General features: G+C 62.3%; 56 protein-coding genes and 3 tRNA genes (1 of these 59 only partly in view). 43 read left to right on the top strand and 16 right to left on the bottom strand.

The genetic code is table 11. The features are described 5' to 3' along the window. The 6 genes from proC to ACTHXA_RS06475 all read left to right on the top strand — a co-directional run. Positions 1-183, top strand: the 3' end of a protein-coding gene (gene proC / locus ACTHXA_RS06500; RefSeq protein ID WP_441670561.1) for a pyrroline-5-carboxylate reductase. It extends 738 nt beyond the left edge of the window; only the last 183 of its 921 coding nucleotides appear in the window; the start codon falls outside the window, past its left edge; its stop codon occupies positions 181-183. Further along, complete coding sequence (locus ACTHXA_RS06495; protein ID WP_441670559.1) at positions 180-1,685, top strand: J domain-containing protein; 1,506 nt, start codon at positions 180-182, stop codon at positions 1,683-1,685. Before proC ends, ACTHXA_RS06495 begins: the two co-directional genes overlap by 4 nt. 12 nt (positions 1,686-1,697) lie before the next feature. Beyond that, positions 1,698-3,119, top strand: a complete 1,422-nt coding sequence (locus ACTHXA_RS06490) for a PucR family transcriptional regulator (protein WP_441670557.1) — start codon at positions 1,698-1,700, stop codon at positions 3,117-3,119. A gap of 200 nt (positions 3,120-3,319) precedes the next feature. After that, positions 3,320-4,639 (top strand): flavin monoamine oxidase family protein, encoded by a 1,320-nt coding sequence (locus ACTHXA_RS06485; protein WP_441670555.1) that lies wholly within the window; start codon positions 3,320-3,322, stop codon positions 4,637-4,639. 8 nt (positions 4,640-4,647) lie between these two features. Beyond that, entirely contained in the window at positions 4,648-5,283 is a 636-nt protein-coding gene (locus ACTHXA_RS06480; RefSeq protein WP_441670553.1) for an NAD(P)H-dependent oxidoreductase, read from the top strand. 108 nt (positions 5,284-5,391) lie between these two features. Beyond that, complete coding sequence (locus tag ACTHXA_RS06475; protein WP_441670551.1) at positions 5,392-6,747, top strand: NAD-dependent succinate-semialdehyde dehydrogenase; 1,356 nt, start codon at positions 5,392-5,394, stop codon at positions 6,745-6,747. Positions 6,748-7,095: 348 nt separating this feature from the next. On the opposite strand, the gene mtnN is transcribed toward ACTHXA_RS06475, so the two are convergent. The 4 genes from mtnN to ACTHXA_RS06455 are packed head-to-tail and all read right to left on the bottom strand — an operon-like array spanning position 7,096 to position 10,419. After that, on the bottom strand, positions 7,096-7,845 hold the full coding sequence (mtnN, locus tag ACTHXA_RS06470) for a 5'-methylthioadenosine/S-adenosylhomocysteine nucleosidase (RefSeq protein WP_441670549.1): 750 nt from the start codon (positions 7,843-7,845) through the stop codon (positions 7,096-7,098). Then, a complete protein-coding gene (locus ACTHXA_RS06465; RefSeq protein WP_441670547.1) occupies positions 7,845-8,309 on the bottom strand; it encodes an S-ribosylhomocysteine lyase in 465 nt (154 codons plus the stop codon). Before ACTHXA_RS06465 ends, mtnN begins: the two co-directional genes overlap by 1 nt. A 9-nt stretch (positions 8,310-8,318) precedes the next feature. Then, a complete protein-coding gene (locus tag ACTHXA_RS06460; protein WP_441670545.1) occupies positions 8,319-8,987 on the bottom strand; it encodes a potassium channel family protein in 669 nt (222 codons plus the stop codon). Continuing rightward, positions 8,980-10,419 carry a TrkH family potassium uptake protein gene (locus ACTHXA_RS06455; protein WP_441670543.1) on the bottom strand — a complete coding sequence of 480 codons (1,440 nt, stop codon included), beginning with the start codon at positions 10,417-10,419 and terminating at the stop codon, positions 8,980-8,982. Before ACTHXA_RS06455 ends, ACTHXA_RS06460 begins: the two co-directional genes overlap by 8 nt. A gap of 207 nt (positions 10,420-10,626) precedes the next feature. Here ACTHXA_RS06455 and ACTHXA_RS06450 point away from each other — a divergent pair, with 207 nt between their 5' ends. The 12 genes from ACTHXA_RS06450 (at position 10,627) to ACTHXA_RS06395 (ending at position 20,745) form a co-directional block, all read left to right on the top strand. Continuing rightward, complete coding sequence (locus ACTHXA_RS06450) at positions 10,627-10,830, top strand: helix-turn-helix domain-containing protein (protein WP_441670541.1); 204 nt, start codon at positions 10,627-10,629, stop codon at positions 10,828-10,830. 172 nt (positions 10,831-11,002) lie between these two features. Beyond that, a complete protein-coding gene (locus ACTHXA_RS06445; protein ID WP_019174583.1) occupies positions 11,003-11,101 on the top strand; it encodes a 30S ribosomal protein bS22 in 99 nt (32 codons plus the stop codon). Between the two features lie 193 nt (positions 11,102-11,294). Next, positions 11,295-12,539 carry a Na+/H+ antiporter NhaA gene (nhaA, locus tag ACTHXA_RS06440; RefSeq protein WP_441670539.1) on the top strand — a complete coding sequence of 415 codons (1,245 nt, stop codon included), beginning with the start codon at positions 11,295-11,297 and terminating at the stop codon, positions 12,537-12,539. Beyond that, the gene (locus ACTHXA_RS06435) at positions 12,536-12,802 is read left to right on the top strand and encodes a glutaredoxin family protein (RefSeq protein WP_441670537.1); all 267 of its coding nucleotides are present in this window, start codon (positions 12,536-12,538) and stop codon (positions 12,800-12,802) included. Before nhaA ends, ACTHXA_RS06435 begins: the two co-directional genes overlap by 4 nt. Positions 12,803-12,836: 34 nt before the next feature. Then, positions 12,837-13,295 carry a hypothetical protein gene (locus tag ACTHXA_RS06430; RefSeq protein ID WP_441670535.1) on the top strand — a complete coding sequence of 153 codons (459 nt, stop codon included), beginning with the start codon at positions 12,837-12,839 and terminating at the stop codon, positions 13,293-13,295. An 89-nt stretch (positions 13,296-13,384) separates the two neighbouring features. Continuing rightward, the gene (locus tag ACTHXA_RS06425; protein ID WP_441670533.1) at positions 13,385-13,864 is read left to right on the top strand and encodes an Lrp/AsnC family transcriptional regulator; all 480 of its coding nucleotides are present in this window, start codon (positions 13,385-13,387) and stop codon (positions 13,862-13,864) included. Between the two features lie 144 nt (positions 13,865-14,008). Further along, positions 14,009-15,178 (top strand): pyruvate dehydrogenase (acetyl-transferring) E1 component subunit alpha, encoded by a 1,170-nt coding sequence (pdhA, locus tag ACTHXA_RS06420; protein WP_441670531.1) that lies wholly within the window; start codon positions 14,009-14,011, stop codon positions 15,176-15,178. Continuing rightward, a complete protein-coding gene (locus ACTHXA_RS06415; protein WP_441670529.1) occupies positions 15,175-16,242 on the top strand; it encodes an alpha-ketoacid dehydrogenase subunit beta in 1,068 nt (355 codons plus the stop codon). The genes pdhA and ACTHXA_RS06415 overlap by 4 nt, the downstream gene beginning before the upstream one ends. Continuing rightward, the gene (locus ACTHXA_RS06410; RefSeq protein WP_441670527.1) at positions 16,242-17,891 is read left to right on the top strand and encodes a dihydrolipoamide acetyltransferase family protein; all 1,650 of its coding nucleotides are present in this window, start codon (positions 16,242-16,244) and stop codon (positions 17,889-17,891) included. Before ACTHXA_RS06415 ends, ACTHXA_RS06410 begins: the two co-directional genes overlap by 1 nt. 63 nt (positions 17,892-17,954) lie before the next feature. After that, complete coding sequence (locus ACTHXA_RS06405; RefSeq protein ID WP_441670525.1) at positions 17,955-19,403, top strand: plasmid pRiA4b ORF-3 family protein; 1,449 nt, start codon at positions 17,955-17,957, stop codon at positions 19,401-19,403. An 87-nt stretch (positions 19,404-19,490) separates the two neighbouring features. Then, the gene (locus tag ACTHXA_RS06400) at positions 19,491-20,267 is read left to right on the top strand and encodes a DUF1345 domain-containing protein (protein WP_441670523.1); all 777 of its coding nucleotides are present in this window, start codon (positions 19,491-19,493) and stop codon (positions 20,265-20,267) included. A 148-nt stretch (positions 20,268-20,415) separates the two neighbouring features. Then, the gene (locus ACTHXA_RS06395) at positions 20,416-20,745 is read left to right on the top strand and encodes a nucleotidyltransferase family protein (RefSeq protein WP_441670521.1); all 330 of its coding nucleotides are present in this window, start codon (positions 20,416-20,418) and stop codon (positions 20,743-20,745) included. A 259-nt stretch (positions 20,746-21,004) separates the two neighbouring features. Here ACTHXA_RS06395 and aspS read toward each other — a convergent pair whose 3' ends face one another. Then, positions 21,005-22,315 carry an aspartate--tRNA(Asn) ligase gene (gene aspS, locus ACTHXA_RS06390; protein ID WP_441670519.1) on the bottom strand — a complete coding sequence of 437 codons (1,311 nt, stop codon included), beginning with the start codon at positions 22,313-22,315 and terminating at the stop codon, positions 21,005-21,007. 140 nt (positions 22,316-22,455) lie between these two features. Here aspS and ACTHXA_RS06385 point away from each other — a divergent pair, with 140 nt between their 5' ends. From ACTHXA_RS06385 to ccsB, 5 genes are read left to right on the top strand one after another with little or no spacing between them, the layout of a single operon-like run. After that, complete coding sequence (locus ACTHXA_RS06385) at positions 22,456-23,142, top strand: histidine phosphatase family protein (RefSeq protein ID WP_441670517.1); 687 nt, start codon at positions 22,456-22,458, stop codon at positions 23,140-23,142. Then, on the top strand, positions 23,139-23,750 hold the full coding sequence (locus tag ACTHXA_RS06380) for a TlpA family protein disulfide reductase (protein ID WP_441670515.1): 612 nt from the start codon (positions 23,139-23,141) through the stop codon (positions 23,748-23,750). Before ACTHXA_RS06385 ends, ACTHXA_RS06380 begins: the two co-directional genes overlap by 4 nt. Next, a complete protein-coding gene (locus ACTHXA_RS06375) occupies positions 23,747-24,649 on the top strand; it encodes a cytochrome c biogenesis CcdA family protein (RefSeq protein ID WP_441670513.1) in 903 nt (300 codons plus the stop codon). The genes ACTHXA_RS06380 and ACTHXA_RS06375 overlap by 4 nt, the downstream gene beginning before the upstream one ends. Further along, a complete protein-coding gene (gene resB, locus ACTHXA_RS06370) occupies positions 24,633-26,300 on the top strand; it encodes a cytochrome c biogenesis protein ResB (RefSeq protein WP_441670511.1) in 1,668 nt (555 codons plus the stop codon). Before ACTHXA_RS06375 ends, resB begins: the two co-directional genes overlap by 17 nt. Continuing rightward, positions 26,297-27,406: a c-type cytochrome biogenesis protein CcsB gene (gene ccsB / locus ACTHXA_RS06365; protein ID WP_441670509.1), complete on the top strand. Its 1,110-nt coding sequence runs from the start codon at positions 26,297-26,299 to the stop codon at positions 27,404-27,406. The genes resB and ccsB overlap by 4 nt, the downstream gene beginning before the upstream one ends. Before the next feature lie 19 nt (positions 27,407-27,425). On the opposite strand, the gene ACTHXA_RS06360 is transcribed toward ccsB, so the two are convergent. Beyond that, complete coding sequence (locus ACTHXA_RS06360) at positions 27,426-28,436, bottom strand: o-succinylbenzoate synthase (protein ID WP_441670507.1); 1,011 nt, start codon at positions 28,434-28,436, stop codon at positions 27,426-27,428. A 175-nt stretch (positions 28,437-28,611) separates the two neighbouring features. Between ACTHXA_RS06360 and ACTHXA_RS06355 the strand changes: the two genes are divergently transcribed. The 5 genes from ACTHXA_RS06355 (at position 28,612) to ACTHXA_RS06335 (ending at position 32,921) form a co-directional block, all read left to right on the top strand. Then, positions 28,612-29,256: a hypothetical protein gene (locus tag ACTHXA_RS06355; protein WP_441670505.1), complete on the top strand. Its 645-nt coding sequence runs from the start codon at positions 28,612-28,614 to the stop codon at positions 29,254-29,256. Between the two features lie 23 nt (positions 29,257-29,279). Continuing rightward, entirely contained in the window at positions 29,280-30,041 is a 762-nt protein-coding gene (locus ACTHXA_RS06350) for a hypothetical protein (RefSeq protein WP_441670503.1), read from the top strand. A 103-nt stretch (positions 30,042-30,144) separates the two neighbouring features. Then, a complete protein-coding gene (locus tag ACTHXA_RS06345) occupies positions 30,145-30,570 on the top strand; it encodes a hypothetical protein (protein ID WP_441670501.1) in 426 nt (141 codons plus the stop codon). Between the two features lie 45 nt (positions 30,571-30,615). Then, a complete protein-coding gene (locus tag ACTHXA_RS06340; RefSeq protein ID WP_441670499.1) occupies positions 30,616-31,527 on the top strand; it encodes a 1,4-dihydroxy-2-naphthoyl-CoA synthase in 912 nt (303 codons plus the stop codon). A 26-nt stretch (positions 31,528-31,553) separates the two neighbouring features. Further along, the gene (locus tag ACTHXA_RS06335) at positions 31,554-32,921 is read left to right on the top strand and encodes an AMP-binding protein (protein WP_441670497.1); all 1,368 of its coding nucleotides are present in this window, start codon (positions 31,554-31,556) and stop codon (positions 32,919-32,921) included. On the opposite strand, the gene ACTHXA_RS06330 is transcribed toward ACTHXA_RS06335, so the two are convergent. Continuing rightward, entirely contained in the window at positions 32,918-34,117 is a 1,200-nt protein-coding gene (locus ACTHXA_RS06330) for an aminotransferase-like domain-containing protein (RefSeq protein WP_441670495.1), read from the bottom strand. The two genes, ACTHXA_RS06335 and ACTHXA_RS06330, sit on opposite strands and share 4 nt — an antisense overlap. 121 nt (positions 34,118-34,238) lie before the next feature. On the opposite strand from ACTHXA_RS06330, the gene ACTHXA_RS06325 reads away from it, so the two are divergent. Further along, entirely contained in the window at positions 34,239-35,189 is a 951-nt protein-coding gene (locus ACTHXA_RS06325) for a 1,4-dihydroxy-2-naphthoate polyprenyltransferase (RefSeq protein ID WP_441670493.1), read from the top strand. Between the two features lie 9 nt (positions 35,190-35,198). Here ACTHXA_RS06325 and ACTHXA_RS06320 read toward each other — a convergent pair whose 3' ends face one another. Further along, complete coding sequence (locus ACTHXA_RS06320) at positions 35,199-35,546, bottom strand: hypothetical protein (protein ID WP_441670491.1); 348 nt, start codon at positions 35,544-35,546, stop codon at positions 35,199-35,201. 64 nt (positions 35,547-35,610) lie between these two features. Here ACTHXA_RS06320 and ACTHXA_RS06315 point away from each other — a divergent pair, with 64 nt between their 5' ends. The 3 genes from ACTHXA_RS06315 to ACTHXA_RS06305 all read left to right on the top strand — a co-directional run bounded on the left by ACTHXA_RS06315 (position 35,611) and on the right by ACTHXA_RS06305 (position 39,247). Further along, positions 35,611-36,156 carry a PLD nuclease N-terminal domain-containing protein gene (locus tag ACTHXA_RS06315; protein ID WP_441670489.1) on the top strand — a complete coding sequence of 182 codons (546 nt, stop codon included), beginning with the start codon at positions 35,611-35,613 and terminating at the stop codon, positions 36,154-36,156. Further along, complete coding sequence (locus ACTHXA_RS06310) at positions 36,153-38,183, top strand: thiamine pyrophosphate-binding protein (protein ID WP_441670487.1); 2,031 nt, start codon at positions 36,153-36,155, stop codon at positions 38,181-38,183. The genes ACTHXA_RS06315 and ACTHXA_RS06310 overlap by 4 nt, the downstream gene beginning before the upstream one ends. A 164-nt stretch (positions 38,184-38,347) precedes the next feature. Next, the gene (locus ACTHXA_RS06305; protein WP_441670485.1) at positions 38,348-39,247 is read left to right on the top strand and encodes a PPK2 family polyphosphate kinase; all 900 of its coding nucleotides are present in this window, start codon (positions 38,348-38,350) and stop codon (positions 39,245-39,247) included. 502 nt (positions 39,248-39,749) lie between these two features. On the opposite strand, the gene ACTHXA_RS06300 is transcribed toward ACTHXA_RS06305, so the two are convergent. After that, entirely contained in the window at positions 39,750-41,048 is a 1,299-nt protein-coding gene (locus tag ACTHXA_RS06300; RefSeq protein WP_441670483.1) for an isochorismate synthase, read from the bottom strand. 167 nt (positions 41,049-41,215) lie between these two features. On the opposite strand from ACTHXA_RS06300, the gene ACTHXA_RS06295 reads away from it, so the two are divergent. The 3 genes from ACTHXA_RS06295 (at position 41,216) to ACTHXA_RS06285 (ending at position 44,526) form a co-directional block, all read left to right on the top strand. Further along, the gene (locus ACTHXA_RS06295) at positions 41,216-41,959 is read left to right on the top strand and encodes a class I SAM-dependent methyltransferase (RefSeq protein ID WP_441670481.1); all 744 of its coding nucleotides are present in this window, start codon (positions 41,216-41,218) and stop codon (positions 41,957-41,959) included. Beyond that, a complete protein-coding gene (locus ACTHXA_RS06290; RefSeq protein ID WP_441670479.1) occupies positions 41,956-43,077 on the top strand; it encodes a polyprenyl synthetase family protein in 1,122 nt (373 codons plus the stop codon). Before ACTHXA_RS06295 ends, ACTHXA_RS06290 begins: the two co-directional genes overlap by 4 nt. Before the next feature lie 87 nt (positions 43,078-43,164). Continuing rightward, positions 43,165-44,526, top strand: coding sequence for an FAD-dependent oxidoreductase (locus ACTHXA_RS06285; RefSeq protein WP_441670477.1), 1,362 nt, complete (start codon positions 43,165-43,167; stop codon positions 44,524-44,526). A 410-nt stretch (positions 44,527-44,936) separates the two neighbouring features. Here ACTHXA_RS06285 and ACTHXA_RS06280 read toward each other — a convergent pair whose 3' ends face one another. The 4 genes from ACTHXA_RS06280 to ACTHXA_RS06265 form a co-directional block, all read right to left on the bottom strand. Continuing rightward, positions 44,937-45,200: a type II toxin-antitoxin system RelE family toxin gene (locus ACTHXA_RS06280; RefSeq protein WP_441670475.1), complete on the bottom strand. Its 264-nt coding sequence runs from the start codon at positions 45,198-45,200 to the stop codon at positions 44,937-44,939. After that, complete coding sequence (gene relB / locus ACTHXA_RS06275) at positions 45,197-45,430, bottom strand: type II toxin-antitoxin system RelB family antitoxin (RefSeq protein WP_441670473.1); 234 nt, start codon at positions 45,428-45,430, stop codon at positions 45,197-45,199. The genes ACTHXA_RS06280 and relB overlap by 4 nt, the downstream gene beginning before the upstream one ends. A 314-nt stretch (positions 45,431-45,744) precedes the next feature. After that, entirely contained in the window at positions 45,745-47,265 is a 1,521-nt protein-coding gene (gene cls, locus ACTHXA_RS06270; RefSeq protein WP_441670471.1) for a cardiolipin synthase, read from the bottom strand. Between the two features lie 44 nt (positions 47,266-47,309). Next, positions 47,310-47,798, bottom strand: coding sequence for a YajQ family cyclic di-GMP-binding protein (locus ACTHXA_RS06265; protein ID WP_441670469.1), 489 nt, complete (start codon positions 47,796-47,798; stop codon positions 47,310-47,312). Positions 47,799-47,903: 105 nt separating this feature from the next. On the opposite strand from ACTHXA_RS06265, the gene zupT reads away from it, so the two are divergent. Next, entirely contained in the window at positions 47,904-48,704 is an 801-nt protein-coding gene (zupT, locus tag ACTHXA_RS06260) for a zinc transporter ZupT (protein WP_441670467.1), read from the top strand. A 177-nt stretch (positions 48,705-48,881) separates the two neighbouring features. On the opposite strand, the gene ACTHXA_RS06255 is transcribed toward zupT, so the two are convergent. The 3 genes from ACTHXA_RS06255 to ACTHXA_RS06245 form a co-directional block, all read right to left on the bottom strand. Then, a complete protein-coding gene (locus tag ACTHXA_RS06255) occupies positions 48,882-50,339 on the bottom strand; it encodes a sugar porter family MFS transporter (protein WP_441670465.1) in 1,458 nt (485 codons plus the stop codon). Positions 50,340-50,541: 202 nt separating this feature from the next. Beyond that, positions 50,542-50,820 (bottom strand): acylphosphatase, encoded by a 279-nt coding sequence (locus ACTHXA_RS06250; RefSeq protein ID WP_441670463.1) that lies wholly within the window; start codon positions 50,818-50,820, stop codon positions 50,542-50,544. Positions 50,821-50,961: 141 nt separating this feature from the next. Then, positions 50,962-51,043: transfer RNA gene (locus ACTHXA_RS06245), tRNA-Tyr, on the bottom strand. 177 nt (positions 51,044-51,220) lie between these two features. On the opposite strand from ACTHXA_RS06245, the gene ACTHXA_RS06240 reads away from it, so the two are divergent. The 7 genes from ACTHXA_RS06240 (at position 51,221) to ACTHXA_RS06210 (ending at position 56,920) form a co-directional block, all read left to right on the top strand. Further along, positions 51,221-52,096, top strand: coding sequence for an inositol monophosphatase family protein (locus ACTHXA_RS06240; protein WP_441670461.1), 876 nt, complete (start codon positions 51,221-51,223; stop codon positions 52,094-52,096). Between the two features lie 73 nt (positions 52,097-52,169). Next, a complete protein-coding gene (locus tag ACTHXA_RS06235; RefSeq protein ID WP_441670459.1) occupies positions 52,170-53,903 on the top strand; it encodes a peptidoglycan DD-metalloendopeptidase family protein in 1,734 nt (577 codons plus the stop codon). Between the two features lie 95 nt (positions 53,904-53,998). Continuing rightward, positions 53,999-54,070 (top strand) — tRNA-Thr (locus ACTHXA_RS06230). Positions 54,071-54,102: 32 nt separating this feature from the next. Further along, positions 54,103-54,176 (top strand) — tRNA-Met (locus tag ACTHXA_RS06225). 119 nt (positions 54,177-54,295) lie between these two features. After that, positions 54,296-55,039: a Fic family protein gene (locus ACTHXA_RS06220; protein WP_441670457.1), complete on the top strand. Its 744-nt coding sequence runs from the start codon at positions 54,296-54,298 to the stop codon at positions 55,037-55,039. Positions 55,040-55,102: 63 nt separating this feature from the next. After that, positions 55,103-55,801: an NADPH-dependent F420 reductase gene (locus tag ACTHXA_RS06215; RefSeq protein WP_441670455.1), complete on the top strand. Its 699-nt coding sequence runs from the start codon at positions 55,103-55,105 to the stop codon at positions 55,799-55,801. 171 nt (positions 55,802-55,972) lie between these two features. Then, positions 55,973-56,920, top strand: a complete 948-nt coding sequence (locus ACTHXA_RS06210) for an L-lactate dehydrogenase (protein ID WP_441670453.1) — start codon at positions 55,973-55,975, stop codon at positions 56,918-56,920. Positions 56,921-57,004: the final 84 nt, after the last annotated feature.

Below are 57,004 nucleotides of genomic sequence, written 5' to 3'. Positions count from 1 at the left end.
GAGATGGTGTTGAACGACCCCGAAATGGATGTGGTGGATCTTCGTCGGAAGGTGACCAGCCCGAATGGGACCACCGAGCAGTCGGTACGGGTGCTGCTGGAATCGGGGCTGACCGAGATTTTTGAGCGGGCGTTCCTGGCAAATAAGCAACGCAGTGAAGAACTTGCGGCTGAGAATCGATGAATCGATTACTCAGCTTTCCTGAGAACCTATACGAGGTCCTCGGCGTCGCCCCGGCCGCGACGGAAGAAGAGATCCGCCGCGCATCCCGGGTCCGCCAGCGCGAAACCCACCCCGACCTCGGGGGTAACGCGGCGGACTTCACCAGAGTTCGACTCGCGGTCGAAGTGCTCTCAAACCCGCAGCATCGCGCCGAACATGACGCCTGGCTCGCAACCGAGCGCGGGGTGGTTACCCCGCCACGCGCGGATGGGGTTCGGCTCCGCAAGCAGCAGCGAACGGCGCGCTCGCGACCGGCCGAACCGCCGAAGGCTCCCGCCGGTCAATCGGGAACTGCGACGGCGGCCTCGCGAGCGGCTTCCGGCAGAACCACTGCCGGAGCGAACGAGCCCACGCTGGATCGAATCCCGAAGCCCGTTGCCGACGTCCGAAAAATGGGCTGGTATCGCCGGGGTTGGCCCGAGCATCCTGATGTGTGGCCGGGCGACCGGCCGACACCGCCAGCTCCCACCGGCCGCGAAGCGCTGACGGTACTGCCGTTCGTGGTGCTCGGCATCGTGCTAATCGTCTCGCAAATAGTGCCGATCTCACCGTTCGCGACGGTGTGGTGGCCGGTTACGCTCGGGCTTTGGCTGCTCGGTTTGGCGTGGATCGGAATGCGAGCCTTCGGCAAGTATCGAGCGCTGACAAAAGTGGTGTACTGGGCGAATCTTGCGGGCATCGCGCTCGGCGCTGCGGTGCTCTTCGTGATCGCGATGATGCGCATTTTCGAATCGAGTGAAGGCGCCCTGATGCTCACCGTGCGCGCCGCGGTGGCGCTCGCCGGCACTGGATTTGCCGCGCTCGCCTGGTGGGGGCTGAGCCCCCGCACGCACCGGATGGAATTCGACGGCATGCTGACCGAACTTGCGAATGCTTCGGCACCGGCCGCGGACTCCGATCAGCGTGTCTGGGGAGAACCCGGCGGAACCGCGATGTCCCGCTCCGCCCCGGGCGCAAATGCCGTGCGGCGAATGTACGGGGAACAGATTGTCGGTGAGCGACTTGCCGCCCTGCAGCGGATGCCCGGGGTGCGCGTCGTGCACGGCCTACGGCTGCCGGGTGGCGACCCGAACGTCGCGACTGTCTCGCACGCGGTGCTCGCCGGGCGCCGGCTCGCGGTCGTGGATGCCGTGCTGTGGCGCCCGGGGACATACAACATCGACGCGCGTGGCCAGATCTGCTGCGATGGTGCGCCGCTTCCCGCCTCGGCGCAAGAGTTCCCTCATCGAGTGGAACGGATGCATGACTACTTTGGCGACGTCGCGGAGGTCCGCGGGTGGCTGACGGTGGTACCGGAGCGCACCGGAGAATTCACGGTGGACTACGCGCGAACCTGGCGTCGAGTGCGGCCGGCATCGGTGGAGTCGTTGCTGCGCGAGGTGGGGGACTGGCTCGCTGAGGACGGCACGGAGGTAGATCGGCTGCTGCTGCGAGACTTGCTCGAATTGCAGGTTGAGGCTTAGGCCGGAGTTGAGATGGTCGATGACGCACTGACGATTGGTGACCTCGTGGCTACCGCGAGCCTCGAGACCGAGCTCATTGCCGGTGAGGGCGGGCTCTGGCGCGGCGTGCTTTGGGCACACAGCTGCGAGCTGCCTCGGCCGTGGCGCTGGCTCGGGCCGAATGAGTTGCTGATGACTGTCGGACTGTGTGTTCCCGAGCAACCGGATGACCAGGTCGAGTTTGTGCGTTCGATTTCGAACGCCGGACTTGCGGGCATCATGCTCGGTCGGCACGATACCTGCCCGGCGATTTCCGAAGCGATGATCACGGAAGCGAATCGACTGGACCTCCCCGTGCTCGTCACCGCGCCCGAGATTCCCTTTGCCGCCGTCTCCCGTCATATCGCGGCGGCGAGCAGTACTCGACAGACGATGGAGGTGCTCACCCTCGCGAAGCTCTACAGCCTCGCCGCGGACTCGAGCGAAAACCTCGACACCTTCACCGCAGAGGTTGCAAACCTCCTCCGGGTCGGAATTCGAGTGACCGATACCCTCACGGGGCTGCCGTTGGTCGATCATGCAGGGCCGGTTAGCCTGGCCGCGACCGAGGTGCGACCCTACGAATATCCGCTGCGTGCATCCGAACCGGCAACCCTCACGATTGCCGAACCGGTCGAAGAAGACCTCAGTTCGCTCGTGCTCGTGCACCTGATGAAGCTATTGGAACTGAACTCGAACCGTGTTTACGCTCGGGTTCGCTACAGCGCAGAGCGCCGCTCACTGCTTTTCGAAGGACTCCTGCGCGGCTCCCGTGACGAGGCAATTGAGAGCTACCTCAAGGATTCATCGCTGGCGGACGGCTACTACGTTGTGGCCGTGGCGGCGGAAGAATTTGAGAAGGCGCGGCGCGGGCTGTTGCTTACGCGCTTGCCGGTGCTGACCACGACCCGTAATGAGCACGGGCTGGTGCTGGTGCCGAAGGGCTCGATCGCTGCGGTGCGGGAGTGCTTACGCGATCTGTCGGTTGCCGGCGGAGCCTCGGAGGTGTTTTCGAATCCGCGTGATGTCTCCTCGGCCGCCTCGCAGGCCACCGGCGCCCTCACGCATCGTGTGGGCGAGGAGTATTGGAGCGAGTATCGCGGCGTCCCGGTCTCGGTGCTGGCACGGTCTGTCGAGGAGGCCACGGAGATTGTGGCCAAGGTGCTCGGCGAACTCGCCACAGATTCGCCGAAGCTAGCCACGCTTCGCGACACGCTCTTCACCTACCTTCGCTGCGATCGCAGCTGGAATGCCGCGGCAGAGGAGCTGGGCATCCATCGGCAAACGCTCGCGTACCGCATCAAGAAAATTGAGGCAGCCACGGGACTGTCGCTCACCGACACTGCCGATATTGCCGCGCTCTGGATCGCGTATCAGTCCTGGCAACTCGTCAACGGGCGATCCGAAACAGGATGAATCAGCGCTATGCGGCGAGCAGCTATAGCCGAGGGGATGCAGCGCATAGCTTCCGCAACGATCCTCAGAAACGGACGATAGTCGAACGTACTGAAGTATGAAATGTCTGCCCACCACGTAACGAAGATCAATGGTTCTCCGTAGGAACAGTCGTTAGATTGAGCATACTTTTGCAGTGTTCCAAGACGAAGGAGTCTTCAATGTCGAATGATGCTTTGCCCACCGCGGTGGACGTTCTGGTGGTCGGCGCGGGATTTGCCGGAGCCATTGCCGCCCGCGATTCCGCAGCAGCCGGGCATTCGGTGCTCGTGCTCGAAGGGCGTGACCGCATCTCAGGTCGCACCTGGTATCGCAAGTTTGAGGGTAAAGAACAGGATGTTGAGGTCGGCGGCACCTGGGTAGCACCGGACCGCCAGCCCTACGTGAAAGCGGAAGCAGAACGCTACGGAATCGACCTCTTCCAGAGCCCCGAACCGCAGGCGTTCGGCTGGGGAATCGACGGGGAACTCTCGCGCGAACCCTTCCCGATCCCTGCCGAAGAGTGGCCCGCGCTCGAACGCGCGATCGCCCGAATGAACCAGGACGCCGATCGCATCCAACTCTTCGAGCAGCCGCTCGGCCAGGAAGGCTTGGAAGACCTCGACATCCCCTTCACCGAATACGTCGATGCGCTCGGTGTCGCACCAAAAACTCGCGACTTCATCCTCGCCTGGCCCACGTTCTACTTCGGGGCATACCCCGACAAGCTCTCGGCGCTCCACGTCATCTCCTGGGTCACCGCCTTCGGTAGCTGCACCGGCTGGTTCACGCTCCTGACCGACAAATTCGTCGGCGGCACCACGGGATTCGTCAGCAAGATTCTCGAGGACTCGGGTGTGGACGTGCGGCTGAATACCCCGGTGGCAACGATCGAGGATGCGGATGGTCAAGCGCGCATTACGACGCGGTCGGGTGAAGAGATCGTGGCGAAGTCGGTCATCGTCACGGCGCCGATCAATGCGTTGAACACCATCGACTTCAGCCCCGAGCTTCCGAACGCCTACCGTTCAATGAGCGAAGAGACTCAAGCTGGCGAATCGGTCAAGGTCTGGGCGCTCGTGCCCGCACTCGAAAAGGACTTTTACGGGGTCGGACTCCACACCACCTTCAAGTGGATCGCTTCCGAATACACCACGGAAGACGGCACCTATCTCTGCGCCTTCGCGAGCGCTGAGAAAGACCTTGATCCGACTGACCGGGATGCCGTCGAAGCCGCTGTCCAGGAATTCCTCCCCGAGTCGACTGTCCTCGCGATTGATTCGCACGACTGGAACAAGGACGAGTTCTCGCAGGGCACCTGGATGGCCTATCGCCCCGGACAGATCATGAAGTACTCGGCCGGACTCCAGGTGCCGCACGGTCGCATCCACTTCGCCAACTCGGACCTCGCTTCCGGTTGGGCAGGCTGGATCGACGGCGCAATTGAATCTGGACTCCGCGCTGCGCGACAATCGAACGACCTACTCGGACAGGGAGCCTAGACACCTCGATGACCCACACCGCATCCTCTCGAACTCTGCTCGTCGTTTCGCATCCGGTGCGAGGCTCGCACACCTGGCGAGTCGCGGAAACCCTCCAGGAACTGCTTGAAGCAAGCGGCGGAGTTGTTGAAATCGCCGACTTGCACGCCGAGGGGTTTGACCCGACGATCACTGCGGAAGATCTGCTGCACTATGCGGGAGAAGCACCGGTGCCGAAGGGGATTCGCCGAGAGCACGAGCGGCTCGAGCGGCAGGATGCGGTGATCATGGTTGCGCCGATGTACTGGTGGAACGTGCCCGCGCTGCTGAAGGGCTGGATCGACCGCGTCTTCACCAACGGCTGGGCCTTCGGGCACGGGCAAGCTGCCGATTCGAAGGCCCAGCTGCCGTTCGCGCGCGGGGGCTTTGTGCTGCTCACGTCGGGGTCTGTGGCTGACCTCGATCGGCACGGCTACAACGCGTCCATCGCGACTCTGCTTCCGTACGGAGTACTCAGCTACTGTGGTCGACCAGAGGCTCCGCTGCTGTACCTCGAAGAGTCGGAGGCGGAGCTCACCCCGGAGAAGGCGAACCATTGGCGCGCGTCGCTCACGGGATTTCTGAGTGCACTTGGCGTAGGGACAGAGATATCATTGACACAGTGACGCGAGAGCCGTCCCACCACTAGACCAATCCGTCGCTTCTGCCCGCTCGCAGTATCGGGTCGGAGCGCGGATCCAAACCAGACAAGAATCGAGATCAGGAGACTAACAATGACCACGTTTGCTGTTATGAACCCCGCGACCGGCGAGACCATCAAGGAATACCCAACCGCTACCGCCGAAGAGGTCCAGGATTCGATCGGCTCGGCTCAGGATGCGTACCAGAACTGGGCTCGTAAGACCACGGTTGCGGAGCGCGCGGCGCTGGCACAGCGCGCGGCGGAGCTCTTCCACGAGCGCAAGGACGAGCTCGGCGCGATCATCAACCGGGAAATGGGTAAGCCGCTTGACCAGTCGATCGGTGAAGCTGAGTTCTCCGGTGACATCACGGCTGCGTTCGCGAAGAACGCCGAGAAGTGGCTTGCTGATGAGCCGCTCGAGGTCGAAGACGGTCTGAAGACTTTCTTCCGCTACCAGGGTCTCGGCGTGCTGCTCGGCATCATGCCCTGGAACTACCCCTACTATCAGGTCGCACGCTTTGCCGTGCCGAACCTGATCCTTGGGAACACGATCGTGCTCAAGCACGCTGCCCAGTGCCCCGAGTCGGCACTCGCGCTTGAGCAGCTCTTCCTTGACGCGGGCTTCCCGAAGGGTGCTTACGTCAACGTGTTCGCATCCCACGAACAGATTTCGGACATCATTGCGGACGAGCGTGTGCAGGGTGTTTCGCTCACCGGTTCGGAGCGCGCCGGTGCGATCGTTGCGGAGCAGGCAGGCCGTGCGCTGAAGAAGTGCGTCCTTGAGCTCGGTGGGTCGGACGTCTTCCTCGTCCTCGACACCGCTGACATCGACCACGCAGTCGAGCACGCTGTTGGTGGACGGATGGAGAACACCGGCCAGGCGTGCAACGGTTCGAAGCGCATCGTCGTGATGGATAAGTACTTCGATGAGTTCTCGGAGAAGTTCAACGCCGCTATCGGCGGCCAGTCCTACGGTGACGGCGACTTCGGCCCGATGTCTTCGGACGGCGCGACGAAGACGCTCGTTAGCCAGGTTGAGTCCGCAATCAAGCAGGGCGCCCAGGTTACGGTCGGCAACAACACTCCCGAGGGCAACGTGTACACGCCAACGGTGCTCACCAACATCACCCCGGCAATGGATGTGTACAGCCAGGAGCTCTTCGGCCCGGTTGCGCAGCTCTACAAGGTGTCGAGCGATGAGGAAGCGATTGAGCTCGCGAACTCCTCGCCGTACGGCCTCGGTTCGGTCATCATCTGTGACGACCTTGAGCGTGCGGAGCAGGTCGGTAACCAGCTCGACGTGGGCATGGTGTTCATCGGTGCATCGGGCCTCGAGGGCGCGGATGTTCCCTTCGGCGGCGTGAAGAACTCCGGCTACGGCCGCGAGCTTGGCCAGGTCGGCATGCTCGAGTTCGCCAACAAGAAGCTCTTCCGCTTCGCTGAGTAGTACCGTCCGCGGCGTTGCGGTTGATACCGCGGCGTACCGCGCGGCGCACGCTAAATGGGTGTGGCCCCTGCAGTTGCAGGGGCCACACCCATTTTTCGTGCCGTCCGGTTGTCGGCGAGCCGGTAAGCCACAGGAACGCCGTTTGCCGCCCAGAAAGTGTGGACAACTGCGCTCAGGCAACCCGCCCCTTCTGAAAGAGTGCCACGAGGCGACATTCGCCCGGCGTGTCGTCGCGTGTCGTACCTTGCCGTGGCACTTTTTCAGGGCTGGGATCTTGGAAACAGCCAGGCCCTCAACCATCCGCGGACAAAGTCCTGCTCGGAAGTGAACGCGAGCAGAGTCAAAGGGTCAGGCAGCAGGTAGCGCCCGAAGCAGCGCGCGCACCGCATCGCGGCTGCGGGCGGATGCTTCATCAACTCCCATGTGGAAGTCCTGTCCGGCTGCTGGTCCGCAGAGGTCCGAAATGCCGCGTACCGAAATGAACGGCACCCCGAATGCGATCGAGGTCTGCGCAATCGCGCAGGATTCCATGTCGGTCGCTACGGCATCGGGGAATGCTTCCCTCATGTCGGCGACGTTTCTGGCGGTGACAAATGTGTCTCCTGAAAGGATGCGACCAACGCGGGCGGCGCCGACGGTTGCGGTCGGAATCGCAGTGGTGGCCGCAGCAAGGAGTTCGGGGGACGACAGAAAACGCACGGGCTGGCGTGGAACCTGCCCGCGCTCGTACCCGAACTCGGTGGCGTCGGCGGTGCCGTACGTGCACGCATCGGCGATCGCGATGTCTCCGACCTCAATGTCGGCGGGAAGTCCGCCACCGGTTCCCGCCGAGATCACGGCAGAGGGTGTGAACTCACCAATCGCCCACGTTGCGGCGCTCGCGGCGGCAACAAGACCGATGTTGCTCGTGAGGATGATGGCATCGACAGGGGTGACCGTGTCACCAACCTTCAACATGCCGCGTTTCGCCGTCACATTGGAAAGCGGCGAAGTGACCGCGACGGTATCCACGAGAAATTCATCGAAAACCGCCGATTCCTCGGCCATCGCGCAAATGATGAGGATTGGACCGCGAGACTCGAGCCCACCAACCGCCACTACGCATCCGCCTTCATGACCTGCGACCAGCCGTCGCGAGACAACAAGAACTTAGCCACGGCATCCTTCGCGCCGTTGAGGTCGTGACTCGCGGCCCAACCGCACTGCTGCTCGTTCGCGGCGGGAACCGCTTCGGCTTCGAGCAGGTCCTCAAACGTGCGCTGCAGCAGGTCGAGAAACTCTTCTTCCTCAACGCCGAGCGTCAGCGCATAGAACCCGGTCTGGCAGCCCATCGGCGAAAAGTCGATGAGTTTGTCGGTGTGGTTTCGCATGAGCTCGGCAGTGGTGTGCTCGATCGAGTGAATCGCTGGCATCTCAAGGTGCTCTTCATTCGGCTGGGCAAACCGCACGTCGTACTTAATGAGCGTGTCACCGCCAGGCAGGTCTTTACGATCGGCGACGCGCACGTATGGTGCGGCGACTTCGCGGTGATCAAGATTGAAGGATTCGACATTCATGCGCATGGCTCGAGCCTACCGAAGCGCACTGAATCGCTCGATCTGCTCGCCCGCACCCGCAACGATAATGAGGTCCATATTCGAAATGACGGTGTCGGCGGAGGCCATCTTGAACGCTGAACCGGGCGACTTCACACCGATCACATTCACTTGATAGCGCGACTCGATCTCTGACTCCCGCAGCGACATATTCCGCACCGGCTTCGGCGGATACATCTTTGCGAGCACGAACTGGTCGTCGAAGGCGATGAAGTCGAGCATCCGCCCGTTGAGCAAGTGCGCTGCGCGCTCGCCAGCTTCCGCCTCGGGGTAGATGACGTGGTTCGCGCCGATACGTTTCAGGATGCGACCGTGGGTCGAGGACATCGCCTTCGCCCAGATCTGGGGAATTTTGAGGTCGGAAAGGTTCGCGGTGATGAGCACGCTCGCTTCCAGCGAAGTGCCGACCGCGACCACGGCAATCGAGAACTCCTTTGCACCGATTTGCCGCAGCGCATCCATATTGCGCGCGTCGAGCTGGGCCGTGTGCGTGACGCGATCGGACCACTTCTGCACGAGCGCCGCATCCACATCGATCGCGAGCACTTCGCGACCGAGTCGGTCGAGCTGCCCCGCAACAGCGGCACCAAAGCGGCCAAGGCCGATGACGAGCACCGGGGCATTCGGTGGAATTGGTTCAGCCAACGATGATCCTTTCCTCGGGCAGCGTGTACAGCTGCCGCTTCTGTCTCGAGGCGAGCGCGGCGGCGAACGTCACGGTGCCCACGCGACCGAGCCACATGGTCGCGGTGAGTATGTACGTCGCTGATTCTGGCAGTTCTTGCGTGAGCCCGGTTGAGAGTCCACAGGTTGCGAAGGCCGAGATCGTGTCGAAGAGCGCGTATTTGAATTCGGCTCCCGAGAGCTGCATCACCAAGATGGATGCGATCGCCACGATGGTCGCGCCCCACATGGCAACAGCGATGGCGAGTCGAAGCACATCCACGGGGATGCGTCGGTCAAATACCTGGATGTCAGAGGAACCTTTGGCTTCGGCAACGGCCGCGAGAAAGAGAATCGCAAGTGTGGTCACTTTGATCCCGCCCGCGGTGGATGCGGACCCGCCGCCGACGAACATCAGCATGTCCATGATGAGCAGGCTCGCATCATTCATCTCGGAAATATCGACCGTGGCGAATCCGCCGGAGCGGGTCATTGCCGACATAAACCCGGCGGTGATCGGCGCGAACCACGGCGAATCGGCCGCGAGGGTGTCGGGATTGTCGAATTCGAGAAGATAGAGGAGCACCCAGCCCAGCAAGAACAGGGTTACGGTCGCGGAGAGGGTGAGTTTCACGTGCACGCCGAGGCGTTGACCGGTGCGGATGCGGCGCACGAGCGCGAATAGCACCGGAAAACCAAGCGAGCCGAGAAAGACCGTGCCGGCCAAGCATCCGAGGAACCAGACATTGTGCGCGAAGGGCGCGATGCCTTCCGGATTAGGGGTGAAGCCCGTGTTTGTGAAGGCGCTCGCGGCGTAATAGTAGGCGTCGGCGAAGGCCACCCACCACGGTCCGTAGTCGGGGGTCGAGAGTAGGACCGGCAAGATGAACAGCGCCGCGATCGACTGAATGACCACAAGTGAGATTGCCGCGGTCGCCAGGATGCCGCCCACTTCATCCAACCGGACCGCTTGTGACTCGGCGACCGGACCCGCGTGCCCGCGCAGCGGATTGCCGTCGGAAGCGGCCATGAGGCGCTGTCGTAGACCGAGGCGCCGGGTGACCACGCGACCGAGCAGGGACGCGAGAGTAAGCACTCCCACCGCGCCCACCTGGACGCCGAAGAACACAAGACCGTCGCCAAAGGGCGACCAGTGGGTTGCCATGTCGACGACCGCGAGTCCGGTGACACAGATCGTCGAGACGGCGGTGAAGAGCGCATCGGCAAACGACGTTGATTCGCCGGATGCGGATGCTGCGGGCAGCATGAACAGGAAGGTCCAGAGGCCAATGATCGCGGTGAAAATCGTGACCGCGAATCGACTCGGCGAATGGGTGCTGAAGTGCTGTGCCCGATTGCGGATTCGCTGCCACAGCGTTCGTTTCTCGCGCGCAAGCCGGTAATTCAACGGCATGGCTGGACTCCTGAGTCAGAAGGGAATAAAAACGGGTGTGGGGCTGATTTGCGGAAATACTTTGGCGCAAGAGTCGTGCAGGGTAACGGTCTGGTCTGGCAAATCAGGCAGCGACACTCTAGTCTTAGAAATGCACTCACAGTAACTTGTGTCACTCTAGTGTCGCCAGTTACATTACGACCGTTAATCGATAGGGGACAAGACTCCATGGCGAATGACCTGTCTGACGTCCGTTTCCTGACGGTTGCCGAAGTCGCCGAGCTCATGCGCGTCTCTAAAATGACGATTTACCGCATGGTTCACGCGGGGGAGCTACCCGCGGTGAAGTTCGGGCGGTCGTACCGGGTGCCCGAGTCAGCCGTGAAAGAAGCAATTCGTGCGGCTACCGAGGGCGGTCAGCGCACTGCATAGACGGTACTGACCCGCGGTTACACCTCGGGTCATCGCTGCGTACTTAAGCGGTAACTGCGTGCACGGGTGTAGACTGATCCGAGCGCATTTTCCGGGGAAGGTCGAAAGACCACCGAAGCCTGGTGCTTCTCCGCTCCCCGTTCGCATCATTCAAACAATTTGAGGAAACAATATGGGTTCTGTCGTTAAGAAGCGCCGCAAGCGTATGTCGAAGAAGAAGCACCGCAAGCTGCTTCGCAAGACTCGTCACCAGCGTCGCAATAAGAAGTAGTCACACTGCTTCGCAACGGGTATCGGCCTTCGGGTCGGTACCCGTTTTGCGTGCGCGCTGGATGTTGAAACGCATCAAGGCCGCGATCTTCCGTTACTCGAATGGCGCAGACGAGCGTACACTTCCCTGAGGTGTGCTGGGAAGTCTGGTCAGCGAAACGTTTATGGTCCCGATTTTGTAAAGGTTTTGCGCTATGGCAATGCTGCCCAAACGCCGTCCCGATGACACATTCTCGCTTCGTGAGCGATTGAACTCCCGCAAAGTCGGCGGCACACTGCTGCTCGTCGCCGCGGTCATCGCGATGATCCTGGCAAACACACCCCTCGCCTCGACATATACCGCGATCAAGGACTTTGAGCTCGCGATCCCCGCGCTCGGCATCGACCACATGACGGTGGGTCATTGGGCGAGCGACGGCGTGCTCGCGATCTTCTTTTTCGTGGTCGGCATTGAGCTCAAACGCGAGTTCGTCACCGGCCAGTTGAGCGATCCGCGTAAGGCCGCGCTCCCGATCGCCGCGGCTGTGGGCGGGATGGCCGTGCCTGCCATCGTGTATGCCGTCGTGGTCTCGACGATGGGCATGGATGCGCTCGAGGGCTGGGCGATTCCGGTTGCGACCGATATTGCCTTCGCACTCGCCTTGCTCGCGGTCTTCGGGAAGGGTCTGCCCTCGCCCTTCCGGGCGTTCCTGCTCACCCTCGCGGTGATGGATGACCTGCTCGGCATCACCGTGATCGCCATCTTCTACACCGAATCGCTCTCGCTCTGGTGGCTGGCTGCATCCCTGGTCACGATCGCGCTCTACGCACTGTGCGTCAACCGCGGTTGGAACCCCCGCTGGCTCCTCATCCCGCTGGGCATCGTCGCCTGGTACTTCATGCTGCGTTCCGGGGTGCACGCGACCATCGCGGGTGTCCTGCTCGGGCTCATGGTGCCCGCGCTACCCCGCGCCGGCGACAAGATTTCGCTAGCCGAGGATATGGAGCACGACTGGAACGCACTCTCGCAGGGAGTTGCGTTGCCACTGTTCGCATTCTTTGCCGCAGGTGTGCCCTTTGCAGTAGGTGACGGCACCTTCATCGAGGCGCTGACGCATCCGGTCTTCCTCGGTGTGTTCCTCGGGTTGTTTATCGGCAAGCCGCTTGGCGTCTTCTTCACTGTCTTGGTGCTGCATAGGCTCCCCATGTTCCGGCTCGACAGCTCGCTCAATCTCAAGGACATTGCCGCACTCGGTGGGCTCGCGGGGATCGGGTTCACAGTGTCCTTGCTCATCGGTGAGCTCGCATTCCGCGGCAACACCGAGCTGTTGGACTACGCGCACCTCGGCGTGATCATTGGCTCGCTCGCCGCCGCGGTCGTCGCGATCGGCACGCTGCGATTGCGTGAGCGGGCGCACAAGGTGGACGAGTTGAAGTCCGGCAAGGTGAGGATGCCGTGATCGGCCGGATCTTTCGGGGCTCACGTGATCCCCACGTCGTTGACTTCTACGAAAAACCAGGTTGCCACCTGTGTGAGGATGCGCTCGCTATCGTTACTGCGGAGGTCGAACGCTCCGGTGCCACGCTTCGTCGGCACAACATCCTGGAAGATCGGGAACTGCAGCGGCAGTACGGCGAACTGATTCCGGTAGTTCTCATCGACGGCGAGCAGCATGCAACGTGGTTCGTGCAGCAGGAACGGCTCCGCAAATCGCTGAGTTGAACTCCGCCGCAGCAAGACATGCTTGACTACCGGCATGGGCGACGCGGTGATGTGGATCGTGCTTGGGCTGGTATTGGCCGTGGTACTGGTCTGGAAGGGCGCCTCCGTGCTGTGGCAAAAGCTGTCCACGGAGAAGGTGTCCTGGCCGGGCGATATCGTCGCGGCGATCGTCACCTACGCGCAGAACCCGGAGCTGGGTGGGGATCTCACGCCCCAAAGTGCCGAGCTCGTGATTCGTCGGCGCCAGGATGGGCTGGAACTGCGCAGCTTCGTGGGTGGCGCCGAAAGCCTGCCCTATTCGGTGAAGCGCCAGGTGTTCGCAGCCGGGCTCGTACTCAAAGACCACCGGGCCACCGGCGTAGGCGAACAGGAGGACGGCCCGCACTTCCGGTCAGTTGCCGGTGGTGGCTACCGGTACAACCTCGACACCTGGGTCCCTGTGCACGTTGAGGAAAATTCTCGCGGCGGGCTGAACTGGACGCCACTTGATTAGCGCCTGCGAGGAAACCGCGCCAAGAATGAGATGATCGACAGGCAGCGACGCGCGATGGCGCAAGGTTGTGAGCGGCGCGAGGGGGCGAAATGTTGGATGAAATAGATCGCGCGATCGTGCGAGCCCTTCGCAGAGACGCGCGCCTGTCGATTCGGGCGCTCGCCGAAGAAGTGCATGTTTCCCGGTCAACTGCGCACGAGCGAGTGCGACACCTCATCGACCGCGGTGTCATCAGTGGCTTTTCCGCACTCGTCGACCCCGCACAAGCCGGCCTCCCAGTCCGCGCGCTGCTGGTCGTCGATACCGGTGCGACACCGGAGGGCGCAGATCTCGCAGACGCACTGCTCGACGTGCCCTATGTCGTGCGCGTGCAAACCATCGCGGGCGATATTGACTACGTCGTCGAAATCGCCGCACCCACCCACGACGCGCTGAGCACGATTGTGCTGCGCCGAGTGCTGCGGCTACCCGGCGTGAGTTCGGTGCGCACGCATCTGGTCATCGGTGAGGGGACGCGCGATCCATTCCAGATCGACGAGGGACCGCACACCGGCACATCAGCCGACTGATCCATGCTTGACGCGTCCGGACGAACGGCCCAATTCATCCCCAAAAATTGGACGAATGGCGGGCTGCACTAGACAGAATGACCGGCTGACCGAAGTTGCCAAAACGAGTTCCAATATCCAGGCTGACCGGCGCATCCTGGATACATGCGAGACAACGAAGTCGAGCCGACTGAGCCCCGTGGGCCGGCGCTCATAAACCAGAATTCACGATACGAACAGCTCCTCGAGCAGTTGCCGGGAGAGCATCCGATTCGTCTTATCGACGAGCACGGACAACCCGCTGAGCACGCGGGTGAATACGCGATGCCCGATGCCGAAACGCTGCAGGACGCATACCGCCGCATGGTGATTGCCCGACGTTGGGAAGCGCAGGTGACGGCGCTTACTCGACAGGGCCGGCTTGCGACCTACCCCTCGGCATACGGTCAAGAAGCAGGCGAAGTTGGCAGCGTGCTCGCCCTTGGCGAGCAGGACTGGATGTTCCCGAGCTACCGGGAATCATCGGCGCTGCTCACGAGGGGTGTGCCGCCCCGGAATCTGCTCAGCTTCTTCCGCGGTGACTGGCACAACTCCTACGATCCCTACGAGTTCAATATCAGTACGCAATCCACGCCGCTCGCGACGCAGGCGCTGCACGCGGTCGGCTTCGCTCACGCGGAAAGGCTGCAGGGCCGCGACACGGTGACGCTCGCGTATCTCGGCGATGGCGCGTCGAGCGAGGGAGACGCGCACGAGGCGATGAACTTCGCGGCCACGTGGAACACCGCGACGGTGTTTTTCGTCCAGAACAACCAGTACGCGATTTCGACCCCGCTGCAGTCGCAAACGCGTTCCAGGTCGATTGCCGACCGCGCCGCCGGGCTCGGGATGCGCGGCGTCTGGGTTGACGGCAACGATGTCGCCGCGGTCATCGCGGTGTTGCAGGATGCGGTGGCGCGGGCCCGGGCGGGTCAGGGACCGACCCTGGTCGAGTCGCGCACCTATCGCCTCGAATCGCACACGAATTCGGATGACCCGACTCGCTATCGGACCTCGGAAGAGGCCCAAGCGTGGGCACCCTTTGACCCCATCCAGCGCCTCGCAACCTACCTGCGTGACCGCGACCTGCTCGGCGAGGAGCTCGAAGCCGAGATCAACGCCGCCGCGGAAGACAACGCAGCGAAGACCCGTGATGCCATGAATGAGACGGTCGAGGTCGACCCGCTCGAACTCTTCGAGCACGTCTACGCGAGTCCGCGGGCGTCTCTACTTGAACAGCGCGAACTGCTCGCCGAAGAGCTCGCCGCGCGCGAACCCGAGGGAGCACAATCATGACTGCCCTAACTATGCCTACCCAGCCCGCCGAATACGAAGCGCGGGGTGACGGCGCTGACGAGGTGCAACGAACCGAACGGCCCGCACCGAAGACCGAATCACTCTCAATTGCCGGCGCGATCAACGCGGCCCTGCGCGATGCGCTCACAGAAGACCCCCGCGTGGTGATTTTCGGCGAGGACGTCGGCCCGCTCGGCGGCGTCTTCCGAGTCACCGACAAGCTTGCGGCCGAGTTCGGCAAAGACCGGGTGTGGGATGCGCCGCTCGCCGAATCGGGGATTGTTGGTTCGGCGATTGGCATGGCGATGGCCGGGATGCGTCCGGTCGTCGAGATGCAATTCGACGCCTTTAGCTATCCGGCGCTCGAGCAGGTGTTCTCGCACCTCGCGAAGATGCGCAACCGCACACGTGGCCGGGTGGAATTGCCACTCGTGATTCGCATCCCGTATGGCGGTGGCATCGGCGGGGTTGAGCACCACTCGGACTCCTCCGAAGCGTATTGGACGCACACCCCCGGACTCACGGTCGTGACGCCATCGAATGCGCAGGATGCGTATCACCTGATGCGCGGCGCAATCGAGTCGGACGACCCGGTGATCGTCTTTGAGCCGAAGCGGCGCTACTGGGCGAAGGGCGAGGTTGACCGTGCGAATGCACCCGCGCCGATGAACCGCGCCCGCGTGCTCCGTGAGGGGACGGATGCGACGCTGCTCGCCTACGGTCCGACCGTTGAAGTGGCGCTTGAGGCGGCTCGAGTTGGCGCCGACGAAGATCTTTCGGTTGAGGTGATCGACCTGCGCACGCTCTCACCCTTTGACGATGAGACCGTCGCCGAGTCGGTGCGGAAGACCTCGCGCGCGGTGGTGATTCACGAGGCGCAGCAGTTTGGTGGCTACGGGGCCGAAGTGGTCGCCCGCGTGACCGAGCGAAACTTCTACTGGTTGGATGCGCCCGTGCTGCGCGTCACCGGTTTCGATGTGCCGTACCCGGCGCCAAAGCTCGAAGAGTATTTCTTGCCGACCGCGGAGCGTGTGCTCGCCGCGATGGACCGTTGGGAGTGGTGATGGCTGACGTACAGGAATTTATTCTCCCCGATCTCGGCGAGGGACTCGTTGAGGCGACGATCGTCGAGTGGAAGGTCGCCGTTGGCGACGAGGTCACGATCGACCAGCTCGTCGTGGAAGTTGAATCCGCGAAATCCGTGGTCGAATTGCCCACGCCTTATGCGGGGCGAGTCGTGTCGCTCGGTGCGGGCGAGGGTGAAGTGATGCAGGCTGGTCAGGTACTGCTTGCCGTTGAGCCGGTTGGCGCGGATGCCGGTGCCGGCCCTGGTGCTGGTTCAGATACGGCCGATGGTGGCGCTGGTAGCGCGGGTACCGGCGGCTCGGCCGTGGACGCGGAGCCCGACGACGGTGCTCCGGGTTCCGTGTCCGACGTTGGTCGTGGTTGGAGCGGCAGCAGCGCGAGCACTGCCGCGGATGATGCGGCATCCGAGGGCTCGGGCGCCGTGCTCGTCGGTTACGGCACCAAGGAATCCACCGCACGATTGCGGCGACCCGAAGGCGGCCGGTTTAAGCGCCGCAGCAAGCAGCTCAGTTGCGAGACGGATGCGTGCGAGACTGAAGCCGCTACCGACAGCGGTGCGACCCAACAGCCCAACAGTGCGAGCGTGCCCGTCGGTACTGAGCAGCTAGCGGCCATGAACGCCCGTGTCGCGCTCATCGATGAGCAACGCAATTCCCCAGTGATGTCACCACTCGTGCGCCGCGAAGCGCAAGCGGCAGGCTTTGACGCGCGGCACTTACAGGGTAGCGGTCAAGGCGGACTGGTCTTGCGGGCCGACGTGCAGCAGGCTGTGGCGACGCTTGCCGGTGCGCAAACGGCGGCTCAGCCAGCAGCGACTCAACCGCACGCTGCGGCCGGCGCGACCGTGACGCAATTGCGCACGCAACCGACAGCCGAAGCCGCGGGCCAGGCCGCGCATCCTGCCGGGCAGGAGACTGCCGCGCAGGTTCCTGCGGGCGAGGACCGTCGCATCCCGGTGGATGGAATGCGCGCGATCGTCGCCGAGCACATGGAGCAGTCGCACGCGAGCGTGCCGAAGGCGACCATCTGGCTCGACGCCGACGTGACGCCGCTGCTCGAACTGCGGAAGCAGCTCCAAGAAAGCACTGATGAGCGCTTCAGTCTCACGACGCTTATCGCGCGGATTGTCGTGGCGGGGCTGCAGCAGCATCCGCGGCTCAATGCATCCTTCGACAAGGACGCGAACGAGATCGTCGAACATGGCACAGTCAATCTCGGAATCGCGGCGCAGACACCGCGTGGACTGTCGGTTCCGGTGGTCCACGGCGCGAGCGCGATGACGCTGCGCGAACTGCGCGACGGTATCGGTGAACTCGTCGCGGAGGCGCCGCGCGGGAAGTTCTCGCCGAGCCAGCTGCAGGGCGGCACGTTCACGCTGAATAACTACGGCGGATTTGGTGTCGACGGTTCGAGCCCGATCATCAATTTGCCCCAAGCGGCGATGCTCGGAATTGGGCGGCTCAAGGAACGCCCGTGGGTCGTTGCCGGCGAACTTGCGGTACGCACCGTGATGACGGTGAGTTTCGTATTCGACCACCGCGTCTGCGACGGGGATGCAGCGAGTGCATTCTTGACGTACGTCACCGACCGGATGGAACGGCCCGCTCTGCTGTTTGCGGATCTGTAGTTGGACTCAGCCTCATTGCCGTATGTTGGCAGGCACGAATCGTGCAGCGGCGAGAGGACGCAGATGACTCCAAGTGGATTCGATCCGTTCAGTTCTCACCATGGCGGCGAGAACGTTTCTGTCGGCGCATTTGGGCAGCCGATCGGCGGGCCGCCCGCTGGTGGCTTCGGCATGTTTGGGATGGAGCCGCTGCCTGAGCCGGAGCTGTTGCCGATTCCGGATGCGGTGCGCGGGTTCGCAATTCGGCTTGACCTGCTCGACGTGAAGCCTCCGGTGTGGCGACGCCTCGAAGTTCCGGGCGACATCATGCTCAATCGCCTGCATGACGTGGTCCAGGCGGCGATGGGGTGGACGGGCAGCCATTTGCACACCTTCCGGACGACTAATGATCGCAATCCTCCGCCCGTCTTTCTCACCCGCTTCGACCTTGAGGAAGGTGACCAGGGCATCCTCGAAGACGATGTGCGACTCGACCAGGTCTTCGAGGCCAAGGGGGACCGACTCTGGTACGACTATGACTTTGGCGACGGGTGGGAGCACGAGTTGCGCGTCGAGAAGGTGCTCGCTGATCCACCAGAAGTACCGCGATGCGTGGACGGAAAACTCGCGTGCCCACCGGAAGACTGCGGCGGTACCGGAGGCTACGCGGAGCTCGCTGCGTGGGTTCGCGGCGACTACGACGAGAAGTTGCTCCCACGAGTATTCGAGAACACGGAGATCGGTCTCGTGTGGCTGGGCGACAAGTGGCACCCGGATGTCTTCGACGTTGAATCGACGAACCGGGACATTGCATTGGCTATCGCGGACCCGCCGCCAGTCACTGCGGAGCTTGCGGAACTGCTCGAGTTCGAGCGCAGTCAAAGCGGGCGGAGTCTTTGGGAGATGCTCGCACGGCCCGAATCCCATGGCACCACTGAGGTCAGCGCGGCGGCCGCTGCCGAAGCAACTGAGCCCTTCCGTATGCTCCTCGAGGTGATCGGGGACGGGGCGAACCTCACCCAGGCAGGCTATTTGAAGCCAGCGGATGTCGAGCAGATCGCGAAGCGCGCAGGGATCATCGAGTGGTGGATCGGCAAGGCGAATCGCGAAGATATGACGCCGCCAGTGGCCGATCTGCGCGACACTGCGCGTGCCCTGGGTCTCGTCTCGGTACGCAAAGGCCGAATCTCCCCGACGCAGGCAGCCAAGCGGTGCGCGGACGATCCACAAGCGCTCTTGCGCCATATCCTCGGGCGCCTCCCGCTCGGCAAGTCACAAGTGGACCGGCACCTGGGCTGGACTGCTCTCGCCGTAGTCGGAAGTGACTGCCCCGTAAAATTCTGGAACGGGACCATTAGCGGCTTCATGTTCGATCTTGGCTGGCGTGATGGCCGTGACCGCCACGCTCCTCCTCACCCAATGAGCCCCACGCTCGACGCACTGAAGATTCTTGCGGGATCGACTCGCAATGGCTGGGGGCGTCTCCCGCATGAGCAAGTCGCCGCAATGGCCCGTAGCGTCATTCGAGCCTGACGGATTCGAGGCGGTGCTGGCGGCTGATCGCAGGATCCACCGCAAGCACCGTATCGACGCACACGAACGCTTCGGTACCCTCGAAAAGTGACCACCGCATCCGAGACACGAAACCCAGCGAACGAGCGTGCGGGGAGCCACCAGGCGCTCAAACCGCGGTGGCTCGCGCGCGAAGAACCGCGGCAGTGGATCGCGAGCGTCCCGGCGCTCGCGGTGATTGCTTTGGTCACCGGGATCATCACCGATGCGGATGCAATCACGGGCTGGCGGACACTGTTTCAGCAGATGGCAGTGCAGCTCATCATTCTGTACGGGCTCATGCTCCTGTTGAACTCGGTGCTGTACTTCGCACTCACCGCGTACGCGTTCCGCGGTCTCAGCGGCAAGGAACTCGCGTTTGTCGCTCGAGCTTCCGCGCCGAGATCTCATGCCGAAGCGCAGCGCATTAAGCGATATGGTCTGGATGAGGTCAGGGTCGCGATCGGAGCGGGCATGCTGTCGCTCGCGACCGTTGTACTGCTGTTGGTCGGCCCGGGAATTCGGGATGCGCCGGTTGCGACATTGGGCACTCTTGGCGCAGTGGTCGGGTCGTGGTTGTTGATCATCCTTGGGTTTGCCGTGCGCTATCTGCGCGAGTGGGCAATCAGCGACGCGATCTCCTTCCCAGACAACATCGACCCGCTGAAACTCACGGACTTCGGCATGCTCTCAGTGCAAATGTCCACCGCGTACGGCTTCGGGAACGCTGCGTTGCGCACGACGTCGGTGCGCCGGGCTGCGCTGGCCCACAATGTGCTCGGCTACATCTTCAACACCGTGATTATTGCGTTGGTGATCTCGGTGGCGTTGCCGGCGGTCGTGTAGCAGCGCGTAACGTCCCGATTGGGGTCTCAGTCGGCGCCATGTGCCCCAACAAGATGCCATCGCGTGTTTCTACGCCCCAATAGGGAGATCCAATTCTCGTAGGAGATGAGCCCTTCGCGTCTAATCAGGCTCTCGGTAGACTTAAACCATGTCCACGATCGATGCCACACCCGAGACACTCGCTCTCCGCGAGCTGTTGGATGCGCGTCGCACCGAGTTCCAGGAGCTGTTGGCAAAGTACTCGGCAACTAACCCCAGGCTCTTCGGTTCAGTCGCCAAAGGTACCGCGCAGGTGAACAGCGACATCGACATCCTCGTGGAAATGGACCCGGCCGATGGCAACATACTTATGCGAGCATCCGGCCTCATGGAGGAGACGCGCATCTTGTACGGACGCGACGACATCGACATCTTCCCGGCGCAGCTACTGAGGCAGCCGATTTCTGAAGCCGCGCTCGCGGACGCGATTTCATTGTGACTCGCAGTGCAGAACAGCGCGTCGCTGACATTCTGCGTTCGCAAATCCCGATTGGGGTCTCAGCCGATGCCATGTGCCCCAATAAGGCGCCATCGCTCTGTCCTGGACCCCACTAGGGATTTTGCAGGTACGGTTCGAGCGATGCAGTGGCCGCTGAAGTGATTTCAGCGCTGCTAAAGCGACGCAGGAAGGCCTGAAGCGGCGCGTGCACCACCGAAGTGATACACGCGCCGCTCAGGCAATAACTGCAGTCGAAAACCTACGGCTGCAGGCGGTTCGGCCCGCGGAAGAGGTAGGTCACCTCGCGCAGGTTCGGCTGGTGCAGCATCAGCATCAGCATGCGCGACAGCCCCATGCCGAAGCCACCGTGCGGGGGAGCACCGTAGCGGAAGAAGTCGAGGTAGAAGTCGAGCGACTTCGCATCCATGCCCTTGTCGGCAATCTGCGCGATAAGGGGGTCAATGCGGTGCTCACGCTGCGCGCCGGTCGAGATCTCGACGCCGTTCCACACGAGGTCGTATGACTTTGTGAGCGTCGCGTCGTTCTCGTGACGCATGTGGTAGAACGGGCGAATCGATGCGGGGTAGTCGGTGAGGAACACGAACTCGCTGCCGTGCTCTTCGAGTGCCCAGCGGCCAATCTCGCGCTCGCCTTCAGGGTCCATGTCGAGGTCCTGGCGTTCGAACTTGTGGCCGCGCGACTCCACGATCTCGCGCGCCTCAAGAAGAGGGACGCGCGGGAACGGGTTCTCGGGCAGATTGATCTCGACATCAAACTGCGCCTTGATCGCGTCACCGTGGCGCTCCTTCACTGCGGTGAGTGCGGTGCGGATGAGTTCTTCCTGCATGTCCATGACATCGGCGTGCGACTCGATCCATGACAGCTCTGCATCCACCGAAGTGAACTCGGTCGCGTGGCGCGAGGTGAACGAAGGGTCGGCACGGAATGCGGGACCGATCTCGAACGCGGCGCCGAAGCCAGCCGACTGCGCCATCTGCTTGAAGAACTGCGGCGACTGCGCGAGGTAGGCGACGCCGTCGAAGTATTCGACCTTGAAGAGCTCCGCGTTCGATTCCGACGCGGTGGCCATGAACTTCGGCGTGAAAATCTCGATGTAGTCGCGGTCGTACCAGTAGTTGCGCATCGCGTGCGTCATCGTGGTCTGCGCGCGGAACATCACGTTGTTGCGCTCGGTGCGCAGGTCGAGGAAGCGCCAGTCGAGACGCTTATCGATGGATGAGTCATCCGCAATCGGAGTCTCCGGGTCAGCTTCCGACTCCACCGTGATCGACGAAACCTTAACCTCGAGCCCGCCGAGCTTGACCCGCTCATCCTTCTTAAGGTCACCCTCGACGGTGAGCATCGTGCCCTGAGCAAGATTTGAAATCTGATCGCTGATCGTTTCGCGACCCTCACTGCGCGGATTCACAATCTGGCAAGCGCCAGTCTCATCGCGAAGCACGACGAACTGCACTTTCTTTTGGTCACGGACGGTGTCTACCCAGCCCTGGATTTTGACGGGACCGTCTTCGAGAGCGGCGAGTGCATTAATGAGGGTACGTTCAGTCACCCGTCCACCTTAGCGCCAGCAAGCGACACCGCGCGAGATGGGTGCCAAGGCCGTGCGTGCGCGACGAACGCGCGTCTGGGTCTCGCAAGCGATCGTGCGCGCGATGTCGCAGTGTCGGTGGACGACCGTAGACTTGCAGTATGAAGGCGCAGCGCATCCATCTTGTTCGCCATGGTGAAGTATTTAACCCCGACGGTGTGCTTTACGGTCGCCTCCCAAACTTCGGGCTCAGCGACAAGGGCCGACGGATGGCGCAGCTTGCTGCCGATGATCTGCAGGCGCGGGAGGTGCCAGCAGTGCGCCTCGTGGTGTCGCCGCTGCAACGTACCCGGGAGTCGGCAGAACCGATCGCGGAAGCGCTCGGCTTGGAACCGATTATTGATGACCGCGTGGTGGAGCCCTGGAACAGTTTTGAAGGCCAACGGATGCGCGGCCGCGATTCGACGCTACTCAAGCCGCGTAGTTGGCCGCTTTTGACGCGACCGTGGCTGCCCAGCTGGGGCGAGCCCTTTACCGAGGTTCGCGACCGGATGCGCGATTCCTTGCTCGAACATGCGCTCGCCGCGAAATCAGACCCACGAACGATTGACGAGACGGACCCGTATGCAGCGGCAGATGTTATCGTTGTGTCTCATCAGCTGCCGATCTGGATGGTGCATCGCGCGGTTACCCATCAACCGCTGGCACACAACCCGTCCAAGCGCCGATGCTCCCTTTCGAGTATTACGGTGCTCGAATACCATCCCGCAACCGGATTCACCGAAGCCGGATACCGCGAACCGGCAGCAAGTGAACTCGCTTCAGCGACCGATCAGGGAGCCGTGTGACCAACCGAATTCGCCGTTATCGACGTGGCCTCGCCATTGCCTTGAGTGCCGCAGCGGCCTTCACCCTCTCCGGCTGCGCCAACGACACCTTTGCCGAACAGTACGCGGCGGATGCGGAGCAGGGCTACGTCGCCGGTGACGGCTCGTGGGAGGTATATCCGCAAGCGGAGCGCGCGCAGCCGGTCTCCTATGAGGGCACCGTGGAATCGGGCGACACCGTCGGCAGTGCGGACTACGAGGGCGAAGTGGTCGTCATGAACTTTTGGTACGCCGCCTGCCCGCCGTGCCGCATTGAGGCGCCCGACCTCGAGCAGGTCAATCAGGACTATGCCGATGCGGGTGTGAACTTCATCGGCGTCAACGTCTACGATCAGGCTCCCACCGCGACATCCTTCAACGAGGAATTTGGGATCACCTACCCCTCCATCCTTGACGTCGAAACCGCATCCGTTCGACTCGCCTTCTCTGACAACGTGCCGCCGCAAGCGATCCCGTCAACGCTCGTGATCGATAAGAACGGTTCGGTGGCGTCGGTGATTCGCGGTGTCGCTGATCCCTCGGTGCTCAGCGAAATGATCGACACGGTGCTCGAAGAGCAGGCACAGTGATTATCGAGCTCGCCGCCTCGGCGGGCACCACGCTTGCCGCGGGCCCGGGCGAAACGATCATGAGCGGGCAGCTGCTCGTGGCGTTGCCGCTCGCGCTCCTCGCCGGGTTTGTCTCCTTCGCGTCCCCCTGCGTGCTCCCCGTGATTCCCGGCTACGTCGGGATGCTCGGGGCAGTTTCGGCACCGCCGGAGCCGAAAAGCAAAGCGGGTGCGACCGGCGGCCAGGATGCATCCGATGCCGCGGGCACAGGCTCGAACACCAGTGGCGGCTCGGCCTCGGCAACGAGCGCAGGCGCGGCAACCGCCACCGCAATCAAATCCCCTGCACGCAGCCGCGTCGCGATCGGCGCCACGCTGTTCGTGCTCGGCTTCTCGGTGATTTACGTCTTAACGGGCGCCGTATTCGGCCAGCTCGGCGTATTCTTCATGCGCTATCAGGACCCAATCATCCGGATTCTCGGCGTCCTCGTGATCCTGATGGGTCTCGTGTTCATTGGCATGGCCGGTCCCTGGCAACGCACCATTAAGTTCAAGAATGCCCCGGCGGGGCTCGTAGGTGCGCCAATTCTCGGTGCGATTTTCGCGCTCGGCTGGGCGCCGTGCCTCGGCCCGACGCTCGTCGCAATCCAGACCCTGTCCTTTGACGCCGCATCCCCCGGCCGCGGCGCCCTGCTCGCCTTCGTCTACTGCCTCGGCCTCGGCATCCCCTTCATCATTGCTGCCGTGGGCTGGAATGCGGCGACTCGCTGGGTCGGCTGGCTTAAGCGACATATCCGCACGATCAACCTCATCGGCGGCGGCATCATCGTTCTCATCGGACTGCTGATGGTGTTCGGCATTTGGCAGCAGTTCGTGTCCTATATCGGAGCAATACTTCCCGGCTATGTCGCGCCCATCTGATCACATTGACGCGGGTAAAGAAGGCTTCGAATCCCGCGATGCCCGCCCGAAATCCGGCAAAACCAGCCCCGTAGTGACCGCGCTGCGGGGGCTTTGGGCATGGCTGACGAGCATGCGCACCGCGATCATCCTGTTGCTGATGCTCGCGCTTGCCGCAGTACCCGGATCGCTCTATCCGCAGCGCTCGAGCGACCCCAACGGGGTCACGGTGTACTTCAACGAGAACCCCGACACCGCGCCGATGCTCGATGACTGGGGCATGTTCGACGTCTACTCGACCTGGTGGTTCTCGTCGATCTACATCCTCCTGTTCGTCTCACTCGTGGGCTGCATCCTGCCTCGAACGAGCCACCACCTCAAGGCGCTGCGTTCCAAGCCACCGCGCACCCCGGCACGACTGTCGCGGCTCGATGCCTACGCGAAACTGCAGCTCGACGAACAATGGGTCGGTCGCGAAGGCGAGATCATCGACAGCGCCCGCGGCACGCTCAAGTCGAGCCGCTACCGCACCGAAATCTATGACTCGGGCAAGCGCGGGCTCTCCGTCTCCGCGGAGCGCGGCTATGTGCGAGAAACCGGCAACCTGATTTTTCACATCGCAATGCTCGGCGTGATTCTGTCGGTGGGCTTCCTTTCTGGATTCAGCTGGCACGGCCAACGCGTGCTGGTCGAAGGCCAGACCTTCGTCAACGGCCTGGTGAGCTATTCATCCTTCAACCCCGGCCGCTTTTTCTCGCCCGATCAGCTCTCGCCGTTTTCGCTGCAGCTCAATGACCTCGACGTCACCTATGAGACAGAGAATCCCAACGCGATCGGCATCCCGCTCGACTACACCGCGCACGTCACGGTGCAGCGGCCCGGCGAAGAACCGACCGAAGATACGGTGCGGGTGAATGACCCGCTGCGGCTCGACGGCGCCGACACCTACCTGCTCGCGAACGGCTATGCGCCGACCATCACGGTCAGGGACGCGGAGGGGAACGAGGTCTTTCGGGATTCGGTTGCGTTCATTCCGCAGGACTCCTTCCTCACCTCAACCGGTGTCGTGAAAGTTCCGGATGGGCTCGACGAGCAGGTCGGATTCCTCGGCTTCTTCTATCCGACAGCCATGGAGCTGTCCTCAGGAGCGTTGACCTCGAGTCACCAAGACCTGCTGGATCCGGTCCTCACCTTCAATGTGTACACGGGGGATCTCGGGCTCGATTCGGGTATGCCAGTCTCGGTATACAGCCTCGATACCACCGGACTCGAGCAGATCGCCGGTGGCGACACCGACGTGGCGGCACTGGAACTGCGACCAGGCGACACCGTGGAGCTCCCGAACGGCCTGGGCACAATGACGCTCGATGAAGAAATCCCGCGGTACGCATCCTTCGACGTGCATCGCGACTACACACGCGTACCGGTCGCTACCTTCGTCTTCCTCGCCATCGGCGGCCTCGTCACTTCGCTGCTGGTGCCGCGTCGCCGCGTGTGGATCAAGGTCACGCGCAATGCGGACGGACTCCTCCTCGAATTCGCCGGTCTCGCGCGCGGTGAAGACCCGCAGCTTGCCCGCGCGGTCAACGAAATAGTCGACATCCAGACCGGAAAGCTCGTATCTTTGAGGACAGCACCGGCTAAGGCCGGAAACGGAAAGACAGGGAATTGACCGAAACGCTTTCGAACTGGTCGAACACAGCGCTCTATATCGCGATCGTGATCTACGCGGTAGCGTTTGTGGCCTTCACGCTCGACCTTGCGGGTCGTGGCTCGCAAAAGAAGGATGCTGCCGCCAAGAAATCGGCGGCGGGCGCCACGTCGCGCTCACGACAGCTGGTTGGCGCTGCGGCGGCCACCGAAGCCTCCGCGGGTGGCACCGAACTCGACGAATCCTCGGATACCGTCACCGCCGCATCCTCAGGAACTGCTGCGGACGCCGGCATTATCGGCGCGAGCGCTGCCTCCAGCACGATTGGTGCATCGAATAAGGGCGATGTGCGCTGGCGTGACCGACGCAACACGATCTTCTTGCCGATCGCGATGATGCTCACTGTGCTGGCCTTCGTCGCGCACCTCGTGGCGACGGTCCTGCGCGGTATCGCTGGGGAGCGAGTCCCGTGGTCGAATATGTTCGAGTACTCGCTGACCTCGGGACTGCTCATTGTCGCGGTGTTCCTCGCCGTGCAGTTCTGGCAGGACCTGCGCTTTCTCGGTACGTTCATTACCGGCTTTGTGACGCTCACGCTCGGTGTCGCCACGATCAGCTTCTACGTGGACGTGGTGCCGCTGCAGCCCGCGCTGCAATCGTGGTGGCTGGTGATCCACGTCTTTGTGGCCTCGCTCGGAACTGGCTTCCTCGCGCTTGGTTTTGGCCTTTCGGTGCTGCAACTCGTGCAGGAACGCCGCGAGAAGAGGATCCGTGCGGGGGCCGCGAGCAAGCGCGGAATGCTCTCCGCGATGCCCAGCTCCGAACGCCTCGAAGACCTTGCGTTCCGCGTCAACGTCATCGGCTTCATTTTCTGGACCTTCACGCTCGTCGCCGGTGCAATCTGGGCAGAACGGGCCTGGGGCCGCTACTGGGGTTGGGACACCAAGGAAGTCTGGACCTTCATTATTTGGGTGGTCTACGCCGGATACCTGCACGCTCGCGGCACGCGCGGCTGGCGCGGGGCGCCCTCGGCCTGGCTATCGATCGTCGGCTTCCTCACCGTCATCTTCAACTTCGGTATCGTCAACGTCTTCTTCGAAGGCCTGCACGCCTATTCGGGCATGTAGCCGAGCTCACTGACCTGATTTACGCATCCGCGCGCGCCACGAGAATCTCGTAGCAGGCGCGGATGCGTTCATGCCACCAGTTCTCGCGTTTTCCGGATGCTCGATGCTCAAGCAGCAGCGACTCACGGGGGAGCGCGGGGGCGAGCGAAATCTCGCCGTGCACCGGTCTCCGCGGCGTCTGGAGGACATCGGCCGCGAAGAGTGAAACCGTGCCGAGACCGGCCGCGAAGTGTGGCTCCGGCAGCCGCGCCGCCAGCTGCGCTCCCATCACAATCCCCACCGAAGTGTCGAGCGCGCTCGACACCGTCGCGGTCAGCCCAGCATCCTGAACCACCTGCGTGGCCTTTCGGATGCCGCCGAGCGGTTGTGCCTTCACGATGACGTGGTCGGCTGCACCAGCCTTCGCGACCGCGGCGGGGTCGGAGGCCTTCCTGACCGACTCATCGGCCGCGATCGGCGTACCCAGGTCACGGATGCGCTGCCGCAGCTCAGCGAGTTCGGGGACCGTGGCCACGGGCTGTTCTGCGTATTCGAGGAGGATGCCTTTCGCGTGGATTTCTCGCAGCGCGGTCTCCGCTTCGTCAACGCGCCAGCCGCCATTGGCGTCGATTCGAAGCGCGGCTTCGGGGAGCGTAGCCTTGACCGCCTGGATGCGCTCGAGGTCCTCGCGAAGCGTCTGACCGCGTTCCGCAACCTTGATCTTCACGGTTCGGCAGCCATCGAAGCGCGCGAGCACGCCCGGGACCGCCTCGGGAGCGACCGCCGGCACCGTTGCGTTCACCGCGACGCTGCCAGTTGCACGTCGCTCGAGCCAAGGATCGAAGCCGTACTCGATAGCGGCCGCGAGCCAAGTGACTGCCTCATCGGGCTCGTATTCGAGGAAGGGCGAGAACTCGGTCCAGGCTTCGGTGCCTTCGATGATCGCCGCCTCGCGTTCGGTAACGCCGCGGAACTTCGTGTTGAGCGGCAACGACACGATACGCGTGCGCTCGAGCAGGTCCGACAACGTTGGAAGCATGATTTCAATCATGCCGGACGCCCTTGAGTGCGTCTGATCTTGGCTCAGGTTCTGAGTAGATCGTGCGCTGTGGATAACTCATTCGCTTCTTGGTGCCGGTCGATTATGTTCGTGGAGTCGGTCGCTCAGCGTCGGATGCATCGGTTCTGTTAGGTGCGTCGCGCTCGACCGCGCTGAAAGGGGCAGGATGCACGGGGCTGACGGAGTGCGAAAGATTGATCTGGGAGCGCGGTTGCGCGGCCAAGCGGATGGCGTAGTTCACCGTGCGTTCAGCGGGCCTGTGGCTGCCGCTGGAATTGTTGTTGCGCTGCTTGCCGGATGTGCTGCAGGTGAACCGGCTCCGAGCGAAACCGTGGCGAATGCGGAACAGGTGACCGCGCCTGAAACCGAGGTTGCCGAATCGACTGCTGCACCGGAGCTGAGCGACGATGAAGCGCTCGCGGTGGCTGTGGAGACGTATGAGGAGTACTTGGCTATTAGTGGTGAGCTCATCGATACGCAAGGTGAGAACTTCGATGCTTTAGAAGCAATCACGACTAGCAACATGGGAGAGGCAAACAGCGAAGCATTGGAGCAGGCTCAATCGGGAATTTTCTCGACAGAAGGTCAGATTCCCGTAACCAAGAGCGAACTAGTGGAGAACAAAACAAGTCAAATTGATGTCCTTCTTTGCATAGACCTTTCGCAGTCTGCGACGCTTGACCAAAACGGTGAGCAAGTTGGTCCGGACCGTACTGGGCTCATGGATGCCATTTACGTGAGAGTGGCCTCAATTGGTGGCGTCTACAAAATCGACCGGAGTGACTCGTGGACGCAATCCGAATTTTGCTAGCTCTAATCTGTGCGGGATGCTTTTTGGTCGCAACTCCAAACATAGCCAGCGCCAATGGAGACACCTGTGACGGCGGGAGCAGCTGGTTTGGAGCTTGCACCCACAACGACGGATCCTCCGTCTCAGTCGAGTACAACGAGTCGTACAATTCACCATCCTCGAACAACGGCGGCGGCAGCAACTCGGGTTCCAACTCGGGCGGCGGCGGAGGCAGCGCAGGGCGCGAAGAATGCGCGAACGTAGCCGAAACCGCATCCGACCGGTGTCAGGGATATCTCTTCCGCCCCGGCGATCCATCCTCACCCTCAGCGTCGTCCGGACCGACGCTCCCGACGTCATTTTCCGTCAACGACATCCTCAACATTGTTCCGCAGACACCGACACTCAACATGGAACCGAACGGCTGGGGCCTACTCGGCCAACCGGTCAATTTCTGGGTCGATGCATCCACACACCGCGTGAACGGCACGCTGCTCGGCCACCCCGTGCAGGTGCAGTTCCGACCGCAAAGCGTCCGTTGGGACTTCGGCGATGGCAACAGCTGGTCGACCAACTCGCTCGGCTCAAGCTGGGCCGCACAGGGACTCCCCGAACTCTCCGACACCGCGACGAGCCACCGCTACACCGAACGCGGCGAAGTGACCGTGACCGCCGTCGTCTCGTACTCCGCAACGGTCTTTATCGCCGGGACGAGCATCCCCGTCACCGGCTACGTGATGGCCACCTCGACCAGTCTCACCTTCGAACTCTACGAACAATCCACTGTTCTGATACCAAATCCATAAAATCAACTGGTCAAGCAAGCAAGACAAGCTCGGATGCGCGTGACTAGACTGGCGGAATTGCAGCAACGCTGCGCTCGAGAACATAAAAGGATCCAAACGTCAGATGTCGACCGCTCGCATAGAGGAAACCTCCACGGCGCCCCAGTATCGTCACGCCAGCGATATCCCAGTGCCGTGGGCCGAGCAGATGCTCAGCCCATTCCGCTGGAAGGTAGGACACTGGGCATTTTTCGGCGCGGTACTCACCCTCGTTGCAGACATCATGGTGGGGCTGTACCTCTTCAACTTCTTCGGTATTGCGCGGCAATTTGAGCTGCAGATGTGGATCACGATCGCCGGCATCCTCGGGTTCATAAGCATCGCGGCAGCCCTCTACGCCATCGTGTTCAAGTCGGGCCGAGGAACCGGAATCTTCGCCTTCATTTGTGCCTTCATTGTCGGTGCACCGCCAGCCTGGCTCGTCGGCAACACGATCATCCAATTCTTCGCCAACGGCGGCACACTGCCCGACGCACCCATCAACTGGTAGCTTCAGCGCCACGAATCTGCGGCGGCAACGCGATACCGTAGGCACATGAGCCACGACACCGTTTCCGATATCTTCGACCCCTCGCGCTGGCGCGAAGTCGAAGGGTTCGACTTCGAAGACATCACCTACCACCTCGACACCTCTGGCCGAATTGCGCGCGTCGCCTTCGACCGTCCCGAGGTGCGGAACGCTTTCCGGCCGCAAACCGTGGACGAGCTCTACCAGGCGCTCGATAACGCACGTCAAAACTCCAAGGTCGGCGTCGTGCTGCTCACCGGCAACGGACCAAGCCCCAAGGACGGCGGACACTCCTTCTGCTCGGGAGGTGACCAGCGCATCCGCGGTCGCGACGGCTACCAATACGCCGAAGGCGAGACCGCCGAAACCGTCGATCCGGCACGCTCGGGCAGACTCCACATCCTCGAGGTGCAGCGACTCATCCGCTTCATGCCCAAAGTCGTGATCTCGCTCGTAAACGGTTGGGCCGCCGGTGGCGGACACTCACTCTACGTTGTGACCGATCTTTCGGTCGCGTCGAAAGAACACGCACAGTTCAAGCAGACGGATGCGGACGTCGGCTCCTTCGACGCCGGTTACGGTTCCGCATATTTTGCGAAGCAGGTCGGCCAAAAATTCGCCCGTGAAACCTTCTTCCTCGCCGAAACCTATGACGCGCAACGTGCCTACGAAATGGGTGCCGTCAACCGCGTCGTACCGCACGCGGAACTCGAAGCAGAGGGGTTGAGGATGGCCGAGACCATCCTCACCAAATCACCCACCGCCATTCGGATGCTCAAGTACGCATTCAACGCGGTCGACGATGGCTTGGTCGGCCAACAGATCTTTGCCGGTGAGGCAACCCGCCTCGCTTACGCCAGCGACGAGGCAGTTGAAGGGAAGGATGCGTTTCTCGAGAAACGCGATCCGGACTGGTCCGCCTTCCCCTGGCACTACTAACACCACCACAAGACGAGGCGATCACCATGGTTCGAGAACTGATTACCGTCTCCGCGGACGACCCGCTCGCAGTCATGCGTGCACTCGACGACGCGATGATCGGAGCGGGACCCGCGATTTTACCGGTGCCTGACGAGATCGCTGTCCAGCACATCCCACTGCCACAGCTGCCCGCGGATGCCCCGGAGGACGTCGTTGCCGTCATCGAAACGAGCGGTTCGACTGCAAAGCCGAAGCGCGTGATGCTCACCGCGCGGGCGCTGCGGGCATCCGCCTCCGCCACCTATGAGCGACTCGATGCGCTCGCGGCCGACCGCGGCATCAATGTTGATGAGGCCTTCCCTACTCGGCAGTGGCTGCTGTGCCTACCGGCGCACTACGTGGCCGGGCTGCAGGTGCTTGCACGCTCCCTGCAGGCGGGCACGCGACCGCTCGTCTACACCGCTGAGCACTTTGACGTGCTGTACTTCGAAGAGCTTGCCGCGAAGCTCGACGGCGAGCGACGATACGTCTCGCTCGTGCCGGTGCAACTGCATCGGCTCGTTGAATCGGTCACGAGCGAGGAATTTTCCTTCGTGGAGCGCGAACGTATTTCGGCGCGCATGGGACGATTCGACGGAATCCTCGTGGGCGGGCAGTCCGTGCCGGCACATATTGTCAAGACTGCGCGCGAATACGGCTGGCCGATCGTCATGACCTACGGTTCCAGCGAAACTGCCGGCGGCTGCGTCTACAACGGCGTACCCTTGCGCGGTGTTTCCGCTCGACTGGAAGACGGTGAGATTTGGCTCGCTGGACCGATGCTCGCAGCAGGATATCTCGATGACCCTGAGCGGAACGCAGCCACGTTCGTCGACGCGGACGGCCAACACTGGTACCGCACGAGTGACGCCGGGACGGTGGATCCAGCGTACGACCCGGAAACTGCGCGCGGACAAGTGCCTACGCAGCGCATTTCGGTGACCGGACGGATGGACAACGTCATCATCTCGGGCGGCATCAAAGTGAACCTCGATGAGGTGGAGCGAATCGTCCAGCGCATCCCGGGGTTTGAGACCGCGGTGGCCGTTGCGGTGCCGAGCGAGGAATGGGGACAGTCCGTGGCAATCGCGGTGGCGGGTGGCGCTGGCACTGGGCCTGGCGCTGGTACCGGGACTGGCGCTGGTACTGACGCTGGGGCAGCCACGGATGAAGCCGCGGCCGACACTGGAACCGAAACCGAAACCGAAGGCGAAGCCGAAGCCGCCGACCTCGCCACCCTGCGTGACGCGACAGCCGGACTGGGGTCCGCTGCCAGGACGACCCGGTGCATCCGTCTCGAAGAACTACCGCGACTCGCAAGCGGCAAGCCCGACCGCGTGGCAATCACGCGGCTTGTTGCGGAACGGCCCTAACGAACCTCACGCCACGCGGCACCGAGGCGAGCGGCACCTTCACGAAGGGCCGCCTCGTCGAGCTCACAGAACGAGAGGCGGAACGTGTTGGCCAATCGGGGCACCTGGTCAGGCGACGCCGCAAACCAGTCGCCCCGCTGATAACTGAGATCGGCACGCTGGGCAGCCTGAAAGAGTGCCTCAAAATCAAGGTCATCCTCGAGCCAGGCCCAGAGGAAAAAGCCACCGTGCGGCTCCACCCATTGGATGCGCTCGCCAAACTGTTCGCGCAGGGCATCCTGCAGCGTTTGCGCCTTCTGCTGATACCGCGCGCCGGCGGCGATATTCGACTCGGTGTAACCGGGGTCGGTGATGATGCGACGCACGAGTTCCTGCACGAGACCGCTGCTGTGACCATCCAGACGGTTCCGGAGCCGTGCGTACGAGGCGGTATGACCCTCGGGAAGACCCAGCCAGCCGAGCCGCGTGCCCGGCCCGAGCGTTTTCGAGAAAGAATTGATGAGCACCGTGCGATCGGTATCGATGAGCGCGGGTCGAGGCCGAGGCCGCTCACCAGAAAACGACAGTTCGCGGTAGGGATCGTCAGCAATGACGGTGAATCCGTAGTGCTCCGCTAATTCGACCAGCTTGCGTTCTCGCTCGGGGGAGAGCGTTGCGCCGGTCGGATTGTGGAAGGTCGGCACCGTAAACACCGCTTTCGGGCGCAGCCCGGACCGCAATTGCGCCTCGAGCGCATCCGTGTCGAGCCCCGCCGCATCCACCGGCACCGAGACGATCTTGACGCGCACCAGGTCGAGGTTGCGAAGAAACAGCGGATAGACCGGCGCATCCACCGCGACCGTATCGCCGTCGTTGAAGAGCGCGAGTGCCGTCAGCGCGGTGCCATTCGCGCCGCCGGTGGTCACGAGCACGCGCTCAGGATCGATCCCTTCACGCGCGCCGATCGCCTCGCGGAGCGAATCGAGGCCGGCCGCGTTCGAGTATTTCAGGGCCGTGGCGGTGTTGGCTGGATCCTCGAAGAGTTCCGCCGCGGCCCGCTTGAACAGGTGCGTGGGGAGGAGATCGACGTCCGGATTCCCGCCGCCCAGATTGATGACGCCCGCGCCCTGGCGGATGAGTGAGGCATCACCGAACCCCTCGTGGTCGGGGATGCTCGCCAAGAGCTCGCTTGTGCCGTTTGGGGTGTTCGTGGTCATCGTCGGTGTCCTTTGGCGGGATGGGGTGCGTTCTGTCAACGCTACGGATATCCAGGTGTGTAGCCAATCCAAAGCAACCTCAGGCTGAGGTCACCCGCCCAAGACGCCTACAATCTCCATCGTGGCCAAACAGAAGTCGAATAACCCCACCCAGAAACCTCGTCAGCGCGGCAAGGCAGCATCCAAACCGACGGTCGGTGACTGGATCGAGGGCGCGCGCCTGCGAACACTGCCGCTGGCGATCGTGCCGATCGTGCTCGGAACCGCCTCGGCGGTCGCCGCAGTACCGGGGGAGTTCCACTGGCTCCGAGCGCTCGGCGCGCTCGTGGTGGCGCTCGCGCTCCAGATCGGGGTGAACTTCTCGAACGACTACTCTGACGGCATCCGCGGCACCGACGACTACCGCGTCGGCCCGCCACGGCTCACCGGCTCGGGACGGGTGAACCCGAAGGTGGTCCGCAACGTCGCGTTTGTGTTCTTCGGGATCGCGGCGGCCGCCGGCCTCGCGCTCACGATCGTCACGCAGCAGTGGTGGCTGCTGGCCGTTGGCGCGGTCGCGATTCTCGCGGCGTGGTTCTACACCGGCGGCAAGCGGCCGTACGGATACGCGGGGCTGGGCGAGGTGTTCGTCTTCATCTTCTTCGGTCTGGTCGCGACGCTCGGTACCGTCTACGTGCAGATCCTGACCGTGCCGCAAAGCGCGTGGTTGCTCGCGGTCGCCGCCGGACTTTTCTCTTGCGCGGTGCTCATGGTGAACAACATTCGTGACCGCGACACCGACACCCTCGCCGGCAAGCGCACACTCGCAACCCGACTCAGCCTTCGTGGTTCACGAATCTTCTTCGCGGCGTTTGCGCTGCTGCCGTTTGTGATCACCCTGATCTACGGGCTGCTGTACCCGAACGCATTCTTTGCGCTGTTTGCGCTGCTGCTCGTCGTGCCATCAGTGATCATCACCTGCACTTCAGAAGTCGCGAAGGACCTCATTCTTGCGCTCAAACTCGTGTCTATCGGTGCCCTGATTTGGGCTCTGCTCATGGCCTTCGGGTTGTGGTTCCCGGCGTTCGTGTAGCGGTCTGAGCTAGGGCTTCTCGGGGGAGTCGGATGCGGAGGAGTCATCCGCATCCTCTTCAGTCGCGTCCGGCGACTGCGCATCAATATCCGCGTCTTCCTCGATATCGATCGGGCGACGCTCATTCGCGCGCGCCTTCCGCGCTTCCGCGCGTTCCTGGATTGCGCCGCCGATCTCGATCTGCTCGCGGTACAAGAAAATCTGCGAAATTGTGAGGCTCACAATCGCCCCGACAATCACTCCCACGAGCCAGTTCCACTGCCAGGTCGGCAGCACGAGCATGATGATGCCGAAGGGCACGATAAACGCCAGCACGCGAACAAGAATGTAGACGGTCCAGGCACGGGAAGTTTTCATCCCTCCAGTCTACGAAAGTCCACTAACGGGCGCGGTCAGGTGGGAATGACTAGACTCGGGACCTATGTCACGTGCATTGATTATCGGCATCGTTGTAGCCGTCGCGCTCACCATCTACGCGGTGGTGGATTGCGCGATGTTTGATGCCAAGCGCACGAAAGTTATGCAGAAGCCGATCTGGCTCGTCGTGATCCTGCTTATTCCGGTAATCGGTCCCCTTTTGTGGATGTTCATCGGCAAGGGCAGCGGCGAAGGGCTCGGTGGCCGACAGCAGCCCCAGGCGCCACCGGACGACCTGAACTTTATTGCTGATCGCAAGAGCGACAGCGAACACGACGCCCGCATCGCGGAACTCGAAGAGCAGATGCGTCTGCTCGACGAAGAGATTGAGCGTGACCGACAATCAACGATGCGCAATCACCCCTCAAACCACACCGGTACGAATCCGATCATCGTTCCCGAAGACCACGCGCCGAAAGACGCCGGGGATGACTCCGATGACGGTGATGATCGCGGTGACGACAGCAATATCGACACGATCGACCGCGGCAAGCCGGAAGCGGAAACCGAGGACGAAACGAACGGCGACGATGAGGGCCGACGACAGTGAGCGCGGAGCCTGACGGCTCGCCCGCCCTCGGTGTTGCGATTGAACTCCTGGCCACGGCCGTAAACCGCGGCGTGCAGGACATCGTCGTGTGCCCCGGCTCGCGCTCGCAGGCGCTGGCGCTTGTTGCCGCGGAACTCGAGCGAATCGGGTCGATCCGACTCCACGTGCGCCTCGATGAACGGTCGGCAGGGTTCTTTGCGCTCGGCATTGCGCGAGAATCGGCGCGCCCGGTGCCGGTCATCACCACCTCGGGCACGGCGGTGGCGAACCTTCACCCCGCCATGCTCGAAGCACACCACGCGGGCATTCCCCTGATCGCGCTCACCGCCGATCGCCCCGCGGAGCTCGTCGGGACCGGCGCCAACCAAACCACGCAGCAACCCGGCCTATTCGGGGCGCTCGTGCCGTGCGTGTCGCTGCCCGCTCCCGAGGGCATGGAAGCCATTTTCTTGTCGCGCGAAGTCGGCGCGGCGATAGCGGATGCGCGCACGGCCTGGCATTTCAACCTCGCCTTCCGCGAGCCACTCTCGGATGAAGTCCCCGACCTCTCGGAACGCGTCACGATCCGACTCGCAGAGTCCGCCGCGGATGCTGGCGCCGAAACGGTGAGCGAGCAGAGCGCGGCTGCATGGCCGGGAGACGTCGGTGACCGACGCATCCGGGCCGGGATGCCGGGGAAGGGCCTCCCCGCCGACCTTGCCGCCGCGATCGAGCAGGACCTCGCCGCGCACGCGAAGCCGCGCGGGGATCGCGGGGCCGAGCAGGATGCCGGCGCAACCGCCCAGCAGCGGGCAGCAGCAACCGACCGCAATGAGCGGCTCGGCGAATACGGCACCTGGCCGGAGAGTTCCGGGACCGCGCAGAACGTCGACGAGGGTGCTCGTCGTCGCATCGATCTCGACCCCGCCGAATGGCAGCGGGCCCTTGTCATCGCGGGTGACCGTGCCGGAAAGCTCGGCGAACAACTCGCTCGCAAGGGCGGCTGGCCGCTCGTTGCGGAAGTGTCGAGCGGCTCGCGATTCGGTCGCAACGCCATCGCGACCTACCGCGATCTGCTCGGCGAGAACACGCCAATCAAGGCACTCCGCGACTCGATCGAACTCGTCATCGTAGTCGGGCATCCAACCCTGAGCCGTCAGGTGCCGCAACTGCTCGCACGCGAAGGGCTGCGCGTCATTGTGGTTGACGACCCCGCGGTGCCCGTCTATCGGCCCAGCGCGAATGTTGAAGCGGTGGATGAGGTTCGCATCCTCGCTTTTGGCTCGACTACCCACTCGAATGCCGACGAGCAGTACCTCTTGCGCAAAGAGGCGAAGCAGTGGCTCGACGACTGGACTAACGCCGACCATACGCTCTTGCTTGAGCGCGACTCTGACCCGGATGCCCCCAATGTGGCGGCCTCCCGCAGCCAGGATTTCCGTGAGCGTGCCCGATTCGGCAGAGAAGAGCTCGCCGTCTCGCGTGAGCCGGTGACGCGGCAGATGCTTGCCGACAGCATTTGGCGCCTCACGTGGCCGCACGACCGGCTGGTGCTCGCCGCATCCCGACTCATTCGCGATGTCGACGCGCGAGTGCCGGGCAAACGCATCCACGTGCACGCCAACCGTGGGCTCTCCGGCATCGACGGTTCGATCGCCTCGGCGCTCGGCATCGCGCACGCGAGTCAGCATGGGGATGATCCCGCATCCCGGACCGGACAGACGCGGCTGCTTATCGGCGACCTCGCCTTCCTCCACGATGCGAGTTCGCTGCTTGTTCGGCAGGGTGGTGAGGATGCGCCGCGCGTGCAGATCATTGTCGGGAACGACGGCGGCGGGACGATCTTTGATTCGCTCGAGGTCGCTGCTAGCGCCGATCGGGCGGCCTTTGATCGCGTGCAGTACACCCCCGCAAGCGCGAATATTCAGGCGATCGCGGAGGCCTACGGGTGGGCGTATCGGCGGGCGGATACTCGTGGCAAGCTTGAGGAGGCCCTCACCGATCACACCGAGCTGCGCCTCGTGATCGAAGTGCCGCTTTCGCGCTGAGGCGCGGGGCTGCACGGCTGTCGCTTCCGGGCGCCAAGGCCGTCAAAGCCGCTGTCGGTGTCAGTCGCCAGTGCCGCCGATGCCTTTGCGGCGGCTGTCGTCTTGGCCCCAACCGCATCCGCTGTCGGCCCAGTGCCAGGCCGCCGCCGCTACGCTTTTGTCGCATGGGAAAGAACAAAGTGAGAGTCAGTTCCTCGGTCGCGCGGGAGCAACTGCTCGTCGGGCCCGGGTTCAAACTCGCCGACATTGACCCGAATTCAACGCCGGGATTCGAAGGCGCCAACGGAGACGCCAAAGAACTCGCAGCCGAACTCTTCCTCGAACGTGATGAAGAACTCGCCGATCTGCAGGAACGCATGTATGCGCGTGCCCGCGCCGATCTGCCCGACGCCCCGAGCGTGCTCGTGGTCTTACAGGGTATGGATGCGTCCGGCAAGGGCGGCATCATCCGTCGCGTTTTCGGGTCGGTAGATCCGCAGGGGCTTGCGATCAAGTCCTTCAAATCGCCCACGAAGGAAGAGCTGGAGCACGACTTCCTCTGGCGAGTAGAGCCGCACGCACCGAAACCCGGGTTCATCGGCATCTTTGACCGCTCGCACTACGAGGATGTGTTGATTCAGCGGGTACGCGAGTTTGCGCCGCCCGAGGAGATCGAGCGACGCTATGGCGCGATCATCGATTTCGAGCAACGACTCGTTGACTCGGGCACGAAGGTGCTGAAGTTCATGCTTCATGTCGGTCCGGAAGAACAAGAAGAGCGCCTCCTTGAACGCATCGAGAGACCGGACAAGCACTGGAAGTACAACACCGGTGACATTGATGAACGCGAGCTCTGGGACGAATACGCAGAGGCGTACCAAATCGCGCTCGAGCGCACCTCGATGCCGAACGCGCCCTGGTGGGTGATCCCGGCGAATAAGAAGTGGTACTCGCGGCTTGCCGTGAAGGCGATTCTGTTGCGCACGCTGCGCGATATGGAACTCGAGTGGCCCGAAGTGACCTTCGACCAGGACGAAGAGCGCGAGCGCCTCGAGCAGTCCACCGCGAAGATCCTCGGCGAATAGCGGTGGTGCCGGCGCGGTACGCATGGTTTTGCCGCGGCGCCGCGCCGCGCCGCATAGCGTCGCGTTGCCGTCACGCTGTACCTCAACGAGGCATTGCTTCGGCACCGTGCCGTCGCTGCCGAAACCATGGGTCGTAGCACTCAGCATGGCTCGTACTTCACCCATGATTAGCGCTGCGAACCATGATTATGCGTGCGAGTCGCTGCGGTGGCGTGCAATCGGCAGTGATCACGTATCCGAACGCAGCGGATGACCTGTCCGAGTCGCCATGGTGCCGGAGCGCATCAATCGTCGCGGCGTCGGGCCTCAGCGGCTGCAATCATGGCTCGTAGCGCCCATCATGGTTCGTACTTCACCCATGATTAGCGCTGCGAACCATGATTACGCCTGCAAACGGCGGTGGCGGCGTGCAGACGGCGGTGGCGACGAGCAGACGGCCGTGGTCACGCGAAAATGCGCACCCATGGCGCCGCACCAACCGCCTAACGCATCGCGCCACTACTCACGGCGCAAGCGCCTCCGTGATCGGGCGGAACTTCGGCCAGGTTTCGGCGAATTCGTCGGCGGCGTCGGAACCAGCCACGATGCCACCGCCGGCAAACGCCGTGACGGTACCATCCGCATCCACCTCGGCGCCGCGAAGCGCGACGACCCACTCGCCGTCGCCCGAAGCGGAAAGCCAACCCGCGGGTCCGGCATAGCGGCGACGATCAAAGGGCTCGAGTTCGTCAATCACCGGAATGGCCTTCTTGCGCGGAGTTCCGCCCACCGCGGCCGTTGGGTGCAGCGCCTCGACGAGATCGAGCACGCTCGACCCGTTCGGCAACGTGCCGCGGATATCGCTGGCAAGATGCCAGACATTCGGCAATCCGAGCAAGAACGGCTCGGGGGATGCGGTGAGCCCGGTGTCGGGGTCATCGTGCGTGTCGAGGCGGCGCAGCGACTCGATTGCCGAGTCGATCGCGAACTTGTGTTCGGCGCGATTCTTCGCCGAGTCGGCCAGCGCTCGCCTGGCGGCGGCATCGGATGCGTCATCCATGCCACGCGGCAGGGTCCCGGCGAGCACCCGCGCGGTTACCGAGCGTCCGAGCACCCGAACGAGCATCTCCGGACTCGCGCCAATGAGTCCGTCGACGGCGTAGGTCCACGTCTCCGGGTAGGCCTCGGCGAGACGACGGACGATATGCCGCCGGTCCGCATCCGCACCGATATCGCCATGCTGGTCGCGGGAGATCACGATCTTCGTGAACTCGCCCTGTTCGATGCGAGTCAGTGCGCATTCAACCGCCTCGCGGTGGTGCTGCTCGGACATTGCCCCGGGAGTGAGGTCCGTCGCGGCCTCAGGACCGTCGGGAATGATGAGCGGGAGCCGGACCGGGACGGTGGGCACGGGGCCGGAAGAGTCAACCGAATCGGTTTCAAAAATTTCAGTGACGAAGGCGCGGCCTTCGGCGCGGCCGATCACGAACTGCGGAATCTCCAGCACACTCGCATGCGCGGAGGAGGCCGCGAAGGTGAAGGCACCGAAAGCGACCAGCCCCGATCCGGGAACCCGAACCGCATCCTCAACCCGCGACTGCGCGAGGATCGACTGCCACGCGTTTCGGGCGTCGTGGATGCGCGTCTCACCAGAGAATTCGCCTCGCCACACGCTCCCGCCGCCCACGATGCCATCGCCGCGGCGCAGCCACACCGCAGGGTTGCGCGGGTCGGCGAAGCGCAGCAGATCACCCGGGTCACTGATCGGACGGGTGCGGGCACGAAGCCGAGGAAACGAAGAACCTGGAACGTTGGTATTCACTGCCCACCAGGGTACTCCTCCGCCGACTCGCAGCGCGTCGACTGACTACCAACACCGGGCAGCCGCAGCACGACGGCTGGCATTCAGCATCGGGCACTCGCAGCGCGTCGACCGCCCACTGGCACCGGGCACGCACAGCACATTCGTTGACAAGTAGGATGAAAGGCGTGACTTCAGCCGATCTCGAAAAGCGCCCCGCCGATGTGTCGAGCATGTTCGACCGCGTTTCGCGCAACTATGACCTCACGAACGATGTTCTCTCGGTCGGCACGACTCCCTATTGGCGATTCAAAACACGGCGCGAAATCGATCCGCACCCGGGCCAGCGAGTGCTTGACGTGGCCTGCGGTACCGGCGCAGTCTCGCGCATCCTCGCCGATCACGGCAGCGAAGTGACCGGCCTCGATTTCTCGCAGGGGATGATCACCGAGGCAATCGCGCGTCATGGTGATCACCCGAACATCACCTTTCAACAGGGCGACGCCACCGATTTGCCCTTCGAGGACAACATCTTCGACGTCACGACCGTGAGCTTCGGCATCCGCAACGTGCAAGAACCGAAGAAGGCACTCGCGGAGATGTACCGCGTCACAAAGCCCGGCGGCCGCATCCTCGTGTGCGAATTTTCGCATCCCACCAATGGCCTGGTTGGATGGGGATACGACACCTATATGAACGTGGCGATGCCGTCGATTGTGAAGCTAGTATCCTCGGACCCAGAGGCATACGAGTACCTGTTCAGCTCAATCCAGGCGTGGCCGACGCAAACGACCTTTGCAAGCTGGCTGCGAGAAGCCGGTTATGAACAGGTCGCCTACCGAAACTTGACCTACGGCATTGTCGCGCTGCACCGCGGCCGCAAACCGCGCAGCGCGACCGTGCACGCACCCTCATCCCAGGAGATTCAGTGACCGCCCCGTCTTCTGCCACGCGCAGGCCCTCGCACGGCAACGTCGGGTCGACGTTCGCCCAAACCCTCTTCGCTGGACCTGCGGAACGCAAACTTCGCAAGACGCTCGATGCGGGGCTCGATCGCGTCGAAGACGTGTTGCGTGAGCAAGTGCAATATGCCGACCAGGTCGCGCAGGTCACGACCTCCTACCTGCTTGGGGCGGGTGGGAAGCGGCTGCGCCCAATGCTCGTGCTGCTGAGCGCACAGCTCGGTCCCGATTCGGAAAATGAAGGCGTGCTGACGGCGGCTGCGGCCACGGAAATCACGCATCTCGCGTCCCTTTACCACGACGATGTCATGGATGACGCGATCCTGCGCCGCGGCGTTACCGCTGCGCACCTGCGCTGGAGCAACTCAATGGCGATCCTCGCGGGGGACCTCCTTTTCGCCCGCGCCTCGCAAATGTTCTCGTACCTCGGCGATGAGGCGATTCGGATGCAGGCTACGGTCTTCGAACGCCTGGTTCTTGGCCAAATGCATGAGACGATCGGGCCCGCCGAGGGCGAAAATCGCATCGACCATTACCTGCGGGTGCTTGCCGATAAGACCGGTTCGCTGATCGGCGCGGCTGCCGAATACGGTGTGCTGCTGTCGGGCGCCCCGCAGGAATTCCGTCCCGCACTCTCGCAATTCGGGGAAGGGATCGGCGTCGCATTCCAGATCGTGGATGACGTCATCGACCTCTCGCCGAGCTCCGACAAGACCGGCAAGCTCGCGGGCACCGACCTGCGCGCCGGCGTCGAGACGCTCCCGGTGTTGCTGCTCGAGCGTCGTGCGCTCGCGGGGGATGCTGAGGCCACCGACTTGCTTGACCGCATCCGTACCCGAGTGGCGGGAACCCAACCGGGCAGTGTGGATCAGTCGTTCGCGCGAGAAGAGGCTGCGGGATCCAGCGATTCTGCAGAAGTGGATGCGATCATCGCGGAATTGCGTGAGCACGAGGTCTCGCAGGAGACCGTGAACGCCGCTGAATCACACGTCCAGCAGGCGATCGAGGCACTTGATCCGCTTCCGAGCGGAGTTGTGAAGTCGGCACTGCGTGAGTTCGCCGATCGGCTCATCAACAGGGATTTTTAGCGCATCCGCGCAGGGAGACGCGTGTGATTCAGGTCGCACGCGGTGGGAGATAGCACCGGGCGTTAAGCCCGGACACTGGGAGGAACTATGTCGAAACTTCGTGTTGCCGTGGTGGGAGCAGGTCCGGCGGGTATCTACGCCTCGGACATTTTGCGGAAGGAAGCCGAAGGCAGCCACGAAGTCTCGATCGACCTGTTTGATCGCTTGCCCGCACCCTACGGCCTGGTGCGCTACGGCGTCGCCCCCGACCACCCCCGCATCAAGGGCGTCGTGAGTGCGCTGCGGAACGTGCTCGACAACGGCGGCATCCGGGTGTTCGGGAACGTCGACTTTGGCGCGGATATCACGATCGACGATCTGCGCGAGCGCTATCACGCGGTGATCTTCGCGACCGGGGCGATGCAGGATGCGCCGCTCGAGATCCCTGGGATCGACGCGGAGGGGTCGTTCGGCGCCGCCGACTTCGTCAACTGGTATGACGGGCACCCCGATGTGTCGCGGGAATGGACACTCGACCAGGAAAAGGTTGCGGTAGTCGGGAACGGCAACGTCGCACTCGACGTCGCGCGCGTGCTTGCCAAGCAAGCGGATGACATGCTGCCCACGGAGATCCCGGCGAACGTGTATGACGGTCTTGCCGCATCGAAGATCACCGATGTGCACGTGTTTGGCCGCCGCGGACCGCTGCAAGTGAAGTTCACACCGCTCGAACTGCGCGAACTCGGGGAAGTGCCCGACACGGACCTCATCATGTACGAGGAAGATTTCGACCGCGACCCTGCTGCCGACGAAGAGTCGAAGCGCAATAAGCAGCTGCTCGTCATCAGCCGAATCTTTGGCAAGTGGCGCCAGAACGACGCTCCCCGCGAAGCGTCGCGGCGCATCCACTTACACTTCTGGTCACAGCCGCACTCGGTGCTCACCGACAATTCGGGCCGCGTGACCGGATTCCGGGTGGAGCGCACCGAACCGGATGGTGAGAGCGGTATTCGCGGGACCGGAGAGCTGCGCGACTATGAGATAGGGCAGATCTATCGGGCCGTGGGCTACTTCGGTTCACCGCTCGAGCAGATTCCATACGACCCGACCCACGGCGTGATTCCAAATCTCGGCGGCCGCGTAGTCGGCGCATCCGGCGAGCCGCTGCCGGGGATGTTCGCGACCGGTTGGATCAAGCGCGGTCCTGTCGGGCTCATCGGCCACACGAAGTCGGATGCGAAAGAGACCATCGAGCACTTGCTTGCGAGCGAAGCGGACTGGTGGCAGCCGTCGATTACCGACGAGGATGAGATCGTGTCGCTCCTCAATGAGCGCCACGTCCGCTACACCGACCTCGACGGCTGGCACAACCTGGATGCGCACGAGGTCGAGCTCGGCGAGCCGCAAGAGCGCGAGCGCGTCAAGGTCGTCGACCGCGAGGACATGCTGCGCATTTCCCGCGGGGAGTAGGGGCCGGGGCGGCTGCCGCGGGCGCGGTAACTGCGGTAACTGCGCGATAGCTGCGCGGCAGCCACCGCACGAGCCCTCCACCCCAATCGCAATACCACCCGTATCGCGGTTTACCACTTTCCAGAAGGTAGTAAACCGCGATACGGGTGGTATCCGGCGGTGTTGGCGGCTGGTATCCGGCTGTGTTGGCCCGTGGTAACCGGGAGGCTGGTGCGTGGAAGCCGACCACCAATCGATCCCACTCGAGCTAATCGTGCGCCGGTCTACGCAACCGTTCGGCTGACCGCATCCAGTTACCGCACCACCGAATTCAACCGGCACAGAGCTTCGAACGCGAAGTGCATTCGCCGTCGCACCATCCACTCGTCGAGGGCGAGTTCGCGGGAATGTACGTGAACTGCCCGCAACGATTACATATCGCGATACACACTGCGACGATGTTCCGCCGCGACTACGAGCACGATCAGTGTGTCGTCTTCGATGGCAGCAAGTAGGCGATAGTCACCGACGCGGTACCTCCAATAAGGACTCGCCACAAGGCTGCGCCCTGAGGCTCTGGGGTTTTCACGATCAATTCCTTCGAGGAGAAATCGCTTGATCCGTTGCTGGACCGGTCGATCAAGTTGGGCGATCTGTTTGAGTGCCTTGGGTGTGACCTGGACTCGGTAAGTCATGCGCCGAGCTTGTTCCAATCGACGTCTTCGACATCGATGGCGGTTTCGTCCGAGTCACGAAACTCAGTGAGCGCATCTTTCGCGAGGTAGTAATCTTCCCAATCATCGAGAAACGCTTCGATCGCCTCACTCGCGTAGAAGGCCTTGCTGCGTCCAGTCCGAGCCGCCAATGCTTCGAGGCGCTGATCGAGCTTTTCATCAAGCCGAATGTTGAGCTGTTTGGTGGCCATTATTCATTCCTTCCGCTGCTATACAAGTATATATATAGCTCTCGAAGTGTGCGAAAGCGGTGTCGTCGATGATGAGGGCGCCTCACCTTCCTGGAGAGGAGTGCGGCACATGCGAACACGCCCCCAAAGCGCAATTACCACCCGAAACGCGGGACACCACTTTCCTGAAGGTGGTAAACCGCGATACGGGTGGTATTCAAGTGTGTTGGTGTGTGGCATCCGGGAGTGCTGGTGCGTGGAATCCGAACACCAATCGATCCCACTCGAGCTAATCGTGCGCCGGTCTACGCAACCGTTCGGCTAACCACATCCAGTTACTGCACCACCGAAGTCAATCGGCACAGATCGTCGAACGCGAAGTGCATACGCGGCCGCGCCATCCATTCATCAAGCGTGAGCTCGCGCGAGTGCACCCGATAGGAGTGCTCGACCCACGAGATGCGGTCGGCGAATTCCTTGCCGTAAACGATGAGCATGATCTCGGCGTTGAGGGTGAAGGACCGCATGTCCATATTGCTCGAACCGAGCATCGTGACTTCACCATCGACCGTGATGTGCTTCGAGTGCAACACGTACGGTGATCGGTACAGCCAGATCCGCACCCCGGCGCGCAGCAGCTCCTCGTAATAGGACTGCTGCGCGTGCTGCGTAAAGAACTGATCACCGTGCTCTGAAACATGCAGGTGCACCTCGATGCCGCGCTGCACCGCCGTCGTGATCGCGTATCGCATCGAGTCATCGGGCGCGAAATACGGGGATGCGATGACCACCCGTTCTCGCGCCTGATACAGCAGCTGCGTGAAGATCCGCAGATTGTTTTCGTGCTCATAACCGGGGCCCGAGGGCACGAGTTGGCAGTCATAGAGCGAGAAGGCCTCACCCGCCGCGCGATCCTCTGCGTCGTTATCCGCGAAATCCTCTGCGGTCGGGTCGGCCCCGTCATCGGCAAGGTGCCCTGTCTCGACAAACCAGTCCGAGCGGAACACCGCATCCACACCGAGCGCCATCGGGCCGGCGACGCGAACCATGAGGTCCTGCCACTGCTGCTGGCCATGTCGGCGGTTCGGTTTCCGGTGATAGTCGCGTTCGATGAGGTTTTGGGAGCCGATCCAACTGACCAGCCCATCCACGACGAGCAGCTTGCGGTGGTTGCGCAGGTCGACGCGCTGCCAACCACCCTCCCAGGGCCAGATGGAATACAGTCGGTGCCACTCGCATCCGATCGCATCGAGGCGGCGCTTGAGTTCGGCATAGCCGGGGTACCGGAACGATCCGACCTGGTCGTACATCACGCGCACCTTCACCCCGCGCTTCACCGCGCGCTCGAGCGCGTCGAAGAATCCTTGCGTGACGTCGTCGTACCCCATCGCGTAGAACGTGACGTGCACATATGAATGTGCGCGGTCGATCTCGGCGGCCATCTCGGCAATGGTCTCGTTGTAGTTCGGGTGAATTTGGATGCGGTTGCCGGGCAAGTGCGGAATAGACGTGAGCTTCCGGGCCAGATTCGAGATCGGCAGGTAATTTTTTGGCACCGGCGTGAGGCCGAGCTCGTCCTCTAGCTCATCCGTCGCATCCCGAATGATCTTGTCGAACTCGGCCTGCTTGCGGCGACGATGCGCAGGAAGTCGATTCGTTCCGAACAGCAAGAAGAGCAGCAGCCCGACGTAGGGGATGAGCGAGATCGCCAGCAGCCAGGCAACCGCCGTGGTTGGACGACGATTATTGCCGATCGTGAACAGCGTCACGACGACAATCGCGAGATTCACGATGTACAGCGTCGCGAGTACCGCGATGCTGGGGGAGTCTGTGAGGAGTCCGAACGGCCCGATCACGAGTGCTGCAGGAGGGTGGATGCGTTCACGGGCGGTGTTATTGGCTAGCGGAAGTTCACAAACTGCAGATCGAGTTCGACGTCGGATCCCTTCAGCAGCTGCATCGTTGCCTGCAGGTCGTCGCGGCTCTTCGAGGTCACACGAAGTTCGTCGCCCTGAATTTGCGATTTGACGGACTTCGGCCCCTCGTCGCGGATCAGCTTCGACAGCTTCTTGGCGTTCGGCTGGTCGATACCTTCCTTAATGGTGCCTTCGAGACGATACTCCTTGCCCGAGACATAAGGCTCGCCGGTCTCGAGTGACTTGAGTGAAATACCGCGGCGGATGAGCTTCGACTGCAGTACATCGAGGACCGCATTCACGCGCTCTTCGCTCGCAGCCTTCATCAGAATCTGGGTTTCGCTGAGGTCGATGGATGCGGCAGCATCCTTGAAGTCATACCGTTGCGAAAGTTCCTTGGTCGCCTGGTTTACCGCGTTCGCGACCTCCTGGTGGTCGACCTTGCTCACTACGTCAAATGAAGAATCAGCCATGGGCCAATGGTACGTTGCCGTCCGTAGTTTTTCTCCCGGTCAGCCTGGATCTAGAGTTACTGGTGTTAAGTGCGCAGCGGAACCTGGATGCGATGGAGGGCAACGATGGAAATTGACACGTCCAACGTTGTATTCGCATTTCTGCTGACGCTAGGTGCCGGCCTGTCGACCACCATTGGTGCCGCCATCGGTGTGCTGGGCAAAGGCAGGTCGGTGAAGACGCTGTCGGTGGGGCTGGGGTTCTCCGCCGGGGTAATGATCTATGTCTCGCTCATGGAATTGCTGCCCGAAGGGATCGCCTCGCTCGTTGATGAATACGGCGAAGTGACCGGGAACTGGGCGGGGCTCGCGGCATTTTTCGGCGGCATTCTCGTAATTGCAGTGATCGACAAGCTCGTGCCAACCGCGGTGAATCCACACGAACCGAAGTCCATTGACCAGCCCCCGAAACGACATGCACTCATGCGCACCGGAGTGTTGACGGCGCTGGCGCTGGCATTGCACAACTTCCCCGAAGGGTTTGCGACGTTTATCGCGGCCCTGCAGGAGCCACAAATTGCGATTGCGGTGGCCGTCGCGATCGCAATTCACAACATCCCCGAGGGCCTCGCCGTCTCTATCCCTATTTATCAGGCCACGGGATCGCGAGCGAAAGGCTTTTGGCTTGCAGCGGTGTCGGGGCTCGCAGAACCTGCTGGCGCGATTATTGGCTATCTCATCCTGATGCCATTTATTTCGGACACCCTGTTCGGGGTGGTGTTTGCGGCGATCGCTGGGATCATGGTCTTCATCTCCCTCGACGAGCTGCTGCCCGCAGCGCACGAGTTCGGCGAGCACCACCTCACGATTTATGGCCTCATCGCGGGGATGGCGGTCATGGCAGTGAGCCTCGTACTTTTCCTCTAGGGCATTGCTTGGAAACCGGCCTTTAGCCTGCAAACGCAGTGTGGCTCCGTACAAATTGCACGGAGCCACATTGCGTGAGTCGACGCCTTCCACAGAGTGGTCACTGCTTGTTGGTATTTTCCGATTTAGCACCAAGGAGTGACCATTTTCCAGCCAGGCGTTCCGCTCTTGCTGGAACTACTTCTTCTTCTTGTGGGCGGTGTAGATCGCACCGGTCGTGACGTCTTCCTCCAACGCCTCGAGGGTGCGTCCGCGAGTCTCGGGGACGCTGGTGATGATGAAGATCAACGCGAGCACCCCGACGCCAGCAAAGAGGAAGAAGGTGCCGGTGATTCCGGTTGCTTCCACAAGGGTGGGGAAGTACAGCGACAGGAAGCCGTTGGCGATCCAGAGGAAGAAGATCGAAACGCCGGTGCCGAGACCGCGCATGTGCAGCGGGAAGACCTCGGAGAGGTAGACCCAGGTTGCCACGTTTAGGAAGGTCTGCATCGAACCGACGAACAGCACGACGAGGAACAGGATGATCCAGGGGCGCAGGGGGTTGCCGGGCTCGAGCACCATCGACGAAATACCGATGAGCAGGTGGCAGACGGTCGTGAGCGAGTAACCGATGATGAAGGTCTTGCGGCGGTCGAAACGGTCCATGTAAGCAAGGGCGATGAGGCCACCGATCACGGCAATCACGCCCGGGGCGATGTTCGCAATGAGGGCCGCGCCTTCTTCGAAGCCGGACTCGACGAGCACGGTCTGGCCGTAGTACATGATCGAGTTAATACCGGTGAGCTGCTGGGCGACACCGAGGCCGATGCCCACCAACAGGATGCGGATGAGCCACTTATTCGTGAGCACGGCCTTTAGGCCAATCTGCTGTTCGGTCTGCTCTTCTTTCGCGACCTTGGTGATTTCTTCGAGCTCGGCGATAGCGCGGTCTTCCGAGCGCACAGTCTTGAGCACGGCAAGGGCGTCGTCGTTCCGGCCCTTCTCGATGAGCCAGCGTGGCGACTCAGGCATGCGGAGCATTCCGAAGAAGAGGCAGATTGCGGGGATCGCACAGATGGCAAACATGATTCGCCAGACGCCATCGATGTGGCCAAAGACGTTACCGATGATCGCGTTGATCACGAATGCCGAGAGCTGACCGATCACGATGGCAACTTCGTTACGGCCCGAGAGCGAACCGCGAATCTCGAACGGCGCGAGTTCGGCCAAGAAGACCGGCACCACGGTAGAAGCCCCACCGACTGCGAGGCCGAGCAACACACGTCCGACCACGAGCAGCTCGAAGTTCGGGGTAAGGGTGACGAAAAGCGTACCGACGAAGAAGAGGATGGCGAGCGAGATGATCGTCGTGCGACGGCCGATTGCGTCCGAAAGTCGACCGCAGATGATCGCGCCAAACGCAGCGGCAAATACGAGCGAACTCGTGACGACACCCTCGGTGAAGGCTTCGAGACCGAGTTCGGCGGCCATCGGGCGCAGCGCACCGTTGATGACACCGGTGTCATAACCGAAGAGCAAGCCACCAAAGCTTGCAATAACGGAAATGAGTCCGAGTCGCTTACGGTGCGGCCCGGGGGTGAGCGGCGGCAACGCCTTTGCGCTCGCTGCTGCTCCTGAAGGGGTTGTATTAACCATTGGGCTTCCTTGCCATAGGGCGCATCGACGCGCCAGCCGGGGATAATGTCCTCACAATATGACATAAATGCCAATAGTGCGCAATAGTTTACGTGTCGGCTGAAGGTCATCGATCTTCCCAGTGTTAGCCTCCGGCCCCGTCGCCAAGCCAAGGTCGCTCGCGGCCCGCTAACGAGTCAGACCCAGGTGCAGCGCGGGATCGCTATGCCGTTGTGATGTCGAAGCCTGTGCTGCCGGTGAGGTCGATCACCTCGGAAGTCACCTGATCCACTCGGGCTGCACGTGGACCTTTCGCGGCCCAAGCGAGGAGCGCATCCACTGCCTTGGCGCCGCCCTCCGCTTCGAATTCGACGCGGCCGTCGGGGAGGTTGCGGACCCATCCGGTCACACCCAGTCGATTCGCCTTCTTTTGCGTGGACCATCGGTAGCCGACACCCTGGACGACACCGGAGACCAGCGCGTGTACGCGTTTGCTTGTCATGGGAGACAAGGTAGCTGCAGTACCTCGTGACTCTGTGCGGTATAGCGACGCTGGCGCTTAACCGACGCTGCGCGGTACAACGACTGAGGGGCCTGGCTTATGAGCCAGGCCCCTCAACTTAGTTGCGTTGTCTCAACGCGGTGGCGGGTACAAGATTCGAACTTGTGAAGGCTGAGCCGTCTGATTTACAGTCAGATCCCTTTGGCCGCTCGGGCAACCCGCCGGGCGCACACTCGTCACACGAAGTGCACCGGGTTAGCTTACACAAAAACCGCGGACGCCGCACCTCGACTTTGCTGGTGACCCGAGTTATCCACATTCGTTCCTTTTAATGCGCGGCAGAACACCCCTGTGGATGGTGCCGCTTTCTTCGCCATGGTGGTTGCTAGGGTCCCTGGCTGTGACCACAAACGATACTGACGCATCCATCCGCCCCGAAGAACTGCTGGAGATCGCGATCACCCTCGCGACCGAAGCCGGTGAACTCGTTTCTCGACGCCGGCGCGAAGGTGTTGAAGTCGCCGCAACGAAATCCAGCCTCGTCGATGTCGTGACCGCGGCAGATATTGAAGCCGAGCAATTGATCCGCGATCGACTCGCGTCGCTCCGACCTGACGATGGTTTTTTTGGTGAGGAGTCGGATGCGCTCGTGTCTCGCTCCGGGGTCACCTGGGTGGTTGATCCCATTGATGGGACGGTCAACTATCTATACGGTTCACCGAATTACGCGGTGTCAATTGCGGCGGTCACCGGTGACCCAGCCGCTGAACCTGCAGCCTTTGAGGCACTCGCGGGCGCGGTGTTGAGTCCCGACACCGGCATTACCTATAGCGCGGTGCGTGGCGGGGGAGCGTTTGTGAACGGGGAGCGCGTTCGCCTCGGCGCTGGCCCGAGCGATCTCTCGCAAGCCCTGGTAGGTACGGGGTTCTCGTATTCTGCCGCCAGGCGGCTCTTGCAAGCAGAAGCGTGGCTAGGGATGGCGGATAAGGTCCGCGATCTTCGGAGGGTGGGTGCGGCATCCCTCGATCTGTGCGCCGTCGCGCTCGGGCAAGAGGATGTGTATTACGAGTTTGGGCTCAAGCCGTGGGATTGGGCGGCGGGAGCGCTGATTGCTCGAGAATCCGGCGCGCACGTCGGCGGGTTGGAATTGTCAGAACCTGAAGGGCGGCGTATCCTTATTGCTGGTCACCCTGATGTGATCGTTTCGTTCATCGACTTGTTACGAAACGCCGCACCGCAGAAGTTGCTTTCATCAGGGAAAAATTCCAAATCGTGATGAAACCTTGGCTTTTTCGTAACATGTTCGTTACACTTGCTGAGTCCCCCGCATCACAAGGAGTTTTTCCGGCATGACCTCCCCCTCCGAGCAGTCAGCTGCTTCGCTGACTCGTAGAGAGCTTCGTGAGCTCGAGCGAGAACAAGAGCGACGCGCAGCACTGGCGAAGCTCGAAGCGCAGAAGGCTCAGGCTGCACGTAACGCTGAAGCTCCAGTTGCGGGGCCCGCTGTCGCTGAGAAACCGGTCGTTTCTGGTCGACGTGCCGCGCGACTGCAGGAAGCACGCGCTGCTGAAGCTCGTGCCGCGGAAGAGCGTCTTGCCAAGGCCCGCGCTGCAGCCCTTGCTGCCACGGTCGTAGAGGCCCCGGCGGTCGAGGAATCACCGGCGGTTGAGGAAACCGCTGCTGTTGCGGAAGCACCGGCGAAGGAGCCGGCGCCTGTTGTGGTAAAGGCCGAGCCAGTTGCGCCTGTCGCCGAGAAGGCGGCCCCGACCGCACCCGCGGAACCCGTATACATGTCGCGTCGCGAGCGTCGTGAAGCCGAGCGCGCAGCCGCTGCCGCCGCAGTGGCCAAGCTTGAAGCAGAATCCGCACGCGCTGCCGAAATCGCGGTCTCGCAGAATCCTGAACTGTTCGCTCCCGCAGAGACTGCCAAGACCGAGAGCATCGCCCCTGTCACCGAAATCAAGCCTGAGTCGAAGAAGCAGGAAGAATTCCTGCCTGAGGCCGTTGACACTGCAGTCATCGAAACGCTTGACGTTTCCCACGAGCCAGTCGTGCTCGCGCCGGTTGTTTCGCTCGACGAAGTTCGTGCCGCACGTGAAGAAGCGGTTGACATTGTTCCCGCTGCTCCGCACGACGAACCTGAAGTTGAAATCCCGGAGACGTTCCGCTCGGATCGCAAGAGCGAAGAAGGCCGTCGCATCAAGCGATCGAACCGTGCAGCATCCTCGGCCGGTCGCGTCAGCGGCGGCATGGTGGCACTCAGCCTCGTCGCCGGTACCGTTGTCCTTGGCGCTGGTTCCGCAGCTGGTCTCTCGCTCTTCGGTTCGCAAAGCGAATCGGAAGCATCCGAGATCCAGCCCGAGGCTGAGGTACAGGCTGGCACGCAGTCGCTCGCGGTGGAGCCAACCACGTCGGTTGCCGCTGCAAGTGCACGCACCGACGACATCACCGCAGTGACTTCGATCGGTTCGGCAGCGGCTGCCAACCTCGCAACCGGAGTCGAGCTTCCTGACAACCAGGCCTACACGAACGACATCACCGCGAATGTCCAGTGGCCCTTCCCGATGGGCGTGCAGATCAGTAGTGCATACGGCTTCCGTGTCGCACCGACTGCTGGCGCATCTTCCTTCCACGGCGGCGTTGACTTCACCCCCGGTATCGGTACTCCGATCGGTTCCATCGCCGACGGTGTTGTCACTGACATTGATGCCGCCGGTGGTTCGGCGACGGGCGTCTACGTCGAGGTTGAGCACACCATTGAAGGACAGCGCGTAACCACGGTCTACGGTCACATAAAGAGCGACACCATCACCGTTGCCGTCGGTGACGAAGTTGCGGTCGGCGACGAACTCGGCCAGGTAGGTAACACCGGTGTTTCGACCGGACCGCACCTGCACCTTGAGATCCACATCAACGGCAAGCACGTTGACCCGATCTACTTCCTCACGAAGCTGAACGTCTCCGGCGTTGAGGTTGAGGTTCCGACCACAACTGGCGCACCAGTTGCGCTCGGTACCGATGAAAAGCTTGGCCTCGAAGAGAGCCACGCATTCGTCGACAGTCTGTTCAGCGAAATCGACTGACACAGATCGTCACCTGAGTTGCATGAACCGGCCGGTTTAGTGCTAAGCTCTCCTGGTGCCGTTCGCGAGACAATCGCGAAAATTACCGGCCAAACGCCCCGATAGCTCAGTGGTAGAGCACTTCCATGGTAAGGAAGGGGTCGCCAGTTCAATCCTGGCTCGGGGCTCGATCAGTTGCTAGACCGGTAGCTGAGCCCATGGCAGGGTAGCTCAGTTGGTGAGAGCGCACGACTCATAATCGTGAGGTCGAGGGTTCAAGCCCCTCTCCTGCTACAGATATAAACCCCCGGTCACGCTGCGATTACTCGCGGTAGTGGTCGGGGGTCTTTTTTGTTTCCCACCCTTATACTCACCCCTGTGGACCAGTAGTAGTCGTGAAAGAGGATGCGTAAGTGGCCGAAGAATATCCCATCGATCCCACGCGATTCATCGAGGCGCTCCGCGAGCAACGAGCAGCTCGACTGAAGGGCGGCCTTTACCACCTCACGCAAATTGCGATGGCGTACAACACGAACCGCATTGAAGGCAGTCAGCTCGACGAGGAGCAGACTCGATACATTTACGAGACTCGAACCGTTAGTGGCGAAGCAGTACCCGTGGACGACGTCGTCGAGACGATGAATAGCTTCGAGCTCTTTGACGCGATGCTGGATGCGATGGACGAGCCGATTTCTACAGATCGGCTCAGGGAGTATCACCGGATTTTGAAGCGTGGTACCGCACAGTCCCGGCTCAATTGGTTCGCGGTTGGGGACTGGAAACGCGTCCCGAATGAGGTCGGTGGGCAGCGCACTACCGCCCCAGAGGAGGTGGATGTGGCGATGGCAGAGCTTTTCGAGCAGGCACCGACCATGGGAGAAATGACCTTCACAGACATTGCCGATTTCCACCACCGTTTCGAATCGATTCATCCTTTCCAGGATGGTAATGGTCGCGTCGGCAGGATCGTGATGTTTCAACAGTGCCTGCAAAACGGAATCATGCCCTTCGTCGTGCTCGATGCGCAGAAAGAGTTCTATTACCGAGGGCTTCGCGAATATGAAAATGAGCCCGGATTTCTCCGGGAGACGCTTCGCTCGTTCCAGGATGCGTACTACGAGCGGTTCGCGGAGTTCGTGCCACGGACAGAAATCTGAGCCATTCTTGGGTGAGTGGTTCGAGGTAGCCTCGCCCACCTACTCGACCGCGCAGGGAGGACCATGGTTCGCAACAAGCCGGCGATCGGGATTCTCGGTGCGGGCAGACTCGGAGCAGTGCTTGCCAAGCTCGCGAGGGCAGCGGGCTACGAGGTGTGGATCGCGGCGTCGGGCGACCCGAAGCATATCGCGGCGGGCATCGGTTACGTTGCTGAGGGTGCCATCGCCACCACCGCATCGGAGGCGGCTTCGCGAGCGGACGTGGTCATCCTCGCGTTGCCGCTGGGCAAATATCAGTCCATCGACCCCGAGTCGCTCGGCGGCAAACTGGTGATTGATGCGATGAACTACTGGTGGACCACCGACGGGGACCGAAAAGAGTTCACCGACCCGCTTATTTCGAGCAGTGAGATCGTGCGTGACTACCTCCCTTTTTCCCAAGTCGTGAAAGCGCTCAACCACATGGGTTTTGAGGAGCTCGAAGAAGAGTCTCGGCCCGAGGGCGACCCAGGCCGAAAGGCGATCGGCATCGCGGGGGACAATCCGGATGCGGTCGATCAGGTTGCAGCCATCGTCAATGAATTTGGGTTCGACCCAGTCGTCCTTGGCGAGCTCGCCGAAGGGATGAAACTCGAGCCTGACACCGAGGCCTTCGGTGCGGACGCAGCTGCCGATGAACTTCGCGCGATGATCACACGGTTCCCAAAGTCACAGCGCGGGCTGCGGCTGGCACGTGCGCTCCGACAGCGTGGTGAGCTCTGAATGCGCCGAGCCAATGGCAGATGTCGGTGACGATCGCCGGCCTGGAAACGGAAGGGTACGGCCGCGTGATTCGGCGGCTCGCGGTGACACCCAGCTGAACTGCTGGTGAAATGCTCGGCAAAATTGTGGGATGCGCTGGGCTCCCGCATCCGGCCCTGTCACCATGGCGGCATGGTCGCTTTGGAGAACACGAAAATTGCAATCGTCGGGGCTGGCAGCGTCGGCACGAGCATCGCCTACGCCGCAATGATTCGGGGTGTCGCACGGCGAATAGCCCTCTACGACATCGACGAGCCCAAAGTGCGGGCCGAAGTGCTCGATCTCGCGCACGGCAGTCAGTTCACTGGCAGCAGCGACATCGAGGGCGGAAGTGACCTCGACGTCATCACCGGCGCGAATATTGTGGTGATCACCGCGGGTGCGAAACAGAAACCCGGGCAGACCCGCATTGACCTTGCCGCCACCAACGTAGAAATCCTGTCCAGCTTGATGCCGCAACTCATCGATCGCGCGCCGGATGCGATCTATCTCCTCGTGACGAACCCTTGCGACGTGCTCACGGTTGCAGCCCAACAGATCTCGCAGCTGCCAGCTCATCGAGTGTTTTCTTCCGGAACGGTGCTCGATACTTCTCGGCTGCGATGGCTCCTGGCGAATCGACTCGGCGTATCGCGGCAGAGCGTCCACGCTCACATCATCGGGGAACATGGGGATACCGAATTCCCGCTGTGGTCGAGCGCAACGATCGGGCTGACGCCTCTCGCAGACTGGGACCACGCAGAGCATTTTCCACACGAAGAACTCGACGATATTGCCGAGCAGGTTCGGAACGCCGCCTATCACGTTATTGAAGGTAAGGGCGCGACCAACTATGCGATCGGCCTCGCCTCCGTTCGGATCATCGAAGCGATCCTCCGTGACGAGCGTGCAATTCTTCCCGTGAGCACCGTGCTGAATGAATTCCGTGGCATCAGCGGAGTCGCGCTGTCGGTACCGAGCATCGTGTCGGCAAGCGGTGCCGTGCCGGTGCCGACCACTCCGCTGTCGGCACACGAACTTGAGCAACTCCATACATCCGCCAACCACCTGCGAGCCACGCAAGACTCGCTCGGACTCTAGGCCGGCTTGGGACGCGAATCAGCCTTGAAACTCTAGGCCGGCTTGGGACGCGAATCAGCCTTGAAACTCTAGGCCGGCTTGGGA

The organism is Gulosibacter sp. (assembly GCF_052090685.1).
GTDB lineage: Bacteria > Actinomycetota > Actinomycetes > Actinomycetales > Microbacteriaceae > Gulosibacter.
Note: the sequence above shows the minus strand (reverse complement) of the source record. Positions and strands in the feature narration are given on the sequence as shown.

Bases quoted from the DNA above. Each gene is read 5' to 3' on its own strand.
- ACTHXA_RS06335 (WP_441670497.1), top strand. From the start codon at position 31,554: ATGGTTCGAGAACTGATTACCGTCTCCGCGGACGACCCGCTCGCAGTC.
- ACTHXA_RS06340 (WP_441670499.1), top strand. From the start codon at position 30,616: ATGAGCCACGACACCGTTTCCGATATCTTCGACCCCTCGCGCTGGCGC.
- ACTHXA_RS06405 (WP_441670525.1), top strand. From the start codon at position 17,955: ATGACTCCAAGTGGATTCGATCCGTTCAGTTCTCACCATGGCGGCGAG.
- ACTHXA_RS06330 (WP_441670495.1), bottom strand. From the start codon at position 34,117: ATGACCACGAACACCCCAAACGGCACAAGCGAGCTCTTGGCGAGCATC.
- ACTHXA_RS06490 (WP_441670557.1), top strand. From the start codon at position 1,698: ATGGTCGATGACGCACTGACGATTGGTGACCTCGTGGCTACCGCGAGC.
- ACTHXA_RS06450 (WP_441670541.1), top strand. From the start codon at position 10,627: ATGGCGAATGACCTGTCTGACGTCCGTTTCCTGACGGTTGCCGAAGTC.
- ACTHXA_RS06315 (WP_441670489.1), top strand. From the start codon at position 35,611: ATGTCACGTGCATTGATTATCGGCATCGTTGTAGCCGTCGCGCTCACC.
- ACTHXA_RS06285 (WP_441670477.1), top strand. From the start codon at position 43,165: ATGTCGAAACTTCGTGTTGCCGTGGTGGGAGCAGGTCCGGCGGGTATC.
- ACTHXA_RS06385 (WP_441670517.1), top strand. From the start codon at position 22,456: ATGAAGGCGCAGCGCATCCATCTTGTTCGCCATGGTGAAGTATTTAAC.
- ACTHXA_RS06345 (WP_441670501.1), top strand. From the start codon at position 30,145: ATGTCGACCGCTCGCATAGAGGAAACCTCCACGGCGCCCCAGTATCGT.
- ACTHXA_RS06255 (WP_441670465.1), bottom strand. From the start codon at position 50,339: ATGGTTAATACAACCCCTTCAGGAGCAGCAGCGAGCGCAAAGGCGTTG.
- ACTHXA_RS06265 (WP_441670469.1), bottom strand. From the start codon at position 47,798: ATGGCTGATTCTTCATTTGACGTAGTGAGCAAGGTCGACCACCAGGAG.
- ACTHXA_RS06395 (WP_441670521.1), top strand. From the start codon at position 20,416: ATGTCCACGATCGATGCCACACCCGAGACACTCGCTCTCCGCGAGCTG.
- ACTHXA_RS06210 (WP_441670453.1), top strand. From the start codon at position 55,973: ATGGTCGCTTTGGAGAACACGAAAATTGCAATCGTCGGGGCTGGCAGC.
- ACTHXA_RS06235 (WP_441670459.1), top strand. From the start codon at position 52,170: ATGACCTCCCCCTCCGAGCAGTCAGCTGCTTCGCTGACTCGTAGAGAG.
- ACTHXA_RS06475 (WP_441670551.1), top strand. From the start codon at position 5,392: ATGACCACGTTTGCTGTTATGAACCCCGCGACCGGCGAGACCATCAAG.
- ACTHXA_RS06250 (WP_441670463.1), bottom strand. From the start codon at position 50,820: ATGACAAGCAAACGCGTACACGCGCTGGTCTCCGGTGTCGTCCAGGGT.
- ACTHXA_RS06445 (WP_019174583.1), top strand. From the start codon at position 11,003: ATGGGTTCTGTCGTTAAGAAGCGCCGCAAGCGTATGTCGAAGAAGAAG.
- resB (WP_441670511.1), top strand. From the start codon at position 24,633: ATGTCGCGCCCATCTGATCACATTGACGCGGGTAAAGAAGGCTTCGAA.
- ACTHXA_RS06455 (WP_441670543.1), bottom strand. From the start codon at position 10,419: ATGCCGTTGAATTACCGGCTTGCGCGCGAGAAACGAACGCTGTGGCAG.
- relB (WP_441670473.1), bottom strand. From the start codon at position 45,430: ATGGCCACCAAACAGCTCAACATTCGGCTTGATGAAAAGCTCGATCAG.
- ACTHXA_RS06410 (WP_441670527.1), top strand. From the start codon at position 16,242: ATGGCTGACGTACAGGAATTTATTCTCCCCGATCTCGGCGAGGGACTC.
- nhaA (WP_441670539.1), top strand. From the start codon at position 11,295: ATGGCAATGCTGCCCAAACGCCGTCCCGATGACACATTCTCGCTTCGT.
- ACTHXA_RS06320 (WP_441670491.1), bottom strand. From the start codon at position 35,546: ATGAAAACTTCCCGTGCCTGGACCGTCTACATTCTTGTTCGCGTGCTG.
- ACTHXA_RS06430 (WP_441670535.1), top strand. From the start codon at position 12,837: ATGGGCGACGCGGTGATGTGGATCGTGCTTGGGCTGGTATTGGCCGTG.
- ACTHXA_RS06355 (WP_441670505.1), top strand. From the start codon at position 28,612: ATGCACGGGGCTGACGGAGTGCGAAAGATTGATCTGGGAGCGCGGTTG.
- ACTHXA_RS06415 (WP_441670529.1), top strand. From the start codon at position 15,175: ATGACTGCCCTAACTATGCCTACCCAGCCCGCCGAATACGAAGCGCGG.
- ACTHXA_RS06465 (WP_441670547.1), bottom strand. From the start codon at position 8,309: ATGCGCATGAATGTCGAATCCTTCAATCTTGATCACCGCGAAGTCGCC.
- ACTHXA_RS06495 (WP_441670559.1), top strand. From the start codon at position 180: ATGAATCGATTACTCAGCTTTCCTGAGAACCTATACGAGGTCCTCGGC.
- ACTHXA_RS06485 (WP_441670555.1), top strand. From the start codon at position 3,320: ATGTCGAATGATGCTTTGCCCACCGCGGTGGACGTTCTGGTGGTCGGC.
- zupT (WP_441670467.1), top strand. From the start codon at position 47,904: ATGGAAATTGACACGTCCAACGTTGTATTCGCATTTCTGCTGACGCTA.
- ACTHXA_RS06425 (WP_441670533.1), top strand. From the start codon at position 13,385: ATGTTGGATGAAATAGATCGCGCGATCGTGCGAGCCCTTCGCAGAGAC.
- ACTHXA_RS06480 (WP_441670553.1), top strand. From the start codon at position 4,648: ATGACCCACACCGCATCCTCTCGAACTCTGCTCGTCGTTTCGCATCCG.
- ACTHXA_RS06360 (WP_441670507.1), bottom strand. From the start codon at position 28,436: ATGATTGAAATCATGCTTCCAACGTTGTCGGACCTGCTCGAGCGCACG.
- ACTHXA_RS06280 (WP_441670475.1), bottom strand. From the start codon at position 45,200: ATGACTTACCGAGTCCAGGTCACACCCAAGGCACTCAAACAGATCGCC.
- ACTHXA_RS06215 (WP_441670455.1), top strand. From the start codon at position 55,103: ATGGTTCGCAACAAGCCGGCGATCGGGATTCTCGGTGCGGGCAGACTC.
- pdhA (WP_441670531.1), top strand. From the start codon at position 14,009: ATGCGAGACAACGAAGTCGAGCCGACTGAGCCCCGTGGGCCGGCGCTC.
- ACTHXA_RS06305 (WP_441670485.1), top strand. From the start codon at position 38,348: ATGGGAAAGAACAAAGTGAGAGTCAGTTCCTCGGTCGCGCGGGAGCAA.